Origin of the sequence: Bradyrhizobium frederickii (assembly GCF_004570865.1) — a bacterium.
GTDB lineage: Bacteria > Pseudomonadota > Alphaproteobacteria > Rhizobiales > Xanthobacteraceae > Bradyrhizobium > Bradyrhizobium frederickii.
This window is the reverse complement of sequence record NZ_SPQS01000016.1, coordinates 55286-110214: the sequence shown is the minus strand read 5'-3', so window position 1 is coordinate 110214 and position 54929 is coordinate 55286. Positions and strand designations below refer to the sequence as shown.

Genomic DNA, 54929 nt, shown 5'->3' with positions numbered 1-54929 from the left:
GGCGTGCGACGGAACGTCCCGACGCGGGCTGAACACGAAAAAGTGTGGGGATTTGAGGGTTTACCCCTCGAATCTCCACTATTGTCGCCCCATATCGGGTCGGCAGCACGAAAGCGCGGTGGCGGGGGTTCCGGATCCCTGTAAGCCGTTGGGAGAGCAGGCTATTTCGGGCTTTTGCAGTCCGTGAAGACGATCGTTGTGACGGGCGGGCGCGCACCAGCGCCCCGCGCGTCGTTTTGCGTTTTGAAGGTCTGAAGAACAGATTCAGGACATTCTCGCCTGAAACTGAGTCTGCGGCCCCCAAAACGGGTTCGAAAAATTCAACCCGGGGAGCGGTGGCAGCCGCGTCCTGGACGGCGCGCCCAATCGGGCGACGAAAATGAGAGGCCACGATGGCGCAGCAGACATTCACCGGTCGCAAACGCGTTCGCAAGTTCTTCGGACACATCAAGGAAGTGGCCGAGATGCCGAACCTCATCGAGGTTCAGAAGGCGTCCTATGACCAGTTCCTGATGGTCGATGAACCCCAGGGTGGCCGTCTCGACGAGGGTCTGCAGGCGGTGTTCCGCTCGGTGTTTCCGATCTCCGATTTCTCGGGCACCTCGATGCTGGAATTCGTCCGCTACGAGTTCGAGCAGCCGAAATACGACGTCGACGAGTGCCGTCAGCGCGGCATGACCTTCGCGGCTCCCCTCAAGGTGACGCTGCGCCTCATCGTGTTCGATATCGACGAGGAAACCGGCGCCAAGTCGGTGAAGGACATCAAGGAGCAGGACGTCTACATGGGCGACATCCCGCTCATGACGATGAACGGCACCTTCATCGTCAACGGCACCGAGCGCGTCATCGTCTCGCAGATGCACCGCTCGCCCGGCGTGTTCTTCGATCACGACAAGGGCAAGACCCATTCCTCGGGCAAGCTGCTGTTCGCCGCCCGCGTGATCCCGTATCGCGGCTCCTGGCTCGACATCGAGTTCGACGCCAAGGACATCGTCTATGCGCGTATCGACCGTCGCCGCAAGATTCCGGTGACGTCGCTGATGTTCGCCCTCGGCCTCGACGGCGAGGCGATCCTGTCCACGTTCTACAAGAAGATCCTCTACAAGCGGACCAAGGAAGGCTGGCGCGTTCCGTTCGACGCCAACCGTTTCCGCGGCTACTCGACCGTCAACGACCTGATCGATGCCGACACCGGCAAGGTCGTGCTCGAGGCCGGCAAGAAGCTTACCGTCCGTGCCGCCCGCCAGCTCCAGGAGAAGGGGCTGAAGGCGCTGCGCATGTCCGACGAGGAGCTGGTCGGCAACTACGTCGCCGAGGACCTCGTCAACCCGAAGACGGGCGAGATTCACGCCGAAGCCGGTGAGGAAATCACCGACAAGCTGATGAAGGCGCTCAACGAGCAGGGCTACAAGGAGCTGCCGCTGCTCGACATCGACCACGTCAATGTCGGCCCCTATATCCGCAACACGCTCTCGGCCGACAAGAACATGACGCGCGAGGACGCGCTGTTCGACATCTACCGCGTGATGCGTCCGGGCGAGCCGCCGACGCTGGATTCGGCGCAGGCCATGTTCCAGTCGCTGTTCTTCGACGCCGAACGCTACGACCTCTCCGCGGTCGGCCGCGTCAAGATGAACATGCGCCTCGACCTCGATGCGCCGGACACCCAGCGCACGCTGCGCAAGGAAGACATCCTCTCCGTCATCAAGACGCTGGTGGACCTGCGCGACGGCAAGGGCGAGATCGACGACATCGACCATCTCGGCAACCGCCGTGTGCGCTCGGTCGGCGAGCTCATGGAGAACCAGTACCGCATCGGCCTGCTGCGCATGGAGCGCGCGATCAAGGAGCGCATGTCCTCGGTCGACATCGATACGGTCATGCCGCAGGACCTGATCAACGCCAAGCCGGCGGCTGCCGCCGTGCGCGAGTTCTTCGGCTCCTCGCAGCTCTCGCAGTTCATGGACCAGACCAACCCGCTGTCGGAGATCACCCACAAGCGCCGCCTGTCGGCACTTGGACCGGGCGGTCTGACCCGCGAGCGCGCCGGCTTCGAGGTGCGCGACGTGCATCCGACGCATTACGGCCGCATCTGCCCGATCGAGACGCCGGAAGGTCCGAACATCGGCCTGATCAACTCGCTCGCGACCTTCGCGCGCGTGAACAAGTACGGCTTCGTCGAGACGCCGTATCGCAAGGTCAAGGACGGCCGCGTCACCGACGAGGTCGTGTACCTCTCGGCGATGGAAGAGGGCCGCTACACGGTCGCGCAGGCCAACGTGCCGCTCGACCCGAAGGGCCGCTTCACCGAAGACCTCGTGGTCTGCCGTCATGCCGGCGAAGTCTTGCCGGTGACGCCGGACAAGGTCGACTACATGGACGTGTCGCCGAAGCAGCTGGTTTCGGTCGCCGCGGCGCTGATCCCGTTCCTCGAGAACGACGACGCCAACCGCGCGCTGATGGGCTCGAACATGCAGCGCCAGGCGGTGCCGCTGGTTCGCGCCGAGGCGCCGTTCGTCGGCACCGGCATGGAAGGCGTGGTTGCGCGCGACTCGGGTGCTGCGATCGCGGCGCGCCGTTCGGGCGTGATCGACCAGATCGACGCCACCCGCGTCGTCATCCGCGCCACGGAAGATCTCGATCCGACCAAGTCGGGCGTCGATATCTACCGCCTGATGAAGTACCAGCGCTCCAACCAGTCGACCTGCATCAACCAGCGTCCGCTGGTGAAGGTCGGCGACATCGTCAAGAAGGGCGACATCATCGCCGACGGTCCGTCGACCGATCTCGGCGAGCTCGCGCTGGGGCGGAACGTGCTGGTCGCGTTCATGCCGTGGAACGGCTACAACTTCGAAGACTCGATCCTGCTCTCCGAGCGGATCGTGAAGGAAGACGTCTTCACCTCGATTCACATCGAGGAGTTCGAGGTGATGGCGCGCGACACCAAGCTTGGCCCTGAGGAAATCACCCGCGACATTCCGAACGTCTCGGAAGAAGCGCTGAAGAACCTCGACGAAGCCGGTATCGTCTACATCGGCGCGGAAGTGCGCGCCGGCGACATCCTGGTCGGCAAGATCACGCCGAAGGGCGAGAGCCCGATGACGCCGGAAGAGAAGCTGCTGCGCGCCATCTTCGGCGAGAAGGCTTCCGACGTTCGCGACACCTCGCTGCGCGTTCCTCCGGGCGTGCAGGGCACGATCGTGGAAGTGCGCGTGTTCAACCGTCACGGCGTCGACAAGGACGAGCGTGCGCTGGCGATCGAGCGGGAAGAGATCGAGCGTCTGGCCAAGGACCGCGACGACGAGCAGGCGATCCTGGACCGCAACGTCTACAACCGTCTTGCCGAGCTGCTCGAAGGGCGGCAGGGCATTGCAGGTCCCAAGGGCTTCAAGAAGGACACCAAGATCACCCGTGCGGTGCTCGAGGAGTACCCGAAGTCGCAGTGGTGGCTGTTCGCGTCGCCGAACGACAAGCTGATGGCCGAGATCGAGGCCATGCGGAAGCAGTACGACGAGTCGAAGAAGGGGCTTGAACAGCGCTTCCTCGACAAGGTCGAGAAGCTTCAGCGCGGTGACGAATTGCCGCCCGGCGTGATGAAGATGGTCAAGGTCTTCGTCGCGGTGAAGCGCAAGATCCAGCCCGGCGACAAGATGGCCGGCCGCCACGGCAACAAGGGCGTGGTGTCGAAGATCGTGCCGATCGAGGACATGCCGTTCCTCGAAGACGGCACGCATGCCGACATCGTGCTCAATCCGCTCGGCGTGCCCTCGCGCATGAACGTCGGACAGATCCTCGAGACCCATCTCGGCTGGGCCTGCGCCGGCCTCGGCAAGCGTATCGGCCAGACCGTCGATGCGTACCTGTCGAAGCAGGACATCAAGCCGCTGAAGGAGACCTTGAAGAAGGTCTACGGCGACGACGAGACGATCAAGTCGCTCAACGACAATGAGCTGCTCGAGCTCGGCCACAACTTGAGCCGCGGCGTGCCGATCGCGACGCCGGTGTTCGACGGCGCCAAGGAAGCCGACATCGAGGAGATGCTGAAGCTTGCCGGTCTGGACGCCTCGGGCCAGTCGACCGTCTATGACGGCCGCACCGGCGATCCGTTCGATCGCAAGGTGACGGTGGGCTACATCTACATGCTCAAGCTGCACCATCTGGTCGACGACAAGATCCACGCGCGTTCGATCGGTCCGTACTCGCTCGTCACCCAGCAGCCGCTGGGCGGCAAGGCGCAGTTCGGCGGCCAGCGCTTCGGCGAAATGGAGGTGTGGGCGCTCGAGGCCTACGGCGCGGCGTACACGCTCCAGGAGATGCTGACGGTGAAGTCGGACGACGTCGCCGGCCGTACCAAGGTGTACGAGGCGATCGTGCGCGGCGACGACACGTTCGAGGCCGGTATTCCGGAATCGTTCAACGTGCTGGTCAAGGAAATGCGCTCGCTCGGCCTCAACGTCGACCTGCACAACTCCAAGATAGGACCGGCGCCGACGTCGGAAGCGGCCGAGTAATTCGACCTGTCATGCCCGGCCTTTGCGGCCGGGCACCGGCGCCCCGCCCAAGGCCTTGAGGGCAGGGCGCCTGCTTGAAGTGATTTTCGAATTTGCGGCCGGAGGCGACCGGCACGCGAGGAGAAGACGATGAACCAAGAAATTATGAATCTCTTCAACCCGACGACGCCGGCTCAGGTCTTCGACCAGATCCGGATCTCGATCGCGTCTCCAGAGAAGATTCTGTCCTGGTCCTACGGCGAGATCAAGAAGCCGGAGACCATCAACTACCGCACCTTCAAGCCCGAGCGCGACGGCCTGTTCTGCGCCCGCATCTTCGGGCCGATCAAGGACTACGAGTGCTTGTGCGGCAAGTACAAGCGCATGAAGTACAAGGGCATCATCTGCGAGAAGTGCTCGGTCGAGGTCACGCTGTCGCGCGTCCGGCGCGAGCGCATGGGCCATATCGAGCTCGCAGCTCCGGTCGCCCATATCTGGTTCCTGAAGTCGCTGCCCTCGCGCATCGGCCTTCTGCTGGACATGACGCTGAAGGATCTCGAGCGGATCCTCTACTTCGAGTACTACGTCGTGCTCGAGCCGGGTCTCACCGCGCTCAAGGACCGTCAGCTGCTGTCGGAAGACGAGTATCTGAAGGCGCAGGACGAATACGGCCAGGACAGCTTCACCGCCATGATCGGCGCCGAAGCGATCCGCGAGCTGCTCAAGGGCATGGACCTCGAGAAGCTGGAGGCCTCGCTGCGCGTCGAGATGCAGGAGACCGACTCCGACATCAAGCACAAGAAGCTCGCCAAGCGCCTGAAGATCGTGGAAGCGTTCCGCCACTCCGGCAACAAGCCGGAATGGATGATCATGACCGTGGTCCCGGTGATTCCGCCGGACCTGCGTCCGCTGGTGCCGCTGGACGGCGGCCGCTTCGCGACCTCGGACCTCAACGACCTCTATCGCCGCGTCATCAACCGCAACAACCGCTTGAAGCGGCTGATGGAGCTGCGCGCGCCGGACATCATCATCCGCAACGAGAAGCGCATGCTTCAGGAAGCGGTCGATGCGCTGTTCGACAACGGCCGCCGCGGCCGCGTCATCACGGGCGCCAACAAGCGTCCGCTGAAGTCGCTCGCCGACATGCTCAAGGGCAAGCAGGGCCGCTTCCGCCAGAACCTGCTCGGCAAGCGCGTCGACTATTCGGGCCGTTCGGTGATCGTGGTCGGTCCCGAGCTGCGCCTGCATCAGTGCGGCCTGCCGAAGAAGATGGCGCTCGAGCTGTTCAAGCCGTTCATCTATTCGCGGCTCGACGCCAAGGGCCTGTCCACCACGGTGAAGCAGGCCAAGAAGCTGGTCGAGAAGGAGCGGCCCGAGGTCTGGGACATCCTGGATGAGGTGATCCGCGAGCATCCGGTGCTGCTCAACCGCGCGCCGACGCTGCATCGCCTCGGCATCCAGGCGTTCGAGCCCGTGCTGATCGAGGGCAAGGCGATCCAGCTTCACCCGCTGGTCTGCTCGGCGTTCAACGCCGACTTCGACGGCGACCAGATGGCCGTGCACGTTCCGCTGTCGCTCGAAGCGCAGCTGGAAGCGCGCGTCCTGATGATGTCGACCAACAACATCCTGCATCCGGCCAACGGTCAGCCGATCATCGTGCCGTCGCAGGACATCGTGCTCGGTCTCTACTACGTTTCGATCATGCGCGAAGGTCTGCCCGGCGAGGGCAAGATCTTCGGCGACATGGCCGAGCTCGAGCACGCCCTGCACGCGAAGGTCATCCACCTCCACACCAAGATCAAGTACCGCTGGCAGGGCATGGACGAGACCGGCAAGGTCTCGACGCGCTGGATCGAGACCACGGCCGGCCGCGTCATGCTCGGCAATCTGCTGCCGAAGAACCCGCGAATTTCGTACGAGATCATCAACAAGCTGATGACCAAGCGCGAGATCTCGGGCGTGATCGACCAGGTCTATCGTCACTGCGGTCAGAAGGAGACGGTGATCTTCTGCGACCGCATCATGGCGCTCGGCTTCTACAACGCGTTCAAGGCCGGCATCTCGTTCGGCAAGGACGACATGGTCGTGCCGCACGGCAAGTGGAAGATCGTCGACACCACCCGTACGCTGGCGAAGGATTTCGAGCAGCAGTACAACGACGGTCTGATCACCCATGGCGAGAAGTACAACAAGGTCGTCGACGCGTGGTCGAAGGCCACGGAAGAAATCGCCAAGGCGATGATGAAGGAGATCTCCTCGACCAAGAAGACGGCGAGCGGGGCCGATGCCGACATCAACTCGATCTACATGATGGCTCACTCCGGTGCCCGCGGTTCGCCGGCCCAGATGCGCCAGCTCGCCGGCATGCGCGGCCTGATGGCCAAGCCGTCGGGCGAGATCATCGAGACGCCGATCATCTCGAACTTCAAGGAAGGCCTCTCGGTGCTCGAGTACTTCAACTCGACCCACGGCGCCCGCAAGGGCCTCGCGGACACCGCGTTGAAGACCGCCAACTCCGGCTATCTGACCCGTCGTCTGGTCGACGTCGCGCAGGACTGCATCATCACGCAGAGCGATTGCGGCACCAAGCTCGGCATCAAGATGCGCGCCATCGTCGATGCCGGCACCGTGGTCGCTTCGCTCGGCTCGCGCATCCTCGGACGCACGGCCTGCGAAGACATCCGCGACAGCTCCGGCAAGGTGATCATCAAGCGCGACACGCTGATGGAAGAGAGCCATCTGGATGCCATCCAGCAGGGTGGCGTGCAGGAGGTGAAGATCCGCTCGGCGCTGACCTGCGAGCTCGTCAACGGCATCTGCGGCAAGTGCTACGGCCGCGACCTCGCCCGCGGCACCCCGGTCAACCACGGTGAAGCCGTCGGCGTCATCGCGGCGCAGTCGATCGGCGAGCCGGGCACCCAGCTCACCATGCGCACCTTCCACATCGGCGGTGCGGCGCAGCTCAACGAGCAGTCCTTCGTCGAAGCCAATTTCGACGGCAAGATCGTGATCAGGAACAAGGCCATCGCCCGCAACAGCGAAGGTCACCTGATCGCGATGGTGCGCAACATGGTGGTGGCGATCGTCGATGCCGACGGTACCGAGCGTGCGACGCACCGCGTCCAGTACGGCTCGCGCCTGCACGTCGACGAGGGCGACATGGTCAAGCGCGGCCAGCGCATCGTCGAGTGGGATCCCTACACCCGTCCGCTCCTCACCGAAGTCGAAGGTACCATCGGCTTCGAGGATCTGGTCGAGGGTCAGTCGATCTCGGAAACGCTCGACGAAGCCACCGGTATCGCCAAGCGCGTGGTCATCGACTGGCGCTCGACCCGCGGCGGCTCGGACCTGCGTCCGGCCATCGTGGTCAAGGGCAAGGACGGCAAGGTGCTCAAGCTCGCCCGTGGCGGCGATGCCCGCTACATGCTGTCGGTCGATGCCATTCTCTCGGTCGACGTCGGAGCCAAGGTCAATCCGGGCGACATTCTCGCCCGTGTCTCGACCGAAAGCGCCAAGACGCGTGACATCACCGGCGGTCTGCCGCGGGTGGCGGAACTGTTCGAGGCACGGCGTCCGAAGGATGCGGCGATCATCGCCGAGATCGCGGGCACCATCCGGTTCGGGCGCGACTACAAGAACAAGCGTCGCATCTCGATCGAGCCGATGGACAAGACCGACGAGCCGCGCGAGTACCTGATCCCGAAGGGCAAGCACATCCACCTTCAGGACGGCGACGTCGTCGAAAAGGGCGACTTCATCGTCGAAGGCAACCCGGCGCCGCACGACATCCTGGCGGTCAAGGGCATCGAGGAACTCGCGGCCTATCTGGTCAACGAGATCCAGGAGGTCTACCGGCTCCAGGGCGTGCTCATCAACGACAAGCACATCGAGGTGATTGTCCGTCAGATGCTCCAGAAGGTGGAAGTCACCGACCAGGGCGATACGGACATGATCTCGGGCGAGCAGGTCGACAAGATCGAGTTCGACGCGTTGAACGAGAAGGCCAAGGAAGAGGGCAAGAAGCCCGCCACGGGAACGCCGGTTCTGCTCGGCATCACCAAGGCGAGTCTCCAGACCCGTTCGTTCTTCTCGGCGGCCTCGTTCCAGGAGACCACCCGCGTCCTCACGGAAGCGGCGGTCAACGGCAAGGTCGATCCGCTCGAAGGCCTCAAGGAGAACGTCATCGTCGGCCGGCTGATTCCGGCAGGTACCGGCGCCTCCATGGCCAAGATCCGCGAAGTCGCCATGAAGCGCGACAAGCTGATCCTGGACGAGCGCGAGAAGCAGGCGGCCGTCGTGTCGCCCGCGCCGGAAGCGGAGCTTCCCGCGCTGCCGCCCGCGGAATGATCGTTCATCCGTAGGAATACTGAGGACAATGAAAAGGCCGGCGCAAGCCGGCCTTTTTGCTGCATTCCTCGCTTGCTGCAATGCAGGATCAGCCTTTGTTCATCTTTCCTTCAGGCGCAAAAGGGCTTCTGCTAGGAGAGTTTAGACCGGTGGTCCCGCGAAGGGGGCGGACCGGGAGACCACGGAACTCATATGCTTGATCTCGCAATCGTAGGCGGCGGTCCCGGTGGGCTGATGAGCGCCTGGTACCTGAAGCGCAAGCTTGGCGATCTCTGCCGCGTCACCATCTACGAGGCCTCGGACCGGCTCGGCGGCAAGATCGTCACGCGCAAGTTCGATTCGGCGCCCGCGATCTACGAGGCCGGCGTGGCCGAGATCTACGATTACTCGATGACGGGTCCGGATCCGCTGCGCGAGTTGATCCAGCATTTCGGCCTGCAGACCATCCCGATGGACGCCGAGCAGGTGCATCTCGGCGGCGAGCTGCTCAACGATGTGCCCGGCATGCGCCGCAAATACGGCGCCAAGACCGCGGCTGCGATCGAGGCCTTTCGCGAGCGCTGCACCGAGATGTTGTCGCCGGTCGAATATTACGAGGGCGTCGGCGCGCACGACAACGAGAATCCCTGGGCCTACAAGACCGCCGAGCAGGTGCTCGACGAGGAGGTCGAGGACGAGACCGCCAAGCGCTTCTTCAAGGTGATGGCGCGCTCCGACATCGCGACCGAGAGCCACAACACCAACGGCCTCAACGCGCTCAAGAACTACCTGATGGATGTCGACGGCTATATCGGCCTCTATTCCATCCAGAACGGCAATGAGCAGCTGATCGAGTGCCTGCAGTCGGAGGTCAACGCCGACATCCAGCTCAATCATCGCGTGCTCGCCGTGGGCAAGGCGCCGACCGGCCGCTACCAGCTCAAGATGATGAACGGCAAGGGACCGGAGACCCGCGACTTCGATCTCGTGCTGGTCTGCCTGCCGCATTCCTGGCTCGCCACGCTCGGCTGGGAAGGCGAACAGCTGCGCAAGTCGATGGTCAAGCACGTCTCCTATTTCGACCGTCCCGCGCATTACCTGCGCGTCTCGATCCTGTTCGACACGCCGTTCTGGGGGGAGAAGATTCCCGGCGCCTGGTTCATGTCGGAAGCCTTCGGCGGCTGCTGCGTCTACAACGAGGGCGCGCGCCACGACGTCGGCAAGCACGGCGTGCTGAACTGGCTGATTCCCGGCTCCGACGCGCTGGCCTTCGCCAACCTGTCGGACCAGGAGCTGATCGACGCCGCGCTGAAGTCGCTGCCGGCCTCGCTCGGCGATGCGCGTTCGCATTTCATGGAAGGCAAGATCCACCGCTGGCTGTCGTCAGTGAACGCCATACCGGGCGGTCTGCCCGTGCGCGACGTCATGACCAATCACCGGCCGGAGCCGAAGGAGCATCCGGGCATCGTGGTGGTCGGCGACTATCTGTTCGACTCGACGCTGAACGGCCTGCTCGACTCCTCCGACGCCGCCACCGACATCATCCTGACCGAGATGATGCGCCTGCGCCGGGAACGGGCGCAGGAGGACAAGCCGCTCTCCGACAAGATCGATCGCGATTATTTCGAGAACTATCGCGGCCTCGGTCCCTATCACGAGGCGTGGCGCCACTTTACCGACCCCGATTATCTCACCAAGCTGCTCGGCATCGTCTGGGGCAAGACGAAGGGCGCCAGGCTGCTCGTCGCGGGCTCCGCCAGCGGCGAGCTGGTCGGCGCGCTGCGCGAGCGCGGCATCGATGCCTTCGGCATCGAGAACAACCGCGCCATCCACGCCAAGACGCCGAAGGCGCTGAAGAAGTACAACAAGCTCGGCTCGATCACCGACATGCCGTTCAAGGACGGCGCGTTCGACTTCGTGTTCGAGACCAGCCTCTGCCACATTTCCCCGAAGCAGGTGGTCCGCGCGATCCGCGAGCTCAACCGCGTGGTCAAGACCGGCCTCGTGTTCGGATCGATCACCTCGGACATGGCTCCCGCCCTGATCGACCGCTACGACCTGCTGCGCGGGGTCAAGAAACTCGGCACCTGGTGGGAATGGTCCGAACTGTTCTTCGGTAACGGTTTCGAGCTCTCGATGCACCGTAAGGATTGCACCGATGCGCTCTGGGAGGCGACGCTCGCCGCCAACAAGGGGCCGGGGCAGTGGTACGCCGACGCCGACAGCTTGCGCTATTCCTTCTTCGACAAGGTCGAGGACGAGGACGAGGAATAGCCGCGGGACACGCGTCGAATTCGCCAATTGTTTTGCCGAATTCATCTTGATCGCATAGAATCGGTGCAATAGCGGTTGCCGCTATATCCTGCTTTCTCTGCGGTCATGCCGGCCGTCAGCATCGGTTGGTTTCATGGCATCCAAGCCTCTTTCGCCCGACGACAAGCCTCTCTCGCCCGACAAACAGAAGCTTGCCGCAGAAAAGGCGGCCGAGCTCGACGACAAGCTCGCCGCGGCGGCCAAGCCGGACCTCGACGACGAGGAGGATGACGAGGACGAGGCGGACGACGGGCTGGAACTCGATGACAACGATGAGGACGAGGACCTCGTCGTCTTTACCGCCCGCGAAGCCGCCGGCGCGCTCGCAACCATCCTCGGGTTCGTCAAACCCTATCTGACGAACTACAAGCGGATGCTCTCATTCGTTGCGTTCGGCGTCTTCGTCGAGACGCTGTTCAACGTCATCATGCCGCTCAGCCTCAAGTTTCTGATCGACGACGCGCTCGGCGAGGAGGATTTCCATGCGCTGTACAAGATCCTCGGCGTGCTCGCCGCCGCCGGCATCTTCACCTCGATCGTCGCGGTCTGGTACGAGCGCTGGGATGCGCGGCTGGCCGCCTGCATCATCTCGGACGTCCGCAAACGCCTGTTCGAGCACGTCCAGGACTTGCCCGCGGCCTATTTCGGCCGCACCAAGCGCGGCGAGATCCTGTCGCGCTTCTCGGTCGACCTCTCGGCGTTCGAAGGCTCGGTGAAGACCTTCGCCAACAGCGCCGCGCTGCCGTTTCTGGAACTGATCGCGGGCATCGTCCTGATGGTGTTCTTGAACTGGCAGCTCGCGGTGGTCGCGCTGCTCGTGTTTCCGATCACGCTGATCGGCCCGCGGATCCTGACGCCCAAGGCAGTGCAGGCCAATTACGAGCAGAAGCTCAACGAGAGCGCGCTGCTCGGCATGGTGCAGGAGAACGTGGCCGCGCAGGCCGTGATCAAGGCGTTCAGCCTGCAGCGCAAGATGTTCGGCTTCTTCGCCTTCCGCAACGACGAGACGCGCAACAGGATCGCCTCGGCCGCATTCCTGTCGACCATGGTGGAGCGGACGGTCACCATCTCGGTGCTATTGCTCCACCTCGTGGTGCTCGCGATCGGCGCGTATCTCGCGACCAAGGGCCAGATCACCATCGGCACCTTCGTCACCTTCGAGAGCGCGTTCTGGGAGGTCTCCTACAACATCGCCCATCTGATGCACTTCATCCCGGTGTCGATCTCCTCGGCCGCCGCGATCCGCCATATCCAGGAGCTGCTGGACGAGCCGACCCGCGGCGCCGATCGGGCCGGTGCGCCCGATTTGCCGCGCATCACCAACGACATCACCTTCGACCACGTCACCTTCCAGTACGAGGGCAGTCAGACGCCGGTGCTGGACAATCTCAGTCTCAAGCTCGACGCAGGCAAGCGCATCGCGATCGTCGGCCCGAGCGGCTCCGGCAAGAGCACGTTGCTCAACCTGATCCTGCGGCTCTACGTGCCCGACGAGGGGCGCGTCACCATCGACGGCGTCGACGTCCGCAAGGTGACGCTCGATTCGCTGCGCCGGAGCATGGCGGTGGTGTTCCAGGAGAACATGCTGTTCAACATGTCGATCCGGGAGAACATCCGGCTCGGCAAGGAGGGTGCGACCGACGAGGAGGTGGAGGAGGCCGCCAAGAAGGCCGAGATCCACCGCTACATCATGAGCCTGCCGCAGCGATACGACACGCCGGTCGGCGAACGCGGCGACACCCTGTCGGGCGGCCAGCGCCAGCGCATCGCGATCGCGCGCGCGATCATCCGCAACCCATCGGTGCTGCTGCTCGACGAAGCCACCTCGGCGCTGGACCAGACCACGGAAGCTGCGATCAACCGCACGCTGCTCAAGGTCGCCAAGGGCCGCACCATGATCTGGTCGACCCACCGTCTGACGTCGGTGGTCGAGATGGACGAGATCATCGTCATTTCCGGGGGCAGGGCGATCGAACGCGGCACTCATGCCCAGCTGCTCGCCAAGAACGGGACCTATCGCAAGCTGTGGAACGACCAGATCCACCAGCCGCACGGCGCAGCCGCCCCCGTCGACGACGGCAGAGACGAGGACGACGAAGACGACGACGACGAGGAGTGACCGGACCGCGATTCGGTGATTCCGGTGATCGGCATCGGCGCGGTCCGCACCAGACGACGAGTTTTCGATTCGGAAAACTCGGTCGGAGAGCTCTCATTCGAATTGATCGTCAGTGCCGAAACGTCCGCGCGGGCGTTGGTCGCGCGGTAAACTTCGGGCGCTCCCTGGTGAAATCTCAGGTGCCGATGACTGCCGAAGCGGAGAGATTAACGCCCCTTAACGCATGACGAGCAAGAAAAGCCTTGCCGATGGTTATAAAGTTGCGTTTTACCCGGGTATAAATTGCAACCAGGCTGGCCAAGTGGAGGCTGGCCTCCCATATCAGGGGAGCGCGGCAAGGGTGGCAAACAGCGATTTTGACAGGCTCCTGAAGCGCTTCGTGACTGTGGTTTCGCCTTGACTTGAGCGACTCTCACTTATAGAAAGCGCCTCACTTAACGACAGGCGGTGAGCATCGCCAGCGTCGGAACGGGCCACCCGCTAGATCCCCAAGGACCAGTCCACAAGGGATCGCTCAAGGCGGGCACCAACCTCGACGAATGCCGCTCAAACGCTGTCGATCATAGCTAGGCAATGCCAGTGCGATTCTAGGTCTCTTGAGCACGTTCTCTTGAGATCGAATTCGGATGCATGACCTCAGTACGCAGGCCGCGGCTCGACGCTGACCGGCCTCAATACTGCGGTCCTCTGTGGCGTCGAAGCGCTTTCCGCCCGTTAATGGGGCGGTTGGCGCGATTTCGCTTTGTGCGGATAGTTCCGCGGAAGGCGGCCTCGTCGGGCGGGTGGCTCGAAAGAATTTGCAGTCCCGGCAACGGGCTGCGGCAAGACAGCGGATCCGAAAGGGGCCGCGACAGAACAAAGGGTAAGGCCAGGATGCCGACGATCAACCAGCTGATCGCTCAACCGCGTGAAGTGCAGAAGTCGCGCAAGAAGGTGCCGGCGCTGCAGCAGTCGCCGCAGAAGCGTGGTGTTTGCACCCGCGTCTACACCACGACCCCGAAGAAGCCGAACTCGGCGCTTCGTAAGGTCGCCAAGGTGCGCCTGACCAATGGCTTCGAGGTGATCGGCTACATCCCCGGCGAGGGCCATAACCTCCAGGAGCACTCGGTGGTCATGATCCGCGGCGGCCGCGTCAAGGACTTGCCCGGCGTGCGTTACCACATCCTCCGCGGCGTTCTGGATACCCAGGGCGTCAAGAACCGTAAGCAGCGTCGTTCGAAGTACGGCGCGAAGCGTCCGAAGTAAGCGGGAACCAGCTCTATGTCTCGTCGCCACTCAGCGGAAAAGCGCGAAGTCCTTCCCGATCCGAAGTTCGGGAACATCATCGTCACGAAGTTCATGAACTCGGTGATGTATGCCGGCAAGAAGTCGGTCGCCGAGGGCATCGTCTACGGTGCGTTCGGTATCATCGAATCCAAGACCAAGCAGAACCCGCTCGGCGTGTTCGAGCAGGCGCTCGAGAACGTCATGCCGACGATCGAGGTTCGTTCTCGCCGCGTCGGCGGCGCGACTTACCAGGTTCCGGTCGAGGTTCGCTCGACCCGCCGGCAGGCGCTGGGCATCCGCTGGCTGATCTCGGCCGCGCGCGAGCGCAACGAGAAGACCATGACCGAACGGCTTTCGGCCGAGCTGCTGGACGCATCGAACAACCGCGGGAACGCCGTCAAGAAGCGTGAAGACGTGCATCGGATGGCGGAAGCCAACCGCGCCTTCTCGCATTATCGCTGGTAACGGCGACACACTCGGACTCGCAAGGAACGACTCATGCCCCGCCAACATGCCATCGAGGACTACCGTAACTTCGGTATCATGGCGCATATCGACGCCGGCAAGACCACGACGACCGAGCGCATCCTCTATTACACCGGCAAGAGCCACAAGATCGGCGAAGTGCACGAAGGTGCCGCGACGATGGACTGGATGGAGCAGGAGCAGGAGCGTGGCATCACGATCACCTCGGCTGCGACCACCGCGTTCTGGGCCGGCAAGCGCCTGAACATCATCGACACCCCCGGCCACGTCGACTTCACCATCGAGGTCGAGCGCAGCTTGCGCGTGCTCGACGGCGCCGTCTGCGTGCTCGACTCGAACCAGGGCGTCGAACCCCAGACCGAGACCGTCTGGCGCCAGGGCGACAAGTACAAGGTTCCGCGCATCGTCTTCGCCAACAAGATGGACAAGACCGGCGCCGACTTCTTCAAGTGCCTGACCGACATCGTCGACCGCCTTGGTGCCAAGCCGATCGCGATCCAGCTTCCGATCGGTGCCGAGAACAACTTCAAGGGTCTCGTCGACCTCGTGAAGATGCAGGGCATCATCTGGAACGATGAATCGCTCGGCGCGAAGTTCGATTATGTCGACATTCCCGAGGATCTCGTCGAGCAGGCCAAGGAATACCGCGAGAAGATGGTGGAAGCCGCCGTCGAGCTCGACGACGACGCCATGGCCGCCTATCTCGACGGCAAGGAGCCGGACGAGGCGACGCTGAAGCGGCTGATCCGCAAGGCGGTGCTGACCGGCGCGTTCTATCCGGTGCTGTGCGGCTCGGCCTTCAAGAACAAGGGCGTGCAGCCGCTGCTCGACGCCGTCGTCGACTATCTGCCGTCGCCGATCGACGTGCCCGCGATCAAGGGCACCGACGACCGCGGCAACGAGGTCGTGCGCAAGGCGGACGACAAGGAGCCGCTGGCGCTGCTTGCGTTCAAGATCATGGACGACCCGTTCGTCGGCACCATCACCTTCTGCCGCATCTATTCCGGCGTGCTGCAGAGCGGCACCGGCGTCGTGAACTCGACGCGCGAGAAGAAAGAGCGCATCGGGCGCATGCTGTTGATGCATGCGAACAACCGCGAAGACATCAAGGAAGCCTATGCCGGCGACATCGTCGCGCTGGCCGGCCTGAAGGAAGCGCGCACCGGTGACACGCTGTGCGATCCCGACAAGCAGGTGATCCTGGAGAAGATGGAATTCCCCGAGCCGGTCATCGAGATCGCGATCGAGCCGAAGTCCAAGGCCGACCAGGAAAAGCTGGGCGTGGCGCTGGCCAAGCTCGCCGCGGAGGATCCGTCCTTCCGCGTGTCGACCGACCAGGAGTCCGGCCAGACCATCCTCAAGGGCATGGGCGAACTCCATCTCGACATCAAGGTCGACATTCTCAAGCGCACCTACAAGGTCGACGCCAACATCGGCGCCCCGCAGGTTGCGTTCCGTGAGCGCGTCACCAAGAAGGCCGAGGTCAAGTACACCCACAAGAAGCAGACCGGCGGTACCGGTCAGTTCGCGGAAGTGTCGATCGTGGTCGAGCCGAACGAGCCCGGCAAGGGCTACGAGTTCGAGTCCAAGATCGTCGGCGGTGCGGTTCCGAAGGAATACATCCCCGGCGTCGAAAAGGGCCTCAACAGCGTGATGAGCTCCGGCGTGGTCGCGGGCTTCCCTGTGGTCGACGTCAAGGTTCAGCTGGTCGACGGCAAGTATCACGACGTCGACTCGTCGGCGCTCGCCTTCGAAATCGCAGCGCGCGCGGCATTCCGCGAAGCCCTGCAGAAGGGCAAGTCCGTCCTGCTCGAGCCGATCATGAAGGTCGAAGTCGTGACCCCGGAAGACTACACCGGCTCGGTCATCGGCGACCTGAATTCCCGGCGCGGTCAGATCCAGGGTCAGGACATGCGCGGCAACGCCAACGTCATCAATGCGATGGTGCCGCTCATGAACATGTTCGGTTACGTGAACAACCTGCGCTCGATGAGCCAGGGTCGCGCGACCTTCACCATGCAGTTCGACCACTACGCAGAAGCGCCGGCCAACGTGTCGGCAGAAGTCCAGAAGAAGTTTGCCTGATTGTCGTCGGTCTAAAGCTGACGATTGAACGGAGAGTCAAATGGCCAAAGCAAAGTTTGAACGTAACAAGCCGCACTGCAACATCGGCACCATCGGTCACGTCGACCATGGCAAGACGTCGCTGACCGCGGCGATCACCAAGGTTCTCGCCGAAGCCGGCGGTGCGACGTTCACCGCGTACGACCAGATCGACAAGGCGCCGGAAGAGAAGGCGCGCGGCATCACCATCTCGACCGCGCACGTCGAGTATGAGACGCCGAACCGTCACTACGCCCACGTCGACTGCCCCGGCCACGCCGACTACGTCAAGAACATGATCACCGGCGCCGCCCAGATGGACGGTGCGATCCTGGTCGTGTCGGCCGCTGACGGCCCGATGCCGCAGACCCGCGAGCACATCCTGCTCGCCCGCCAGGTCGGCGTGCCCGCGCTCGTCGTGTTCCTCAACAAGTGCGACATGGTCGACGATCCGGAGCTGCTCGAGCTCGTCGAGCTCGAAGTCCGCGAGCTGCTCTCCAAGTACGACTTCCCGGGCGACAAGATCCCGATCATCAAGGGCTCGGCGCTCGCCGCCCTCGAAGATTCCGACAAGAAGCTCGGCCACGACGCCATTCTCGAGCTGATGAAGAACGTCGACGAGTACATCCCGCAGCCGGAGCGTCCGATCGACCAGCCGTTCCTGATGCCGGTCGAAGACGTGTTCTCGATCTCGGGCCGCGGCACCGTCGTGACCGGCCGTGTCGAGCGCGGCGTCGTCAAGGTCGGCGAGGAAATCGAGATCGTCGGTCTGCGCGCCACGCAGAAGACCACGGTCACCGGCGTCGAAATGTTCCGCAAGCTGCTCGATCAGGGCCAGGCCGGCGACAACATCGGTGCGCTGCTCCGCGGCACCAAGCGCGAAGACGTCGAGCGCGGCCAGGTGCTGTGCAAGCCGGGTTCGGTCAAGCCGCACACCAAGTTCAAGGCTGAGGCTTACATCCTCACCAAGGAAGAGGGCGGTCGCCACACCCCGTTCTTCACCAACTACCGTCCGCAGTTCTACTTCCGCACCACCGACGTGACCGGTGTGGTGCATCTGCCGGAAGGCACCGAGATGGTGATGCCGGGCGACAACATCGCGATGGAAGTGCACCTGATCGTGCCGATCGCGATGGAAGAGAAGCTCCGCTTCGCGATCCGCGAAGGTGGCCGCACCGTCGGCGCCGGCGTCGTCGCCTCGATCATCGAGTAACAAGCGAATAGGGAATGGTGAGTGGCGAATAGGGATCTCTATTCGCTACTCGCTACTCGCCACTCACTAGAGAAAGCACGGCAATGAACGGCCAAAACATTCGTATCCGTCTCAAGGCGTTCGACCATCGTATCCTCGATACGTCGACCCGCGAGATCGTGAACACGGCGAAACGCACCGGCGCGCAGGTCCGCGGACCTATTCCGCTGCCCACCCGCATCGAGAAGTTCACCGTCAACCGTTCGCCCCACGTCGACAAGAAGAGCCGCGAGCAGTTCGAGATGCGCACTCACAAGCGCCTGCTCGACATCGTCGATCCGACCCCGCAGACCGTCGATGCTTTGATGAAGCTCGACCTGGCCGCCGGTGTCGACGTCGAGATCAAGCTCTGAGCATGCCCCGAAAAGTGGGCACCGGTTTTCGGATCGGGTCATGCTCACTTACGAAGATTAGCTAGTCCGCAAGGACAGAAAGAACAGGAAGCAAGCCGATGCGCTCCGGAGTGATCGCACAAAAGGTCGGGATGACGCGGGTCTTTACAGAGGCCGGCGAACATATCCCCGTGACCGTGCTGAAGCTCGGCAATTGCCAGGTCGTAGGCCACCGTACCGAAGAAAAGAACGGTTACGTCGCGCTCCAGCTCGGTTCTGGCAGCCGCAAGACCGTTTACATGCCCAAGGCGGAACGCGGCCAGTTCGCGGTCGCCAAGGTCGAGCCGAAGCGGCGGGTCGAGGAATTCCGCGTCTCGCAGGACGCGATGATCCCCGTCGGCGCCGAGATCCTTGCGGATCACTTCGTCGTCGGTCAGTTCGTCGACGTCACCGGCACCTCGGTGGGTAAGGGGTTCGCCGGCGGCATGAAGCGCTGGAACTTCGGCGGTTTGCGCGCCACCCACGGCGTGTCGGTCTCGCACCGTTCGATCGGTTCGACCGGCGGTCGTCAGGATCCCGGCAAGACCTGGAAGAACAAGAAGATGCCCGGCCACATGGGTGTCGACCGCATCACCACGCTCAACCTTCGCGTCGTCCAGACCGATGTCGAGCGCGGCCTGATCCTCGTCGAAGGTGCCGTTCCCGGCTCCAAGGGCGGCTGGATCCGCGTGCGCGACGCCGTCAAGAAGCCGCTGCCGAAGGACGCTCCGAAGCCCGGCAAGTTCAAGGTTGCTGGCGACGCGGAAGCCGCTCCGGCTGCGCAGGAGGCGTGAGATGGAATTGAAGGTCACCACCCTCGAAGGTAAGGAAGCCGGCTCGGTCCAGCTCTCCGACACCATTTTCGGCCTCGAGCCGCGCCAGGACATCATTGCACGTTGCGTGCAGTGGCAGCTCAACAAGCGCCAGGCCGGTACGCACAAGGCCAAGGGCCGCGCGGAGATCTGGCGCACCGGCAAGAAGATGTACAAGCAGAAGGGCACCGGCGGTGCTCGTCACGGCTCGGCCCGCGTGCCGCAGTTCCGCGGCGGCGGTCGTGCCTTCGGTCCGGTGGTGCGCTCGCACGCCACCGATTTGCCGAAGAAGGTCCGCGCGCTGGCTCTGAAGCATGCGCTCTCGGCCAAGGCCAAGGACGGCGATCTCGTCGTGATCGACAAGGCCGCGCTGGAAGCCGCCAAGACCAAGGCGTTGCTCGGTCATTTCTCGGGTCTGGGCTTGACCAACGCGCTGATCATCGACGGTGCCGAGCTCAACAACGGTTTTGCCGCTGCGGCCCGCAACATCCCGAACATGGACGTGCTGCCGATCCAGGGCATCAACGTCTATGACATCCTGCGCCGTCAGAAGCTCGTTCTGACCAAGGCCGCCATCGATGCGCTGGAGGCGCGCTTCAAATGACGAAGAACATCGAGGCTCGCCACTACGACGTGATCGTTGCGCCGGTCGTGACCGAAAAGGCGACGATCGCCTCCGAGCACAACAAGGTGCTGTTCAAGGTTGCCGCGAAGGCGACCAAGCCGCAGATCAAGGAAGCGATCGAGAAGCTGTTCGACGTCAAGGTCAAGAGCGTCAACACGCTGGTCCGCAAGGGCAAGACCAAGGTCTTCCGCGGCAATCTCGGCTCGCAGTCGAACACCAAGCGCGCGATCGTGACCCTCGAAGAGGGCCACCGGATCGACGTCACCACCGGTCTGTAAGGTCGTACGACGATGGCACTGAAGAAATTCAACCCCACGACGCCGGGCCAGCGCCAGCTGGTCATGGTCGATCGTTCGGCCCTCTACAAGGGCAAGCCGGTCAAGGCGCTCACCGAGGGCAAGCATTCCTCGGGCGGCCGCAACAACACCGGCCGCATCACCGTGCGCTTCCGTGGCGGCGGTCACAAGAAGACGCTGCGCACCGTCGATTTCAAGCGCGAGAAGATCGACGTTCCCGCGACCGTCGAGCGGCTCGAGTATGATCCGAACCGCACCGGCTTCATCGCGCTGATCAAGTATCAGGACGGCGAGCAGGCCTACATCCTGGCGCCGCAGCGCCTGGCCGTGGGTGACACCATCGTCGCCGGCAATTACGTCGACGTGAAGCCGGGCAACGTCATGCCGCTCGGCAACATGCCGGTTGGCACGATCATCCACAACATCGAGGTCAAGATCGGGAAGGGCGGCCAGCTCGCCCGTTCCGCCGGCACCTACGCCCAGCTCGTCGGCCGCGACCAGGACTACGTCATCATCCGCCTGAATTCGGGCGAGCAGCGCCTGGTGCACGGCCGTTGCCGCGGCACGATCGGCGCGGTGTCGAACCCGGATCACATGAACACCTCGATCGGCAAGGCCGGTCGCAAGCGTTGGATGGGCCGTCGCCCGCACAACCGCGGTGTCGCGATGAACCCGATCGACCATCCGCACGGCGGTGGTGAAGGTCGCACCTCGGGCGGCCGCCACCCGGTCACGCCGTGGGGCAAGCCGACCAAGGGCAAGAAGACCCGCACCAACAAGTCGACCAACAAATTCATTCTCCTAAGCCGCCACAAGCGGAAGAAGTAAGGAACGCCGGACATGGTTCGTTCAGTCTGGAAAGGCCCGTTCGTCGAGGGTTCTCTGCTCAAGAAGGCAGATGCCGCGCGCGCGTCCGGCCGTCACGACGTCATCAAGATCTGGAGCCGTCGTTCGACGATCCTGCCGCAGTTCGTCGGCCTGACCTTCGGCGTCTACAACGGTCAGAAGCACGTGCCGGTGGCCGTCAACGAGGAAATGGTCGGTCACAAGTTCGGCGAGTTCTCGCCGACCCGGACCTTCCATGGCCACTCCGGCGACAAGAAAGCCAAGAAGGCTTGAGGATTAAACGATGAGCAAACCTAAGCGCGAACGGAGCCTCGCCGACACCGAGGCCAAGGCGGTCGCCCGGATGCTGCGGGTGAGCCCGCAGAAGCTCAACCTGGTCGCCCAGCTCATTCGCGGCCGGAAGGCTGCTGCTGCGCTCGCCGATCTGCAGTTTTCGCGCAAGCGGATCGCGGTCGACGTCAAGAAGTGCCTGGAATCGGCCATCGCCAACGCCGAGAACAACCACGACCTCGACGTCGATGATCTCGTCGTGGCGCAGGCCTTCGTCGGCAACGGTCTTGTGATGAAGCGCTTCGCCGCTCGCGGTCGCGGCCGCTCGGGCCGGGTCTACAAACCATTTTCGCAGCTGACGATCATCGTTCGTCAGGTCGAAGCTGAAGCCGCCGCTTAAGGGCGCAGGAGAACACGATGGGTCAAAAGATCAATCCGATCGGTCTGCGCCTCGGCATCAACCGTACCTGGGATTCCCGCTGGTTCGCCGGCAAGCAGGAATACGGCAAGCTGCTGCACGAGGACGTCAAGATCCGTGAGATCCTGCACAAGGAGCTCAAGCAGGCGGCCGTCGCCCGCATCGTGATCGAGCGTCCGCACAAGAAGTGCCGCGTCACCATCCACTCGGCCCGTCCGGGCGTGGTGATCGGCAAGAAGGGCGCCGACATCGACAAGCTGCGCAAGAAGGTCGCGGACATCACCTCGTCCGACGTCGTCATCAACATCGTCGAGATCCGCAAGCCGGAGCTCGATGCGACGCTGGTGGCCGAGTCGATCGCGCAGCAGCTGGAGCGCCGCGTGGCGTTCCGCCGGGCCATGAAGCGCGCCGTGCAGTCGGCGATGCGTCTCGGCGCGGAAGGCATCCGCATCAACTGCTCGGGTCGTCTGGGCGGTGCGGAAATCGCGCGCATGGAATGGTACCGCGAAGGTCGCGTGCCGCTGCATACGCTGCGCGCCGACATCGACTACGGCGTTGCGACCGCGTTCACGACCTTCGGCACCTGCGGCGTCAAGGTCTGGATCTTCAAGGGCGAGATCCTCGAGCACGATCCGATGGCCCAGGACAAGAGAATGGCCGAAGGCGAGACGGGTGGCAGCAGCGATCGTGGTGGCCGTCAGCGCCGCGATACGGCTGCAGCCTGATCTGCACTGAGAATTTGAGGGCTCAAAGCCATGATGCAACCTAAGAAAACGAAGTTCCGGAAGGCGCATAAGGGCCGCATCCACGGCGTTGCGTCTTCGGGCGCGACGTTGGCGTTCGGCCAGTTCGGCCTGAAGGCGACCGAGCCTGAGCGCGTCACCGCGCGCCAGATCGAAGCCGCTCGCCGCGCGCTGACCCGCCACATGAAGCGCGCCGGCCGCGTCTGGATCCGCGTGTTCCCGGACGTTCCGGTGTCGAAGAAGCCGGCCGAAGTCCGCATGGGCTCCGGCAAGGGTTCGCCGGAATTGTGGGTCGCGCGCGTCAAGCCGGGCCGGGTGCTGTTCGAGATCGACGGCGTCAACACCCAGACGGCGCGTGAGGCGCTGACCCTGGCGGCCGCCAAGCTGCCGATCAAGACGCGCTTCGTCGAGCGCATTGCGGAGTAATGGCCATGGCCCAGATGAAGATCGAAGACATCCGCGCGATGAGCCCCGACCAGCAGGATGACGCCATCCTGAACCTGAAGAAGGAGCGCTTCAACCTGCGCTTCCAGCGCGCCACCGGGCAGCTCGAGAACACCTCGCGCCTGCGCGAGGCCCGCCGTGACATCGCCCGGATCAAGACCGTCGCCGCGCAGACGCGCGCCAAGAAGAAGTAAGAGGCTTACGAAGATGCCGAAACGTACTTTGCAGGGCGTGGTCGTCAGCGACAAGCAGGCCAAGACCATCGTGGTGCGCGTTGACCGCCGCTTCACGCACCCGATCTACAAGAAGACGATCCGCCGTTCGAAGAACTACCACGCGCACGACGAGAGCAACGAGTTCAAGCCGGGCGACATGGTGTGGATCGAGGAATCGAAGCCGATTTCGAAGTTGAAGCGCTGGGTCGTGATCCGGGGCGAGCACAAGAAAAGCGCCTGATCTGTTGGCTTTAGCCGACTGACTTCAGGGAAATGTTGAGCGCCGGCTGGGCTGGCGCAAAGAGAAGAGGACGAGGTGCATCAATGATTCAGATGCAGACCAACCTCGACGTGGCCGACAATTCTGGCGCACGCCGTGTCATGTGTATCAAGGTGCTCGGAGGCTCCAAGCGCCGCTACGCCACGATCGGCGACATCATCGTCGTCTCGATCAAGGAAGCGATTCCGCGTGGCAAGGTGAAGAAGGGCGACGTGATGAAGGCCGTCGTGGTGCGCGTCCGCAAGGACATCCGCCGCGCCGACGGTTCGGTCATCCGCTTCGACCGCAACGCCGCCGTTCTGATCAACAATCAGTCCGAGCCGGTCGGCACACGTATCTTCGGGCCCGTGCCGCGCGAGCTGCGCGCCAAGAACCACATGAAGATCATCTCGCTCGCGCCGGAGGTGCTGTGATGGCTGCGAAGATCCGCAAGGGCGACAAGGTCGTCGTGCTGACCGGTCGCGACAAGGGCCGGACCGGCGAAGTGTTCGAAGTGCGTCCCGACGCCGGCACGGCGCTGGTGCGCGGCATCAACATGGTCAAGCGTCACCAGAAGCAGACGCAGGCCCAGGAGGGCGGCATCATCTCGAAGGAGTCGCCGATCCAACTGTCCAACATCGCGTATGTCGGCAAGGACGGAAAGCCGACCCGCGTCGGATTCAAGATTCTGGCGGACGGCAAGAAGGTCCGCATCGCCAAGAGCTCGGGAGCTGAGATCGATGGCTGAGGCCGCTTATACCCCGCGCCTGCGCGCGGAATACGACGCGAAGATCCGCACGGCTCTGACCGAGAAGTTCGGTTATGAGAACGTCATGCAGGTTCCGCGCCTGGACAAGGTCGTGCTGAACATGGGCGTCGGCGACAGCGTCAACGACCGCAAGAAGGCCGAGACCGCCGCTGCCGAGCTGACCCAGATCGCCGGCCAGAAGGCGATCGTGACCTATTCGCGGATCGCGATCGCGACCTTCAAGCTGCGTGAGAACCAGCCGATCGGCTGCAAGGTCACGCTGCGCAAGGCCCGCATGTACGAGTTCATCGATCGCCTGGTGACGGTCGCGCTGCCGCGCGTCCGCGACTTCCGCGGCCTGAACCCGAAGAGCTTCGACGGCCGCGGCAATTATTCGCTCGGCATCAAGGAGCACATCATTTTCCCCGAGATCGACTTCGACAAGGTCACGGAAGCCCGCGGTATGGACATCACCGTCTGCACCACGGCCAAGACCGACGAAGAGGCGAGGGCCTTGTTGACCGCTTTCAATTTCCCGTTCCGGCAGTGAGACGCTGAGCTAAAGCCTCTCAAACGCGGATACCCAGGAGCCAAGCATGGCAAAGAAGAGTTCAGTCGAGAAGAACAACCGGCGCAAGCGGATGGTGAAGAACGCCGCCGCCAAGCGCGAGCGGTTGAAGGCGATCATCGCCGACAAGGCGCTGCCGATGGAGGAGCGGTTCGCCGCGACCCTGAAGCTGGCGGAAATGCCGCGCAACTCGTCGGCGACCCGCATTCGCCTGCGTTGCGAGCTGTCGGGCCGTCCGCGCTCGAACTACCGCAAGAACAAGCTGTCCCGTATCGCGCTGCGCGAACTTGGCTCCAAGGGCATGGTCCCGGGCCTCGTGAAGTCCAGCTGGTAAGGAGGGTCGTTTAGATGTCTACGCACGATCCAATCAGCGATCTGATCACCCGTATCCGCAACGCGCAGATGCGCTCGAAGAGCAAGGTCTCGACGCCCGGCTCGAAGATGCGCGAGAACGTGCTCGAGGTCCTCAAGTCCGAGGGTTACATCCGCGGCTACGCCACGCTCGAGCATTCCTCGGGCCGCAGTGAGATCGAGATCGAGCTGAAGTATTTCGACGGCGAGCCCGTCATCCGCGAGATCGAACGTGTCTCCAAGCCCGGGCGCCGTGTCTACGCCTCGGTGAAGAACCTGCCGCGGGTCAACAACGGACTCGGCATTTCGGTGTTGTCGACGCCGAAGGGGATCATGGCCGACCACAGCGCGCGCGACGCGAATGTGGGCGGCGAAGTCCTCTTCACGGTGTTCTGAGAAGGATTTTTCATCCATGTCACGTGTTGGCAAAAGGCCTGTGGCGGTGCCGTCGGGTGTTACCGCGACCGTCGATGGGCAGACCGTCAAGATGAAGGGGCCGAAGGGCCAGCTTCAGTTCGTCGTCCATGACGACGTCGAGGTGAAGCTCGAGAGCGGCCAGATCAAGGTCAAGCCGCGGCTCGAGACCAATCGCGCGCGCGCGCTGTACGGTACCGCTCGCGCCCAGGTCGCGAATCTGGTCGAAGGCGTCACCAAGGGCTTCGAGAAGAAGCTCGAGATCACCGGCGTCGGTTACCGCGCTGCGATGCAGGGCAAGAACCTGCAGCTCGCGCTCGGTTACAGCCACGACGTGGTCTACGCGATCCCGGAAGGGATCACGATCACGGTGCCGAAGCCGACCGAGATCACGGTGTCGGGCAGCGACATCCAGCGTGTCGGCCAGGTCGCGGCCGAGATCCGCAGCTATCGCCCGCCGGAGCCCTACAAGGGCAAGGGCGTCAAGTATGTTGGCGAATTCATCTTCCGCAAGGAAGGCAAGAAGAAGTAACGGAGCCGGTCATGTCCAAAGCCAAGGTTACCAATGCCCGGCGCAAGCGGAGTGTGCGGCTGAAGCTGCGCCGCTCCGGTGGTGGTCGTCCGCGTCTGTCGGTGTTCCGCTCGTCCAAGCACATCTACGCCCAGGTCATCGACGACCTGAAGGGCGAGACGCTGGCCTCTGCCTCCTCGCTCGAGAAGTCGATGCGCGACGGCGGCAAGACTGGCGCCGACATCGATGCGGCGAAGGCGGTCGGCAAGCTGCTGGCCGAGCGCGCCGCCGAGAAGGGTGTCAAGGAAGTCGTGTTCGATCGCGGCAGCTACCTCTATCACGGGCGCGTCAAGGCTCTCGCCGACGCTGCGCGTGAGAGTGGGCTGAGCTTCTAACGGAATTTGAGGATTGAGGCGTAAGCCTCTGAAGGATTGGAAAAACCATGGCAGCTGAACGCGAACAACGTGGTGGACGCGATCAACGCGGCGGCGGACGTGAACGCAGGGAGCGCGAGGAGCGCGACAGCGAGTTCGTCGACAAGCTCGTCCACATCAATCGCGTGGCCAAGGTCGTCAAGGGCGGCAAGCGCTTCGGTTTCGCAGCGCTGGTCGTGATCGGCGACCAGAAGGGCCGCGCCGGCTTCGGTCACGGCAAGGCGCGCGAAGTGCCCGAGGCGATCCGCAAGGCCACCGAGTCCGCCAAACGCAACCTGACCCGCGTGTCGCTGCGCGAGGGCCGTACGCTGCATCACGACATCGCCGGCCGTCATGGCGCGGGCCGTGTCTACCTGCGTGCAGCTCCGGCCGGTACCGGCATCATCGCCGGCGGTCCGATGCGCGCCGTGTTCGAGACGCTCGGTGTCCAGGACGTGGTGGCGAAGTCGATCGGCTCGTCGAACCCCTACAACATGGTTCGTGCGACCTTCGACGCGCTGAAGCACCAGGACTCGCCGCGCTCGGTCGCTGCCCGCCGCAATATCAAGGTGTCCACCCTCCAGTCCCGCCGTATCGGTGGCGACGCCGAGGCGGCTGCCGACTAACGGAAGCTTTTCGGAGTAGACTCCCATGGCCAAGGCCGCAAAGACGATCAAGCTCGAGCAGACCGGCAGCGCGATCCGCCGCCATCACTCGCAGCGCTCGACGCTGATCGGGCTCAAGCTCAACAAGATCGGCCGCACCAGCGAACTGCCGGATACCCCGGCGGTCCGTGGCATGATCGAGAAGGTTCACCATCTCGTCCGCATCGTCGACGAGAAGTAAGCAAGGGCGCACGATCCCGAACAGCGGGCTATCCGTTTTCGGCGAAGATCAGGCGCAAGACACAAGGAGAAGGGCGATGAAGCTCAGCGATATCGCCGACAACGCCGGCTCGCGCAAGAAGCGTATGCGCGTCGGCCGCGGCATCGGTTCGGGCAAGGGCAAGCAGTCCGGCCGCGGCGGCAAGGGCCAGACCGCGCGTTCCGGCGTGCGCATCAAGGGTTTCGAAGGCGGCCAGATGCCGATGCATCGCCGCCTGCCCAAGCGCGGCTTCAACAACATCTTCCGCGTCGAGTTCGCCGAGATCAATCTCGACCGGCTCCAGGAAGCGGTCGATGCCAAGAAGATCGACGCCGGCAGCGTCGTGAACGTCGAGGCCCTGGTGAAGGGCGGCGTGCTGCGCCGCGCCAAGGGCGGCCTGCGGCTGCTCGGCCGCGGCGAGCTCAAATCCAAGCTCAACATCGAAGTCCACGGCGCCAGCAAGACCGCGATTGAGGCGGTCGAGAAGGCCGGCGGCTCGGTGAAGATCCTCGCCCCTGCCAAGGAAGAAGGCGAGGCGGCGTAACAACTGCGTCATCGGCCCGCGGCGCGCGGGCCTTTACGCATGTGGGACGATGGACTTATCGAAGCCGAGCCCCAGATAATGTCCGGTGTCCGGTATAATGTAGCCCGGCCGCGGGCATGACGGCGCGATAGGCGGCGGGAGAAAGTCCAAGATGGCCTCTGCAGCGGAACAACTGGCAGCCAATCTCAATTTCGGTGCGTTCGCCAAGGCTGACGAACTGAAGAAGCGCATCTGGTTCACCCTGGGTGCGCTGCTCGTTTATCGGCTCGGGACCTATATCCCGCTGCCCGGCATCGATCCCAATATCTGGGAGCAGGTGTTCCGCTCCCAGGCGGGAGGCATCCTCGGCATGTTCAACATGTTCGCCGGCGGCGGTATCCACCGCATGGCGATCTTCGCGCTGAACATCATGCCGTATATCTCGGCCTCGATCATCATCCAGCTCCTCACCACCGTCTCGCCGCAACTCGAGGCGCTGAAGAAGGAGGGCGAGTCGGGCCGCAAGCTGCTCAACCAGTACACCCGCTATCTCACCGTGATCCTGGCCGCGTTCCAGTCTTACGGCATCGCGGTCGGCCTCGAAGGCGCCGGCAACGTCGTCAGCGAGCCCGGCATGTTCTTCCGCCTCTCGACCGCGATCACGCTGACCGGCGGCACCATGTTCCTGATGTGGCTGGGCGAGCAGATCACCTCGCGCGGCATCGGCAACGGCATCTCGCTGATCATTCTCGCCGGCATCGTCGCCGAGCTGCCCGCCGCGCTCGCCAACATGCTCGAGCTCGGCCGTCAGGGCGCGATGTCGACCGGCCTGATTCTGGTCGTCATCATCATGGCCGTCGCCGTGATCGCCTTCATCGTGTTCATGGAGCGCGCGCAGCGCCGCCTCCTCATCCAGTATCCGAAGCGCCAGGTCGGCAACAAGATGTTCGAGGGCCAGTCCTCGCATCTGCCGCTCAAGCTCAACACCTCCGGCGTGATCCCGCCGATCTTCGCGTCCTCGCTGCTGCTGCTGCCGACGACGGTCGCGAATTTCAACGCGGGCAGCGGGCCGGAATGGTTCCAGTGGATCACCACCCAGCTCGGCCACGGCCGTCCGCTGTTCCTGTTCATGTATCTGGCGCTGATCGTGTTCTTCGCCTTCTTCTACACCGCGATCGTGTTCAACCCGACCGAGACCGCGGACAATTTGAAGAAGCACGGCGGCTTCATTCCGGGCATCCGTCCCGGCGAGCGGACCGCGGAATATATCGACTACGTGCTCTCGCGCATCACCGTGCTCGGCGCTGTCTATCTGGCGATCGTCTGCTTGATCCCGGAGATCCTGATCTCCTACGCCTCGGTGCCGTTCTACTTCGGCGGCACCTCACTGCTGATCGTCGTCAGCGTCACCATGGATACGGTGGCACAGGTGCAGGGCTATCTGCTGGCGCACCAGTACGAAGGCCTGATCCGCAAGTCGAAGCTGCGCGGCCGCCGCCGCTAAATGCGGCGTGCTCTCAAGGCGGCGCGCGACCGCGCCGCCGATTCGCCGCGCGAGCAGCGCGCGGCCCTTGGAGGCGATCGTTCGGTTGCTTCGGCAGAGCTGCTCTCACTGCTGCGCAATCACTGATTTCAAAGCCCTTCTTGGCGTCCACCCGTCTGCTCCCCTATGATAGGGTAGCGGTGCAGCGCCGATTGTGGTTTGCACTGTTCTTCGATTTCAAACACAGGTGCGCGACGTATCGCTCACCAATCCGGGGGGCGTACGCCGATGAGAATTATACTTCTGGGACCGCCGGGGTCGGGCAAGGGGACGCAGGCGCAGCTGTTGGTGCAGCGCTATGGCATCGTCCAGCTCTCGACCGGCGAGATGCTGCGTGCTGCGGTGGCGGCCGGAACGCCGGTCGGACTCAAGGCCAAGGAGATCATGGCCAGCGGCAGCCTCGTGCCCGACGAGGTCGTGGTCGGAATCATCTCCGATCGCATCGACCAGCCGGACGCCAAGAACGGTTTCATCCTCGACGGCTTCCCGCGCACCGTGCCGCAGGCCGAAGCGCTTGACGAACTGCTCAAGGCCAAGCGCCTCAAGCTCGACGCCGTGATCGAGCTCCGCGTCAACGAGAGCGCGCTCCTGCACCGTGTCGAAACCCGCGTTGCCCAGATGCGGGAGCGCGGCGAGGAGGTCCGGTTGGACGACACGCCGGAGGTTCTGACCAAGCGACTCGCCAACTACCGCAGCCAGACGGAACCGCTGATTCACTACTATTCCGAGCGGCGGAAGCTCTCGACCATCGACGGTATGATGGCCATCGACGAGGTCACCCGCGCCATTGATCGCCAGCTCCAGGCGCTGGGGGCGACCGAGCCCCAGGAGGCTGGCAAGCAAACCAGCAAGGGAAAGACCAGGAGCGCGGCCAAGACCGCCCCGGTCAAGAAGGCCAAGGCGGCGAAGAAATCGGCCAAAAAGCCGGCGAAAGCAGCCAAAAAGGCCGCCAAACCGGCCAAATCCGCCAAAAAGGCAAGCAAGAAGGCCGTGAAGGGTCCCAGGAAGGCGGTCAAGAAAACGGTCAAGAAAACGGTCAAGAAGGCAGCCAAGAAGACCGCCAAAAAGGCGGTCAAAAAGGGTGCCAAGAAGGTTGCAAAAAAGGTCACGAAAAAGCGAGCCAAGCGCTAGCAGCGGTTGACGAAAGCCCCCTGAATCCCCTAATAAGCCCCGCATCCAAGTCGGATAGTTTCAGACGATGCCGGGCCCCAGGAAGACCGGGGGAGGGCGTCGTGTTCGCGTTTGTGAACACCTGCCCGAGAACACAAGCACTTAAAGCCCGATCCTGACGAGGATCGGCAACAGGAGAGAAGGCCGTGGCCCGTATTGCCGGCGTGAACATTCCCACCAACAAGCGCGTGCTGATCGCGCTCCAGTACATCCATGGCATCGGTCAGAAGATCGCCGGTGAGATCCTGGAGAAGGTGAAGATCCCCGTGGATCGTCGCGTCAATCAGCTCAGCGACGCTGAAGTGCTCCAGATCCGCGAAGTGATCGACCGCGACTATCTCGTCGAGGGCGACCTGCGCCGCGAGGTCGGCATCAACATCAAGCGTCTGATGGACCTCGGCTGCTATCGCGGTCTGCGTCATCGTCGCGGTCTGCCGGTGCGCGGCCAGCGCACCCACACCAATGCGCGCACGCGCAAAGGTCCGGCGAAAGCCATCGCCGGCAAGAAGAAGTAAGTTTTCGAATCTAGTCGCGGCGTGCGGCGAACAGGGGATGCCCGTTCGCTGCGCGCCTTTCGTTCCACAGGTGTAGCCGCTGGCATTACGGCGGCGTTTGAGATCTTCAGGAAAGGGACTCAATGGGCAAGGAAGCCACCCGCGTTCGTCGTCGTGAGCGCAAGAACATCGCCTCCGGCGTCGCGCATGTGAACTCGTCGTTCAACAACACGACCATCACCATCACCGACGCGCAGGGCAACACGATTGCCTGGTCCTCCGCCGGCACGATGGGCTTCAAGGGCTCGCGCAAGTCGACCCCGTACGCGGCGCAGGTTGCCGCCGAGGACGTCTCCAAGAAGGCGCAGGAGCACGGCATGCGCACGCTGGAAGTCGAAGTCGCCGGTCCCGGTTCGGGCCGCGAATCGGCGCTCCGCGCGCTTCAGGCCGCCGGCTTCACCGTCACCTCGATCCGCGACGTGACCACGATCCCGCACAACGGTTGCCGTCCGCGCAAGCGTCGTCGCGTTTGATTTTTACGAGTTGCGGGCGCATCGGCGCCCGCAATGACTTTGCAAGAAGCCGCAGGAATGCTCTGCGGCCTTTCTCCAACGCCAGTATTTGATGCCTCAAATTGGCTGGCCTGTATGGGTGAAACAGTGACGATCCAGAAAAATTGGCAAGAACTGATTCGGCCGAACAAGCTCCAGGTGACGCCCGGCAGCGATTCCTCGCGTTTCGCGACGATCGTCGCCGAGCCGCTCGAGCGCGGCTTCGGCCAGACGCTCGGCAACGCCCTGCGCCGCATCCTGCTCTCCTCGCTCCAGGGCGCGGCGGTGCAGTCGGTGCACATCGACGGCGTGCTGCACGAGTTCTCCTCGATCGCCGGCGTCCGTGAGGACGTCACCGACATCGTGCTCAACATCAAGGACATCTCGATCAAGATGCAGGGCGAAGGCCCCAAGCGCATGGTCGTGAAGAAGCAGGGCCCCGGCGTCGTCACCGCCGGTGACATCCAGACCGTCGGCGACGTCGTCGTGCTCAACCCGGACCTGCAGATCTGCACCCTCGACGAGGGCGCCGAGATCCGCATGGAGTTCACGGTCGCCACCGGCAAGGGCTACGTGCCCGCCGAGCGCAACCGTCCCGAGGATGCGCCGATCGGCCTGATCCCGGTCGACAGCCTGTACTCGCCGGTCCGCAAGGTCTCCTACAAGGTCGAGAACACCCGCGAGGGCCAGATCCTCGACTACGACAAGCTGACCATGACGATCGAGACCAACGGCGCGATCTCGCCGGATGACTCGGTGGCTTACGCTGCCCGCATCCTGCAGGACCAGCTCAACGTGTTCGTCAACTTCGAAGAGCCGCGCAAGGAAGTCGCCCAGGAGATCATCCCGGACCTCGCCTTCAACCCGGCCTTCCTCAAGAAGGTGGACGAGCTCGAGCTGTCGGTGCGCTCGGCCAACTGCCTGAAGAACGACAACATCGTCTATATCGGCGACCTCGTGCAGAAGAGCGAAGCCGAAATGCTTCGCACCCCGAACTTCGGCCGCAAGTCGCTGAACGAGATCAAGGAAGTGCTGGCCCAGATGGGTCTGCATCTCGGCATGGAAGTGCCGGGCTGGCCGCCGGAGAACATCGACGAGCTCGCCAAGCGCTTCGAGGATCATTACTGAGTTCGGCGAATGGGGAGTGGCGAATAGCGAATTCAACTCGCTACTCGCCATTCACTACTCGCTATCCGGGCGAACGCAGGCAGCCCACCTGAGCAACATGTCCGACGAACCGTCGCGGCAGTTTTAACGTAAGGACTACTCACATGCGTCACGGCAAGGTTCATCGGAAGCTCAACCGCACGGCCGAGCATCGCAAGGCGATGTTCGCCAACATGGCGGCCGCGCTCATCAAGCACGAGCAGATCGTCACCACGCTGCCGAAGGCCAAGGAGCTCCGTCCAATCGTCGAGAAGCTCGTCACCCTCGGCAAGAAGGGCGGTCTGTCGCTGCGCCGCCAGGCGATCTCGGAGCTGCGCGACGTCGACATGGTCAAGAAGCTCTTCGACACGCTGGCGACCCGCTACAAGGACCGCCAGGGCGGCTACACCCGCATCATCAAGGCCGGCTTCCGCTACGGCGACAACGCCGCGATGGCCGTGATCGAGTTCGTCGATCGTGACGTCGATGCCAAGGGGCAGGATTCCGGCCCCGTGCAGGAAAAGGAAGCCGAGGCGGCGTAAGCCGTTCAGCGGATACGGATGGATTGAAAACGGCGCCCTCGGGCGCCGTTTTTGTTTCTGGGACCGGCGCAGAAGCGCGGGACTATTCCTCCTTGATCCCCGCCTTTTGCGCGATGTCCTTCATTTCTGCGGTCTCCTTGCCGATCGCTCCCGCCCAATCGCCGAAACGCGCGAAGCCGGGCTCGAAGCCGACCTTGGTGAAGCGCTCGGCCACGGAGGGATTCTTGATCGTCTCCTCCAGCGTTGTCGAGAGCTTGTCGTGAACGGCCGGCGGCAGGCCCTTGGGAGCGACCACGGCGCCCCATGAGGCGAAGTCGATGTTGCCATAGCCGAGCTCGGCGAGCGTCGGCACGTCAGGCAGGAACGGCGTGCGCTTGGCCGAGAACACGGCGAGCACCTTGACGGCGCCCGCCTCGATCTGCGGCTTGATCGCGATCACGGTGTCGACGTGGTACTGGATGTGCTTGCCGATGAGGTCGTTCATCGCCGGCGCGCTGCCCTTGTAGGGCAGGTGGACCATCTTGATCCCGGCCGCCGATTTGAACAGCTCGCCGGCAAAGTGCGAGACGGTCGCGACGCCGAAGGACGCCAGCGAGAGCTTGTCGGGATTGGCCTTGGCCTCGGCGACGAGCGCAGCCACGTCCTTGACCGGATTGTCCTTGTAGGTGACCAGCGCCAACGTGATTTTGCCGACCTGGCCGAGCGGCTCGAAATCCTTGGCCGCGTCGTACGGCACGCTTTCCTTGACGGCTGGCGGCAGCGTGAAGCTCGAGTTCGAGCTGAAGAACAGGGTGTATCCGTCCGGCGCCGCTCGCGCCACTTCCTTGGCTGCAATCGTGGTGCCGCCGCCGGGGCGGTTCATGATGATCACGGGCTTGCCGAGCCGCGTCTCCAGCTCGCCGCCGATGATGCGCGCCACCACGTCGGAGGCGCCGCCGGGCGGGAAGGGAACGATCAATTGCAGGGCTTTGTCCGGATAGACCGCTTGCGCCGGCGCCTGCGAAATGCTGCCCATCAGGCCGAGCAACCCGAGCGCAACAGTGAGGGCGGTTCTCTTCATCGCATGGTCCTTCCGTGTTCGCATGAGCGCAGATGCTCGGGTCCGGTTTAGCAATATTCATTCCACCTGCACTCGGGCCGAGGCGGAACAGCTCCCGATCGTCTCACTGATTGGTGAGCGCCGATTGCGAGCCGGTCCATCGCGTCCGATATCCCCGGCATCGATCTGATGGAGATTATTACATGAACATCGACCTTTCGGGAAAAACCGCCCTGGTGACCGGCTCGACCGCGGGCATCGGCCATGCCATCGCCAAAGGCTTGGCGGCCTCCGGCGCCAGCGTCGTGATCAACGGCCGCGGCCAGGACAAGGTCGATGCCGCCGTGCGCAAGCTGGAAGGAACGGGCGCCAAGGTCCGCGGCATCGCCGCGGACGTCTCGACCGCTGCGGGCTGCAAGACGCTGGTTGCGGCGCTGCCGGACGTCGACATCCTCGTCAACAATGCCGGCATCTTCGAGCCGAAGGACTTCTTCGACATTCCCGACGAGGACTGGAGCCGCTTCTTCGAGGTCAACGTCATGAGCGGCGTGCGGCTGTCGCGGGCCTACATGAAGGGCATGCTCGAGCGCAATTGGGGCCGCATCGTCTTCATCTCCTCGGAGTCCGGCCTCAACATTCCCGTCGAGATGATCCATTACGGCATGACGAAGACGGCGCAGCTCTCGGTCGCCCGCGGCCTGGCGCAGCTCACGCGTGGCACCGGTGTCACCGTCAACTCCGTGCTGCCGGGCCCGACCATGTCGGAGGGTGTCGAGACTTTCGTGAAGGATCTCGCCAGGCAGAACGGCCAGTCGGTGGACGAGGCGGCTGCCAATTTCGTCAAGCAGCACCGTCCGAGCTCTCTGCTTCAGCGTTTCGCCGGCGTCGACGAGATCGCCAACATGGTGGTCTATGTCGCCTCGAAGCAGGCATCCGCCACCAACGGCGCGGCGCTGCGCGCAGAAGGCGGCATCGTCAACACCATTGCCTGAGGCCGCGCATGACAGCCTATGTGATCTCCGAACTCGAGATGCGCGATCCCGACGGATTTGCAGCCTATCGCACGCTCGCCGCGAAGACGATCGAGCGGTACGGCGGACGTTATCTCGTCCGTGGCGGCAAGGTCGAGCTTGCCGAAGGCAACCTCCCGGCGAAGGCGATCGTCATCGTCGAATTTCCGTCGATGGCGAGGCTGAAGGAATGGTACGCCTCGCCGGAATATGCCGAGGCGCTGAAGTTGCGTCAGACGGCGCTGGAGCGGCGGCTGCTGTTCGTCGAGGGGGTGGCGGAAGCGTAGCTGCCGTAGGGTGGGCAAAGCGACAGCGTGCCCACGCACTTTTTGCGACCGAGAGAGGTGGTGGGCACGGCGCAAGTGCGCCTTTGCTCACCCTACGAATCCTTCGCCTACCACCCCTCCAGCACGATCTTGCCGCGCGATTTGCCGCTCTCGAGCAGCGCATGCGCGCGCTTGAGGTTGGCGGCGTTGATCGTGCCGAAGGTCTGGTCGAGCGTGGTGCGCAGCACGCCCTTGTCGATGAGGTCGGCGACGTCGTTCAGCAGATGATGCTGCGCGATCATGTCCGCCGTCTGGAACGAGGAGCGGGTGAACATCGATTCCCAGTGCACCGAGATCGCCTTGCCCTTGAACGTGCTCATGGTGAATTCCGGCGGATCGTCGATCAGGCCGAACTTGCCCTGCGGTGCCATGAAGTCCGCGATCGCCTTGTAGTGCTGATCGGTGAAGGTGAGGCTCGCCACCAGCGCGACAGGCGGCAGCTTCAACTTCTCGATCTGCTCCTTCATCGGCTTGCCGTGGTCGATCACGGCGTGCGCGCCGAGATCGAGGCACCATCTCTGCGATTCCGGCCGCGTCGCGGTGGCGAGCACCGTGAGGCCGGTGAGGCGGCGGGCAAGCTGGATCAGGATCGAGCCGACGCCGCCGGCGCCGCCCGTGATCAGGAGCGTGCGCGGATCGACGCTCTTGCCGGGTACCGCGCCGAGCCGGTCGAACAGCAATTCCCAGGCGGTGATGGAAGTGAGGGGAAGGGCGGCTCCTTGCGCGAATGACAGGCTCTTCGGCTTGTTGCCGACGATGCGCTCATCGACCAGGTGGAATTCGGCGTTGGTGCCCTGGCGCAGGATCGAGCCGGCGTAGAACACCTCGTCGCCCGGCTTGAACAACGTAACCTCGGGCCCGACGGCATCGACCACGCCGGCGGCGTCATAGCCCAGGATCTTGGTCTCGCCCTCGGGCGGAGCGGCGCGCTTGCGCACCTTGTAATCGACCGGATTGGCCGAGATCGCCTTCACGGCGACGCGGATGTCGCGCCCTTTGGGCTCCGGTTTTGCGGTCTCGAAATCGAACAGCGAATCCGCGTCCTCGATCGGAAGCGATTTCTTGTAGCCGACGGCCTTCATGGCTTGTCTCCATCAGATGGCTTGCTCGCCTGCCGTCCTAACTGTCGCTCTGGCTCCGATTTGGCAAGTACTGTAAATTCGGGGATATAGTCCCTGTTTGGATACTATTGGGAAAGACGCATGAAACGGCGCAATTTTGCCCGTCGTCCCGGCTGCTCGGTCGAGGCGACGCTGGACCTGATCGACGGCAAGTGGAAGGGCGTGATCCTCTATCACCTGCAGAGCGGCACCCAGCGCTTCGGCGAATTGCGCCGCCGGATGCCCGGCATCACCCAGCGCATGCTGACAAAACAGCTGCGCGCTCTGGAAGAGGACAAGCTCGTCATCCGCAAGGTCTATGCCGAGGTGCCGCCGCGGGTCGAGTACTGCCTCTCCGAGCTCGGCGAGAGCCTCAAGCCGGTGATCGACACCCTGAAGGCCTGGGGTGAGAGCCATCAGGAGCGGCTGTCCTGCGCGCCTGAGCCGGTCGTGGTGAAAAAGCCGAAGCGGGCGGCGTGAGTTTTCCGGGAGCGGATCGTAGCGCCCCCGGAAAAGGTGAGCCTCAGAACGCGAATTGCGTCCGCATCGCGACCGCGTCGAACTTCGAGCCGACATCGGCGGTCGAGACCGGCGAGGCCTGTCGCGACACGGTGCCGTGCAGATAGTCCAGCATGAAGCGGACATTGCCGTTGACGTACCAGTTGAGCGCGAGGGTGTAGACGGTCTGCCGGCCGCCGGCGACGCCGGTCGCGGTTGCGAGCTGGTCATTGAGGTCGATCGTCGAGAACCGCCCCGCGATTTCCCACGCGCCCCAGCCGCCGCCGTCGAGCGAGAACGGATGCGCCGGCTTGACGCCGTGATAGGCGGCGTTGGCGGCGTTGTAGGTCCGGCCTTCGCCCGTCAGCACGTAGCCGGCCTGCGCATATCCGCCCTGGAATTTCAGGCTGGGCGCGCCGACCAGCGGCACGCCGGTGTTGGCGGTGCGGTCGACATTGTACCAGAAGTACTCGCCCTGGACGATGAGCGGCCCGTAGGTTGCGGCCGCCTCGACGCTGTAGACCTGCGCGCCCGAGACGTTGGCCATCGCGCCGGTCGAGACCAGCGTCGTTGGATCAAGCCGCAGTTCGGGGCGATCGCTGAGCGTCAATGTCTGCGTGTTGGCGATCAGGTTGCGCGGCGGCTGGATCAGCCATTGCGCGTCGGCGCCGATGTGCACCGAATAGTCCTTGCCGCTGATGGGATTGCCGGCGACGCGCGCCACCGCGCCGTATTGCTCGCTCGTGCCCGCGGGGGCAGCGCTCGAGGCGGAGTGGATCGCGCCGGTCGACGGTCCCGTGACATAGCCGCCGATCCAGAGCTGGTCGTTGTACCAGCGTGTGCCGGCTGCGGAGCGGAAGTCGCCGGCGGCGATGTTGGTCGCGATCACGCCCGGTGAGGCACGCTCCATGAACATGATGTCGTTGGAGCTGGTGGCCTCGTCCATGGTGTAGGGCAGGTCCATGATGCCCGCCTCGATCGCCATCCGCCCGCCGAACGGTTTCAGGCCGGTGTAGCTGAGATAGGCGTTCTCGACACCGGAGACGCCGCCGCCGGGCAGCGATCCCGGAGCCGTCCCGCCAAATCCGTCGGAGGAGCCGCCGAAATCGTAGACCAGGGCGAAGTTCCAGTCGTTGAAGAATTTGCCGGTGACGCCGATGCGCGCGCGGCGGACGTTCTGGCCGCTGTCGAGCTTCTGCGGCACGGTCGCCGCGGTGTTGGGGCGATAGTCATAGCCGCCGACATCCCAATGCAGGCGGCTGGTGATGGCGACGCAATTGGCCTGGTCGGCGGTGCAGATCGTCGGGCGGTTGTTCGGCATCGTCACGACGACGCCGGATGCCGGGGCCGGCCCCTTGACGGGAATCGCCGCATTGGCGTTGGCAACGACGGCCTTTGCCTCCGAGCGCGCCTCGGCCTTCGCTTCAGCCTTCGCTTCGGCCCTGGCTTTGGCCGTGGCCGCTGTGTTCGCCGCGGTTTGACTCTGGAGCTTGTCGAGCTTCTGCTCCAGCAGCTTCAACTGCTGCTTCAGCAGCGCGATCTCCTGCTCGCTGCTGCTCGCCGATTGGGCCTGGGCCTGCGAGGCTGCCAGTGCGCCGGCGAGACCAATCGCCGTGGCTGTAATTCTTGTCCTGCTCACGTCATCACTCCATCGGTTGGACCAACTTCCCCAAGTCATAAGCGCAGAGCCTAAGAACGGTCGATGACTGCCCCGCGACGGCGAGCCTCGGTTGCGCTGGTTCCCGCTGATGCAAATTCGTCGCAACCGAATCCGCCGAGAGCGAGCATGCAAGATGATGCGTGTCATGCCAATCCGCGCCGCTGGCAAGTTATCGTTTCGCACGCCTGGCAAGGGGCTCGAGCCGTCGGAATGAGGCCGAATATTGCCGCCCCGCGCCCTTCTATTGAGGGGCGAACGCGCCTATATTCCGGCGTCTTTTCCAAGAGGTAGGAATGTTTCGATCGACCTGGACCGCCGCCGTCACGGCCTTGTGCATAGCCTTTTCGGCCCATTTCAATCCGGCCTCAGCGCAGGACCGCCGCGTCCCGTCCTCGCCGGCCGAGCTGCGGCTGTCCTATGCGCCCATCGTGCAGAAGGTTCAGCCGGCCGTGGTCAACGTCTATGCCGCCAAGGTGGTGCAGAACCGCAATCCGCTGTTGGACGATCCGATCTTCCGCCGCTTTTTCGGTGTGCCGGGCCAGCAGCCCGAGCAGGTGCAGCGCTCGCTCGGCTCCGGTGTCATCGTCGATACGTCCGGCCTCGTCGTCACCAACGTCCATGTCATCGAAGGCGCCGACCAGGTGAAGGTGTCGCTGTCGGACAAGCGCGAGTTCGAGGCCGAAATCGTGCTGAAGGATTCCCGCACCGATCTTGCGGTGCTGCGCCTGAAGGATTCGAAGGAGAAGTTTCCGGCGCTCGAATTCACCAATTCCGATGAGCTGCTGGTCGGCGACGTCGTGCTCGCGATCGGCAATCCCTTCGGCGTCGGCCAGACCGTGACCCACGGCATCATCTCGGCGCTTGCGCGCACGCAGGTCGGGATCACCGACTACCAGTTCTTCATCCAGACCGATGCGGCGATCAATCCCGGCAATTCCGGCGGCGCGCTGGTCGACATGAACGGCCGGCTCGCCGGCATCAACACCGCGATCTACTCGCGCTCCGGCGGCTCGCAAGGCATCGGCTTTGCAATTCCCGCCAACATGGTGCGCGTCGTCGTCGCCTCCGCCAAGAGCGGCGGCAAGGCGGTCAAGCGGCCATGGTTGGGGGCAAAGTTGCAGGCGGTGACGCCCGAGATCGCCGAGAGTCTCGGCCTGCGTTCGCCGACCGGTGCGCTGGTCGCGAGCGTGGTGTCGAATGGCCCTGCGGCGAAGGCCGGCCTGAAATCTTCCGATCTCATCACCGGGATCGACGGCCAGACGGTGGACGATCCCAATGCCTTTGATTATCGCTTCGCCACCCGTCTGCTCGGCGGCACCGCGCAGATCGACGTGCAGCGCGGCGGCAAGCCGCTGAAGCTGACGGTGGCGCTGGAGACTGCGCCCGATACGGGCCGCAACGAGCTCGTCGTCACCGCGCGTTCGCCGTTCCAGGGCGCGAAGGTTTCGACCATCACCCCGGCGGTCGCCGACGAGCTGCGTCTCGACGCCGACACCGAAGGCGTCGTGATCACCGACCTCGGCGGCGACAGCACGGCTGCGAATGTCGGCTTCCAGAAGGGCGACATCATCCTGGCCGTCAACAACCAGAAGATCAGCAAGACCGGAGACCTCGAGAAGGCCGCAGGCGAGCGTCCGCGGATCTGGCGCATCACGCTGGTGCGCGGCGGCCAGCAGATCAACGTCACGCTGGGCGGATGAGTCCGAAGCGACCACAGCAGACGCCAACGCTCTTTGCCGCGGCGGGGCTTGACCACGATGCGCCGCATCCGCTGCCGGATCGCTTGCGCCCGCGCGTGCTGTCGGAGGTCGTCGGCCAGGACCATATCCTCGGCCCCGATGGTGCGCTGACGCGCATGCTGGAAACGCGCACGCTGGGCTCGCTGGTGTTCTGGGGACCGCCCGGCACCGGCAAGACCACGGTGGCGCGGCTCTTGGCGGATGCGACCGACCTGCATTTCGAGCAGATTTCCGCGGTGTTCTCCGGCGTCGCCGACCTGAAGAAAGCCTTCGACGCGGCGCGCGCCCGCCGCGAGATGGGCAAGGGCACGCTGTTGTTCGTCGACGAGGTCCACAGATTCAACCGTGCCCAGCAAGATTCGTTTCTGCCCGTGATGGAGGACGGCACGGTGGTGATGGTGGGCGCCACTACCGAGAACCCGTCCTTCGAGCTCAACGCGGCGCTTCTGTCGCGCGCGCGCGTCCTGGTGTTTCGCTCGCTCGACGCGGCCGCGATCGAAAAACTGTTCGCGCACGCCGAGGCGGTCGAGGGCAAGAAGCTGCCGCTCGACGCAGAGGCGCGCGCCGTGCTGGTGCGCATGGCCGACGGCGATGGCCGGGCCTCACTGACGCTCGCCGAAGAGGTCTGGCGCTCGGCGCGGGCGGACGAGATATTCAACGCCGCGCAATTGCAGGAGATCCTGCAGCGCCGCGCCCCGATCTACGACAAGTCGGCGGACGGCCATTACAACCTGATCTCGGCGCTGCATAAGTCGGTGCGCGGCTCCGATCCCGATGCGGCGCTGTACTATCTCGCGCGGATGCTGGACGCCGGCGAGGATCCGTTGTTCCTGGCCCGCCGCGTCGTGCGCATGGCAGTCGAGGACATCGGCCTGGCCGACCCGCAGGCGCTCGTCATCGCCAACGCGGCCAAGGACGCCTTCGACTTCCTCGGCCATCCCGAAGGCGAGCTCGCCATCGCGCAGGCCGTGGTCTATCTCGCCACCGCACCGAAATCGAACGCGGTCTACACCGCCTTCGGCACGGCGATGCAGGTTGCCAAACAGGCCGGTTCGCTGCTGCCGCCAAAGCACATCCTCAATTCCCCGACCAAGCTGATGAAGTCGGAAGGCTACGGCGCAGCTTACGAATACGACCACGACACCCCGGAGGCCTTCTCCGGCCAGGACTATTTTCCGGAAGCCCTGGGCCGCCAGACCTTCTACGACCCGCCGGAGCGTGGCTTCGAGCGCGAGATCCGGAAGCGGCTGGATTACTGGGCCAAGCTGCGCAAGGAGCGGGGCGGCTCGCGCTAGAGGCGGCCATTTCGCCGTGACGGGAGGCGGCTTTTAGGGTAGGCAGGCTACCATGAGCCGCCGTATCAAGAGAATGAACCCAAAGCCGCGCTCGCGCGACGAGCGCGATGACTCGCGTCCGCATCAGTCGCACAGCGCGAAGAAGGCCGGCCCGCGCCCGGGCGGGAAGCCTGGCGGCAAGCCGCCGCGCTTTGCCGGTGAGCGCGCCGAGCGGCGTGCCCCCGAACGGGCCGAGCGGCGGCCGCCTAAAGCCGCCCTGGAAAGGCCTGCGCCGGAGAAATCCATCGAACCGCTGCTGCCGACCAAGGTCCAGACCGTCAAGGTGACGGCGGACGAGAACAACATGCGTGTCGACCGCTTCCTCGAAGCGCGCTTTCCCGGACTGTCGTTCTCCCATATCCAGCGCGTCGTCCGCAAAGGCGAGCTGCGCGTCGACGGCAAGCGCGTCGACAGCAAGGACCGCCTGGAGGAGGGCCAGAGCGTCCGCATCCCGCCGCTGAAGCTCGATGCGCCGAAGGTCGTCGGCGAGCTCTCGGAAGCTGCGCAGAAGACGCTGAAGGCGCTGAAGGAGATGACGATCTACGAGGACGACGACGTCCTCGTCCTCAACAAGCCGGCCGGTCTTGCCGTGCAGGGCGGCTCGGGCATGACGCGGCACATCGACCAGATGCTCGAGGTGATGCGCGATGCCAAGGGCCAGAAGCCGCGCCTCGTGCACCGCATCGATCGCGAGACGTCGGGCTGTCTGTTGGTCGCCAAGACGCGCTTTGCGGCTTCGCATCTGACCGGCGCGTTCCGCTCGCGGTCGGCGCGCAAGGTTTATTGGGCGCTGGTGCCGGGCCTGCCGAAGCCGAAGCAGGGCCGCATCTCGACCTTCCTCGCGAAGGAGGAGAGCGAGGACGACACCATCATGCGCATCGCCCAGCACGGGGACGAGGGCGCCAGCCACGCGGTGACCTACTACGCGGTGGTCGAGACCGCCGGCAACAAACTGACCTGGGTGTCGCTGAAGCCTGTGACGGGCCGCACCCACCAGCTGCGCGCCCACATGGCCCATATCGGCCATCCCATCGTTGGCGATCCCAAATATTTCAACATCGAGAATTGGCAGCTGCCGGGCGGTCTGCAGAACCGGCTGCATCTGCTCGCACGCCGCATCGTCATCCCGCATCCGCGCGGCGGCGTAATCGACGCCACCGCGCCGCTGCCGCCGCACATGCAGCAATCGTGGAATCTGCTCGGGCTCGATGCAAGCCGGTTTGATCCGATCGAGAACGCGCCGGAGGAATAGCCGGGTTGAACGGGGGTGGCGGAGGCACGACAATGTCCCCCATGACACGGCTCTCGATCAGTCTTGTGGTGTTGGCGGTAACTTGACGAACGACAGGGATCGAAAAACCGATGCGTGAATTGTTCGAAGAAGCAGCAAGCCAGCCCCCGCCCGATCCGCGGGAATCGGCGCGCGCGTCCGCGCGCACGCCGCTGCGCAAGCGCTTCTACAAGGAGGCCGGCATCGCCGATGCCGAGGGCGGTTTTGCCATTACGCTCGATGGCAAGCCGATCCGCACGCCGTCCGGCCGCCAGGTGGTGATCCCCGCGCGGACGCTCGCCGATGCCGTGGCCGCGGAATGGGCGGCCCAGGGCGAGAGCATCGACCCGGTGAGCATGCCGCTGACGCGGGTTGCCAATAGCGTGGTCGAGGGCGTCGTCGACCGCGTCGGGCTGGTCAGCGATGATCTCGCAAAATACTTCGAGTCCGATTTGCTGTTCTATCGCGCCGGCCACCCGGAAGGGCTCGTCGCCCGCGAGGCGGCGCATTGGGACCCCGTGCTGTTCTGGGCAGCGGAGGCGCTGGGGGCGCATTTCATCCTGTCCGAGGGCGTCATGCACGTGAAGCAGCCGGACGAGGCGCTGAAGGCGGCGCGTGCCGCGCTGCCCGAGGACGCCTGGTCGGTCGCCGCTCTCCACATGGTGACGACCCTGACCGGTTCCGCGCTGCTGGCCTTGGCGCTGGCCCATGGCGTGCGCGATGCCGGCCAGGTCTGGGCCGCCGCCCATGTCGATGAGGACTGGAACGCCGAGCACTGGGGCGTGGACGAGGAGGCGGCTGCCCGCCGGGCCACGCGCCTGCGGGATTTCGAGGCCGCGGTGACGGTATTGGCGGCGGTCAAGGCGCCAGTGGCCAGAGGTCCTTAACGAGAGGTTTACGACGCAGGCGTTAGGGTGGCTCGTGCTCCCTCCCGTGCTCCCTTCTGCGCTCCCTTGGGCCCCCTGAGATGCCGACGCCGGTCACGTCCATCGTTCGCGTCAGTGCCGCCAGCCCCGTGGCTGACGCGACGACGCCTGACCTCGTGCTTCAGGCCGGCAGCGTTGTGGACGCACGCGTTATCAGCGTGATGGCCGACAATCTGGTGCGGATCGCGATCGCCAACCTCTCGATGGACGTGATGTCGGAAGTGGCGCTGACACCGGGGCAGAATCTGCAGCTCGCGGTGTCGCAGAGCGACGGCACCATCCGCCTTGCGGTGATGAGCGGCGCAGGCGAGGCAACTCCCGATCAGGTTACGCTGACGCCTCGCGCTGCCTCGCTGGTGGAAAGCCCGCCGCTCGCGCCGTCCGCGACCGCGCCGCGCAATACGCTCACGCCCTTGGAGCAGGTCGCCGTCACCGCGGCCTCGGCCGAGGCTGCGGCAAAGCAGGGCAGCCAGGCGCCGCTGTTCGCCAATCTTGCGGCCGTCGTCACCGGCAGCGATTTGCCGGCGGGCTTGAAGCAGGCGGTGCTGGACGTGCTGGCACAGCAGACGCCGCTCGACCCCGCGCTCGACGGCGGCGACATCGAATCCGCCTTCCAGAAGTCTGGGCTGTTCCTCGAGGCTTCGCTGGCTGCGGGCACGACGTCGTCCGGGGCCGTTCCGGATTTGAAAGCGGCGTTGCTGGTGTTGCGCCAGACCTTGGCCACGATCGGGACGGCCGCGCCGCAGAGCCAGGGCGCCACCATCCCGGCCAGCACCGCGGCGACACCGCAGGTCGCCGCCGCGCCGGCTCAGCCGGCAGGTGAGGTCGCACACGCCGTATCGCCGTCGATCGCACCCGAAATGGCCCAACAGCCGCAAACGCTGCGCAACGCCAATCTCGCAGCGGCGATGCTGGGCGACCTGGCGGCCGACGCGCCGCAAATGGCGATGCCGCGCATGTCCGCGGGCCTTGCCGCAAGCCTGTTGCAGGAGGTCACGCAAAACCTGCCGCGCCTGACCGGCAATGTTCCCGGCTCCAACAAAGCGGTGCCCGACGGTCAGATCTTCGAGGCGGCGGCGCGCGCGACACCGCCGCCGTTCCGTGGCGCGCTGCCATCGGCGCAATCCATCGCTTCGCCATCGCTCGCGCCGGATACGCCGCTCTCTGCGACCGTGCATCGCCTGCTCGACGAGACCGATGCCGCGATCGCGCGGCAGACCCTGCTCCAGGTCGCATCGCTTCCCGATCGCACCGACGCCAGCGGTCACCGCGTTGATCCAAGTGTGCCGCAGTGGAATTTCGAGATTCCCTTTGCAACGCCGCAAGGCACCGCGATGGCGCAGTTCGAGATCTCGCGCGATGGCGCCGGCGAATCCGCCGATCCCGCCAAGCAGGCCTGGCGCGCGCGCTTCACGCTCAATGTCGAGCCGGCGGGCCCCGTCCACGCGCTGATCACGCTGAGCGGCGACAAGACCTTCGTGCGGATGTGGGCGGAGCGGCCGGCAACGGCGCAGCAGCTCCGCGCCGGCATCGGTGAGCTCAGCCAGGCCTTGATGCGGGCCGAGCTCAAGCCCGGCGACATCCTGGTTCGCGACGGCACGCCACCGCAACCGGCGCCGGCCCGCGCCGGCCACTTCCTGGATCGCGCCACATGAGCGACCCGTCCAAGCTCGCGATCGCGCTGCATTACGAGAAGGGCTCTGGCGCGCCGGTCGTCGTCGCCAAGGGCAAGGGTACGATCGGCGAAAAGATCGTCGAGATCGCCAAGGCCCATGACATCCCGATCGAGGAAAACGAGGTCTTGGCCGGTGCGCTGTCCAAGGTCGAGCTCGGCGAGGAGATCCCGCCCGACCTCTACAAGGCCGTCGCCGAGGTCCTGGTGTTCGTGCTGCGGCTGTCGGGCCGGGGACGATAGCCCGTCATCGTTTCACCACGTGACGCCTCCATGGTGCCGACGTGTTTCTCAATTCAGGATGGCCCGCTTGCTGACCCGCCGCTCCACTCTAGGCCTTCTCGCCGCATCTGCCGTCCTGCCGCGGCGCGCGCTCGCTCACGTCGCCCCGCCGCGCAACGAGATCCGTGACAGTCTCGCAAAGCGCTTCACCGACCTCGGCACATCGGGGACTTTCGTCGGCTACAAGGTGGAGGACTATCTGGTCGTCGCCAGCGACAAGGATCGGTCGGGCGAGGGCAGGCTGCCGGCCTCGACGTTCAAGATCCCGAACTCGCTGATCGCGCTCGAGACCGGCGTGGTCGCCGACCCCGACAAGGACGTCTTCCCGTGGGACGGCGTGAAACGTCCCATCGAGGCCTGGAACAAGGATCACACGCTGCGCAGTGCGATCGCCGTGAGCGCGGTGCCGGTCTATCAGGAGATCGCGCGCCGCATCGGCCAGGAGCGCATGCAGAAATATCTCGACGAGTTCGACTATGGCAACCGCGACATCGGCGGCGGCATCGACCAGTTCTGGCTCACGGGGGCCTTGCGCATCGATCCGGTCGAGCAGATCGATTTCGTCGACCGGCTGCGCCGCCGCGCGCTACCGGTCTCAAAGCGCAGCCAGGATCTGGTCGCCGACATCCTGCCGGTGGCCAAGGTGGGCGACAGCGTCATCCGCGCCAAGTCGGGCCTGCTCGGTGCAGAGCGCGGCGAGCCGTCGCTCGGTTGGATGGTCGGCTGGGCCGAGAAGGGCGAGGCGCACACGGTGTTTGCGCTCAACATGGACTGCAAGGAGCCGCGCCTCGTCGGCGAGCGCATGTCGCTGACGCAAGCCTGCCTTGCCGACATCGGCGCGATCTAGCGCTGCCGCGCCGGCGCCTTTCTCCACGTCATTGCGCTGCGCTCGCAATGACGGAGTATGCGGCGCGCCGGCGCAGATGCCGTAGGGTGGGCAAAGGCGCGCAGCGCCGTGCCCACGATCATTATGCCGCAGGCTACGATTCGTGGGCACGCTGGCGCTTTGCCCACCCTACGGCATCGCGGAGTAGGGTCTCACCCCAGCTTGAACAACACCTGCAAGAACTCCTCCACTGCCTTGCGCGCCTCGGCGGCGGTCTTCGGATTGCCGCCGACATGCGGGTTCAGCTCGACGCAGGCGTCCTTGTAGGTGAAGGGCGCATTGGTATCGCCGTTCATCAGCACGCCGCCGTCACCTTCCTTGATCTTGCAGTTGCGGACCGTCTGCGAATTGGCCGACACCGCAACGGTGCTGACGCCGAGCAGGCCGCTGTCGAACCCGTGCGCGCTGTCGGGATATTCGGTCAGCACGACATCGCGGCCTGCGGCCTTGAGCCGTTCGACAAACGCCTTGCAGCTCCTCACGGGGTTGTAGTCGTCGGGCGAGCCGTGGAAGATGCGGATCGGGCGTGCGACGACCTCGTCGTCGCTGCGATACGTCGTCGAGCAGTCCGGATAGAACGGGACGTAGGCGGCGAACGCGATGCCGGACTTGTTCCAGAGCTTGTTGAAGCGATCGACGCTTGCATAGAGCGTTGCCTGTCCGCCGCGCGAAAAGCCCATCAACACGATACGGTCCGGATCGACGCGCGGGTGCTTTGCCAGGATTTCCAGCGAGCGGTAGATGTCGATGATCAGATTGAGCCGGCCGAGCAGGGCCTGGTTCGGTCCCACCATTGTCAGGCCGCGACCGGTGAAACCGTCGATCACGAAGGTCGAGATGCCCATGGCGTTGAAGGCGTGCACCCAGGCCTCGGTGGTGGCGCCGACGCCGCTGGAGCCGTGCATCAGCACCACGACGGGGAGTTTGCCGGTGCCTTGCGCAACGCGGAATTCGCCTGCCACCGTCACCGTCTTGCCTGCGGCGGCATCGCCGCTGAGGAATTGCTGGTCGGAGAGCGTGAGAGAGGGAATCGGGTAGATCTCGGTGCGGGTGGCCACTTCCTTGGGCAGGGATTGCGCATGGGCGAGCACAGTGGAAACGCAGAGCGCAATGAGCGCCATGGCGGCGCGAAATGCCATCGGCATCAGATCCTCCCTTATGACTTTGAGGGAGTAGACCAATCGGCCTACGCGCTGTCAATTTTGTCGCAGGGAAGTTCACGCAGCGTCATGGCCGGGCTTGTCCCGGCCATCCACGAACTTCATCGCCGACGCCAAAGAACGTGGATGCCCGGGACAAGCCCGGGCATGACGACTTCATTTGGCACCGCCTCAGGCGGTATCCGTCTTCTTCGCCGTCAGCGCCTGGTCGATCGCAAAGCCGCCGATCTCGCTCATCGCCTGCGAGATCACGTCACCCTTGCAGGCAAAGCCGCTGGAGAGATAATCGAACTGTGTCCGCGCCAGCCGCAGCAGCTCGATCGGCACGGAGACGGCGGTCTCGTTGAAATCGTCGACGGAGGCGCGCAAGGTGTCCAGCTCGGTCGCGAGCTTGACGATATGGCTCTCGGCATCCTGCATCAAGCCGATCAGCCTGCCACGCTCGGCATCGAAGGCGGCGCGCTCGGCTGCGGCCGCCGCGGTGACCTCGGCGAGCCGCGCCCGCAGCACCTCGATCTGGCCGGCCATGGCGTCGGAGGCGAGCTCGGCGGCATCGCGCAGCTCGGCGTTGCGCGTGCTCTCGATCTGCTGCTCGTGATACAGCCGCTCGGCCGACATCGCCCGTTGTGCCAGCGACTCGATCAGGCTCGCGGCGCGCAGCAGCATCTCGCCATTCCGCCCCGACACCATGCTGGCCATGCGCCGCAGGAAGCCGACGGTTTCTGACGAGGAGCTCGGCGGCAGGGGGACGACGGTCGCGGACATGTGTGGTGCCTGGGCCAAGGCGTGGTGACCGCCGCCGTACCGACTGGGCTCACGCAACTTTCGGCGCCTGATCGCAAGCGCGAAGCAAGCCTGAATCGACAGGCCGGGTCAACCGGGCGGGGACACCAATTGCGGGCAATGGCGGGGATCAGGCGCTCGTCTGCGAGCCGCCCCGGCCGGGACGGGCGACGCCCAAAGCTGGCTCGTCCAGCCATTCCCGCGTCCGCCATCGGCTCCCCGACAAAACTTTGGAATTCCTTGCGCTTTCCCGCTGCCTCAGGGCAGCCCTGCGACGTGGAAAGGCGCTTTCCGGCTTGCAAAATGCCGTGTTAGAACCCCCGGCAATCGCATTTAGGCTAAGAACTGGCGGGAGCAAATGAAACACATCCTGGACGCCCTTGAAGATCGTCGCGCCGGCGCCAAGCTCGGCGGCGGGGAGAAGCGCATCGAGGCGCAGCACGCCCGCGGCAAGCTGACGGCGCGCGAACGTATCGAGCTGCTGCTCGACAAGGGATCGTTCGAGGAGTTCGACATGTTCGTCGAGCACCGCTCCACCGAGTTCGGCATGGAGAAGACCAAGGTGCCCGGCGACGGCGTCGTCACCGGCTGGGGCACAGTCAACGGCCGCAAGACATTCGTCTTCGCCAAGGACTTTACCGTGTTCGGCGGCTCGCTGTCCGAGACCCACGCGCTGAAGATCACCAAGCTCCAGGACATGGCGATGAAGGCGAGGGCGCCCATCATCGGCCTCTATGACGCGGGCGGCGCCCGCATCCAGGAAGGCGTCGCCGCGCTCGCCGGCTATTCCTACGTGTTCCGCCGCAACGTGCTGGCCTCGGGCGTGATCCCGCAGATCTCCGTCATCATGGGCCCCTGCGCCGGCGGCGACGTCTATTCGCCTGCAATGACCGACTTCATCTTCATGGTGAAGAACACCAGCTACATGTTCGTCACCGGCCCGGACGTGGTGAAGACCGTCACCAACGAGGTCGTCACCGCGGAAGAGCTCGGCGGCGCCTCGGTGCACGCCACGCGCTCCTCGATCGCCGACGGCGCCTTCGAGAACGACGTCGAGACGCTGCTGCAGATGCGCCGCCTGATCGACTTCCTGCCGTCCAACAACACCGACGGCGTGCCGGAATGGCCGAGCTTCGACGACATTGGCCGGGTCGACATGTCGCTCGACACGCTGATCCCCGACAATCCGAACAAGCCCTACGACATGAAGGAGCTGATCCTGAAGGTCGTGGACGAGGGCGACTTCTTCGAGATCGCGGAAGCCTTCGCCAAGAACATCGTCACCGGGTTCGGCCGCATCGCGGGGCGCACCGTCGGCTTCGTCGCCAACCAGCCGATGGTGCTGGCCGGCGTGCTCGATAGCGACGCATCGCGGAAAGCCGCGCGCTTCGTCCGCTTCTGCGACGCCTTCAACATCCCGATCGTCACCTTCGTCGACGTGCCGGGCTTCCTGCCCGGCACCGCGCAGGAATATGGCGGCCTGATCAAGCACGGCGCCAAGCTGCTGTTCGCCTATTCGCAGTGCACCGTGCCACTCGTCACCGTCATCACCCGCAAGGCCTATGGCGGCGCCTTTGACGTCATGGCCTCCAAGGAGATCGGCGCCGACATGAACTACGCCTGGCCGACCGCGCAGATCGCCGTGATGGGCGCCAAGGGCGCGGTCGAGATCATCTTCCGCTCCGACATCGGCGACCCCGACAAGATCGCCGCCCGCACCAAGGAATACGAAGACCGCTTCCTGTCGCCCTTCATCGCCGCCGAGCGCGGCTACATCGACGACGTCATCATGCCGCACTCGACCCGCAAGCGCATCGCGCGCGCGCTGGCGATGCTGAAGGACAAGAAGGTGGAAGCGCCGGCGAAGAAGCACGACAATTTGCCGTTGTGAGGGGGCGGGAAACGTCATGGCAATTCGGCGGCGTCGCTCGAGAACATGGCGTCGCGCCATCGGATCGTGCGACCTGCTATTGGGCGTGTTGTCCGGAGTCCTCGCGATGAACATCTCGTGCTTCGCGCAAGAGAGCGAGATGACCGTCACCGCCCGGACGTCGGAAGAGACCGTTATCGAAGGCTACGCCGACGCGGACAATACGTGCGCGCCGATCGAGCTTCCCCGGCTTTTGCTCGTGAAGACACCGGAACACGGGAGCGTCTGTTATCGTATTGAAGATTTCGAGGTGGCGGGCGACTCTGGAGGGGATCGATCTTGTGTCGGGCGCTGGGTCCGCGGCATAAGCATTTTCTACTCGGCTCGAGCGGGTTACAGCGGGCCGGATAGTCTGCGCTACGAAGCGATCGCCGATCGAAGGCGGGACCGGGTGGCTGTTCGCGTCAGGGTCTTACCCGGCGTTGGAAAGGATTCTGAAGTGCCGGCCAGCCCTGGTGATTCTTCGCGCGAGCCCGCTATGTCGCCTGGGCCTATCCCCGCATGCGTCGTGCCGGTGTCCTAGGCGGTGGCGTGCTCTATCAACGAAGTTCGTTTGTGCCCCGATCCGTTCGCTCGCAAATCCGATGACTGAAGACGATCCGACCGACGAAATCTCCGACATCGAAGATCGCATCGAGCGACTCGCCGAGATCGCCGAGCGCTGCCGGAAGTACATCCTGGCGTCCAAGATCGCGATCGGTGGCGGGGCCGCGTTGCTGCTGGTGACGATCCTCGGCGTGTTTGGATTCGGTCAGACTGCCGCGCTCGGTTCGATCGCCCTGGTGCTCGGCGGGATCGTCTCGCTCGGCTCGAACGTGAGCACACTGCGGCAGACGGACGAGGCCATCAGCGCTGCGGAGGCGCGGCGTGCGACGTTGATCGGCAGTATCGACCTGCGCGTCGTTGCCGATGCGCCGCTGAAGCTGGTGTGACGCGCGCCAGCACGCCTCACGCGGCGCTCTTGAGCGTCAGCTCCGACAATTCCGTGCGGCATTCGGCGGCGAAGGCTTGCAGCCGCTCGGCGGTCTGCCGGTCGAGGATGGCCTTGGCCAGTCGCTCGGCGCGGGCGATCTGTCGCTTGAGATATTCGATGCGGACCATGTGTCACCTTTCAATTGCTTCCGTCCGGCGCTGGCGACTATAGGCCGGGCGCTGGATCGATTGTGTGAGGCGCATCACGTTCCGCGCGCCTTATCCGCCGCAGCGAAATGCGCCAACTGGTCGGCGTGCGCCTTGATGAACGCCGGACGGCCGGTGGCGCGCGCGACGTAGGCGCGGCAGGCAGGACTGTCCGTCAGTCCGCCGAATTGATCGACGACGCGCAGCACGTCCGACATCAGGAGGTCGGCGACGGAGAAGGAGCCGGCCAGCCATTCGCGGCTAGCCAATACCGGTTCGAGATGCTTAAGCCGAAGCTTGAGGAAGTCGTCCACGAACTTCCACGCCGCCGTGTCGGTCGGATGTCCCATGAATTTCGAGATTGCCCAGGGCAGGCTCGCCATCTCCACCGAATTGAGCGCCGCGAACACCCATTTCGTCGTCTCGGCCCGACCGCGCAGACCTGTGGGCATCAGCTTCTCGCTGCGTTCGCCAAGATGCAGCAGGATCGCGCCGGTCTCGAAGATCGAGAGGTCGCCGTCGGTCAGCCACGGCACCTGGCCGAACGGCTGGTGCGCGAAGTGCGCGGGCCCGCGATCGTCGAACGGCACGCTGGCGACGCGATAGGGCAGAGCGGCCTCTTCGAGGGCCCAGCGCACGCGGAGGTCGCGCACGAGGCCACGCGGCCCTTCGGGAACCCAATCGAAAGTGGTCAGGGTAAGGTCGGCCATTTGCTGTCTCCATGTCCTGGTTCGAAGCAAAGGACGGGCGAGGGGCGCCCATTCCGACACCGGTGCCAACTCTTTTTGTCGCCGGCGGCGCAAGCGGTTAGTCTCGGTTCAAACAACAGGAGGAAATCCGATGCCTGCCGCCTTCTTCGTCGTCCGCGCCATTGTCCCCGACGCCGAAAAGCGCGCCGCCTTCGACAGGTGGTACGAGACGGAACATCTGCCCGATGCGGTGAAGGCATTCGGTGTCAGCAGGGCGTCGCGGTTCTGGAGCCTCGATGATCCCTCGCTGCACCAGGCGATGTATCAATTCGATGACGAGGCCAAGCTCGCGGCGATGCTGAAAGGTGACGCGCTGCAAAAGCTGGTCGCCGATTTCAACCGCGACTGGCCCGACGTGAAGCGCTCGCGCGAGACGATGGTGCTGGCGCAGGAGTTTTCGACGTAGAGCACTTCGAACCGTCGCTTCGCAGCGAGTCTGAACGCACGATTCAGCCTTGGTTCATGTCGTGGCCGCGACACTTCCTCTGCATCACTTGCTCGATAGCCTAGAGGACATGTCATGGAGCGCCGGAACTTTTTGAAACTTGCCTTGGGGGTGACGGCGGGCGCCGCCGTCTTCGCTGCGACCGCGCAGGCCGCGCCGTTGTCACCGCTTCCTGTCTCTGATCCCGCCCGCACGCCGGAGGGCAGTCCCGACGCTCACCCTGCCGTCACCACCAGCGAGGAAGCCGAGAAGCTGACGCCCGAGCAGGTGCACTGGCATGGCCATCACCGCCACTGGGGCTGGCGTCGCCGTCATTGGCGCCGGCACTACCGGCGCTGGCACCGTCGCCATTATTGGTAAGCCCGCGGCACAGCGCAAATGGGACGGGGATCGCAGCCGGCGGTCCCCGTTTCGATTTTGAGGTGCTCCAGTTTCGCGGCGAATCGCCGGCGGCACCCTGAAACGAAAAAAGGCCGCGCAGGCTTTCGCCGCGCGGCCATGTTGAGATGAAGAAAGATCAGAACGGGCGGCAGCGGCCGGCGTACCAGCGGAAGCCATAGGGGCATACGCGCGCGCGGGGCACGACGACGACCGGCGGGGCGACCACCACGGGCGCGGGGCGCACCACGACCGCGCCGCGCATCGGGCGGCAATGGCCATAGGGACCGCGATAGAACCCTCGGCCGCAACCCTCGGCGGCGCTGGCCGCCTCGCCGAAACCGACGACCGCGCTGGCCAGCATGGCGGCGGCAAACAGGTATTTCATTGGGTCTTCCTTCTCGTCTTTGGAGGCAGGCTAGGGGAATGGCGCTTTTGGCGCACAATGAATCAAGAGACACGATTCGACACGTTAAATCTGGGGCGTGCCGACACGTCGCAATCCAAACCTGCCAATCATGACCTGAATGCGGCATGAACGTTCCGCGCATCCTGCCTCAGACGACACACAAGTGTCGCTAGCGGCCGAGAAAACCAAGCACCAGCTCCTTGTACTTATCGGGCGCCTCCAGGAAGACGAGATGGCCGGTGTTCGGGATCACTTCTGCCCGCGCATTCGGCATCTTCGTCGCCAGCGCCTTCGCCAGTTCGGCGTTCTGCCCCATCTTGGCCCGCAGCGCCTCGGGCGCGAGTGGCCGGCCCGGCGCGTTGTGGTCGTCGGCCCCCATGATGAACAGCGTGGGCAGCGCGATGAGCGGAATCTCGTGCGCCACCGGCTCTCGGTAGATCATCTGGCCGGAACTGACGAAGGCGCGCAGCCAGCGCGGATAGTCGGGGCTGCCCTTGATGTTGAAGCGGGCATCGATGAACGGCGTGATTGCCTCGGCCGGCAGCTTGATCGCGTAATTGGTCTGGAGCTGCTTGCAATAGCCTTCCGCCGTGAGCTTGTCCTCGGTCTCGATCATCTTCTCGGTCGGCGTCGGGGGTACGTAGAGGCGGTAATCCTCCAGCCCGATCGGCGCGGTCAGCACCAGATGGGCGACGCGGTCGGGATAGGCGCGGGCGATGCGC

Annotated in this window: 60 protein-coding genes (1 of these 60 cut by a window edge); 50 read left to right on the top strand and 10 right to left on the bottom strand. The window is 64.4% G+C overall.

The annotated features are described in order from the left end of the window. Positions 1–392: 392 nt before the first annotated feature. The 4 genes from rpoB to E4K64_RS25940 all read left to right on the top strand — a co-directional run bounded on the left by rpoB (position 393) and on the right by E4K64_RS25940 (position 13248). Positions 393–4511, top strand: coding sequence for a DNA-directed RNA polymerase subunit beta (gene rpoB / locus E4K64_RS25955; RefSeq protein ID WP_126258099.1), 4119 nt, complete (start codon positions 393–395; stop codon positions 4509–4511). A gap of 129 nt (positions 4512–4640) precedes the next feature. Further along, positions 4641–8837, top strand: coding sequence for a DNA-directed RNA polymerase subunit beta' (gene rpoC, locus E4K64_RS25950; protein ID WP_126258100.1), 4197 nt, complete (start codon positions 4641–4643; stop codon positions 8835–8837). A gap of 192 nt (positions 8838–9029) precedes the next feature. Further along, positions 9030–11090 (top strand): FAD-dependent oxidoreductase, encoded by a 2061-nt coding sequence (locus E4K64_RS25945; protein WP_135166016.1) that lies wholly within the window; start codon positions 9030–9032, stop codon positions 11088–11090. 133 nt (positions 11091–11223) lie between these two features. Beyond that, positions 11224–13248, top strand: coding sequence for an ABC transporter ATP-binding protein (locus E4K64_RS25940; RefSeq protein ID WP_135166015.1), 2025 nt, complete (start codon positions 11224–11226; stop codon positions 13246–13248). Positions 13249–13423: 175 nt separating this feature from the next. Here the strand turns inward: E4K64_RS25940 and E4K64_RS41635 are convergent, their stop codons facing one another. After that, positions 13424–13549 carry a hypothetical protein gene (locus E4K64_RS41635; protein WP_283812335.1) on the bottom strand — a complete coding sequence of 42 codons (126 nt, stop codon included), beginning with the start codon at positions 13547–13549 and terminating at the stop codon, positions 13424–13426. A 572-nt stretch (positions 13550–14121) separates the two neighbouring features. On the opposite strand from E4K64_RS41635, the gene rpsL reads away from it, so the two are divergent. The 31 genes from rpsL to rplQ all read left to right on the top strand — a co-directional run bounded on the left by rpsL (position 14122) and on the right by rplQ (position 33492). Next, positions 14122–14493, top strand: a complete 372-nt coding sequence (gene rpsL, locus E4K64_RS25935) for a 30S ribosomal protein S12 (RefSeq protein WP_007603006.1) — start codon at positions 14122–14124, stop codon at positions 14491–14493. Positions 14494–14508: 15 nt separating this feature from the next. Beyond that, on the top strand, positions 14509–14979 hold the full coding sequence (gene rpsG, locus E4K64_RS25930; protein WP_008136420.1) for a 30S ribosomal protein S7: 471 nt from the start codon (positions 14509–14511) through the stop codon (positions 14977–14979). Positions 14980–15012: 33 nt separating this feature from the next. Continuing rightward, positions 15013–17085, top strand: a complete 2073-nt coding sequence (gene fusA / locus E4K64_RS25925; RefSeq protein WP_126258103.1) for an elongation factor G — start codon at positions 15013–15015, stop codon at positions 17083–17085. 40 nt (positions 17086–17125) lie between these two features. Next, positions 17126–18316: an elongation factor Tu gene (tuf, locus tag E4K64_RS25920; RefSeq protein WP_126258104.1), complete on the top strand. Its 1191-nt coding sequence runs from the start codon at positions 17126–17128 to the stop codon at positions 18314–18316. Positions 18317–18399: 83 nt separating this feature from the next. After that, entirely contained in the window at positions 18400–18708 is a 309-nt protein-coding gene (rpsJ, locus tag E4K64_RS25915) for a 30S ribosomal protein S10 (RefSeq protein WP_002712302.1), read from the top strand. A 98-nt stretch (positions 18709–18806) separates the two neighbouring features. Further along, positions 18807–19520, top strand: a complete 714-nt coding sequence (gene rplC / locus E4K64_RS25910) for a 50S ribosomal protein L3 (RefSeq protein WP_135166014.1) — start codon at positions 18807–18809, stop codon at positions 19518–19520. Position 19521: 1 nt separating this feature from the next. Beyond that, the gene (rplD, locus tag E4K64_RS25905; protein ID WP_074116741.1) at positions 19522–20142 is read left to right on the top strand and encodes a 50S ribosomal protein L4; all 621 of its coding nucleotides are present in this window, start codon (positions 19522–19524) and stop codon (positions 20140–20142) included. Next, positions 20139–20441: a 50S ribosomal protein L23 gene (locus E4K64_RS25900; protein WP_028137022.1), complete on the top strand. Its 303-nt coding sequence runs from the start codon at positions 20139–20141 to the stop codon at positions 20439–20441. Before rplD ends, E4K64_RS25900 begins: the two co-directional genes overlap by 4 nt. Before the next feature lie 12 nt (positions 20442–20453). After that, the gene (gene rplB / locus E4K64_RS25895; RefSeq protein WP_126258105.1) at positions 20454–21287 is read left to right on the top strand and encodes a 50S ribosomal protein L2; all 834 of its coding nucleotides are present in this window, start codon (positions 20454–20456) and stop codon (positions 21285–21287) included. Positions 21288–21299: 12 nt separating this feature from the next. Then, positions 21300–21578: a 30S ribosomal protein S19 gene (gene rpsS, locus E4K64_RS25890; RefSeq protein WP_008136357.1), complete on the top strand. Its 279-nt coding sequence runs from the start codon at positions 21300–21302 to the stop codon at positions 21576–21578. Between the two features lie 10 nt (positions 21579–21588). Continuing rightward, positions 21589–21975 (top strand): 50S ribosomal protein L22, encoded by a 387-nt coding sequence (gene rplV, locus E4K64_RS25885; RefSeq protein ID WP_126258106.1) that lies wholly within the window; start codon positions 21589–21591, stop codon positions 21973–21975. A gap of 17 nt (positions 21976–21992) precedes the next feature. Further along, positions 21993–22718: a 30S ribosomal protein S3 gene (gene rpsC / locus E4K64_RS25880; protein WP_092294149.1), complete on the top strand. Its 726-nt coding sequence runs from the start codon at positions 21993–21995 to the stop codon at positions 22716–22718. 30 nt (positions 22719–22748) lie between these two features. Then, complete coding sequence (rplP, locus tag E4K64_RS25875) at positions 22749–23162, top strand: 50S ribosomal protein L16 (protein WP_008136349.1); 414 nt, start codon at positions 22749–22751, stop codon at positions 23160–23162. 5 nt (positions 23163–23167) lie between these two features. Beyond that, complete coding sequence (gene rpmC, locus E4K64_RS25870) at positions 23168–23374, top strand: 50S ribosomal protein L29 (RefSeq protein WP_011088144.1); 207 nt, start codon at positions 23168–23170, stop codon at positions 23372–23374. A gap of 13 nt (positions 23375–23387) precedes the next feature. Continuing rightward, complete coding sequence (gene rpsQ / locus E4K64_RS25865) at positions 23388–23636, top strand: 30S ribosomal protein S17 (RefSeq protein ID WP_007603028.1); 249 nt, start codon at positions 23388–23390, stop codon at positions 23634–23636. Between the two features lie 83 nt (positions 23637–23719). Further along, positions 23720–24088: a 50S ribosomal protein L14 gene (gene rplN, locus E4K64_RS25860; protein ID WP_007603030.1), complete on the top strand. Its 369-nt coding sequence runs from the start codon at positions 23720–23722 to the stop codon at positions 24086–24088. Continuing rightward, the gene (gene rplX / locus E4K64_RS25855) at positions 24088–24402 is read left to right on the top strand and encodes a 50S ribosomal protein L24 (RefSeq protein WP_007603031.1); all 315 of its coding nucleotides are present in this window, start codon (positions 24088–24090) and stop codon (positions 24400–24402) included. The genes rplN and rplX overlap by 1 nt, the downstream gene beginning before the upstream one ends. Beyond that, positions 24395–24952 (top strand): 50S ribosomal protein L5, encoded by a 558-nt coding sequence (gene rplE / locus E4K64_RS25850; protein WP_018647250.1) that lies wholly within the window; start codon positions 24395–24397, stop codon positions 24950–24952. The genes rplX and rplE overlap by 8 nt, the downstream gene beginning before the upstream one ends. A 46-nt stretch (positions 24953–24998) precedes the next feature. Next, positions 24999–25304, top strand: a complete 306-nt coding sequence (rpsN, locus tag E4K64_RS25845) for a 30S ribosomal protein S14 (RefSeq protein WP_126258107.1) — start codon at positions 24999–25001, stop codon at positions 25302–25304. Positions 25305–25318: 14 nt separating this feature from the next. Then, a complete protein-coding gene (gene rpsH / locus E4K64_RS25840) occupies positions 25319–25717 on the top strand; it encodes a 30S ribosomal protein S8 (RefSeq protein WP_014494505.1) in 399 nt (132 codons plus the stop codon). 16 nt (positions 25718–25733) lie between these two features. Then, positions 25734–26267: a 50S ribosomal protein L6 gene (gene rplF, locus E4K64_RS25835; RefSeq protein ID WP_135166013.1), complete on the top strand. Its 534-nt coding sequence runs from the start codon at positions 25734–25736 to the stop codon at positions 26265–26267. An 11-nt stretch (positions 26268–26278) separates the two neighbouring features. After that, positions 26279–26641 carry a 50S ribosomal protein L18 gene (gene rplR, locus E4K64_RS25830; protein ID WP_007603036.1) on the top strand — a complete coding sequence of 121 codons (363 nt, stop codon included), beginning with the start codon at positions 26279–26281 and terminating at the stop codon, positions 26639–26641. A 47-nt stretch (positions 26642–26688) separates the two neighbouring features. After that, positions 26689–27285 (top strand): 30S ribosomal protein S5, encoded by a 597-nt coding sequence (gene rpsE / locus E4K64_RS25825; protein ID WP_014494507.1) that lies wholly within the window; start codon positions 26689–26691, stop codon positions 27283–27285. 25 nt (positions 27286–27310) lie between these two features. After that, positions 27311–27505, top strand: a complete 195-nt coding sequence (rpmD, locus tag E4K64_RS25820) for a 50S ribosomal protein L30 (protein WP_011088137.1) — start codon at positions 27311–27313, stop codon at positions 27503–27505. A 76-nt stretch (positions 27506–27581) separates the two neighbouring features. Beyond that, positions 27582–28067, top strand: a complete 486-nt coding sequence (gene rplO, locus E4K64_RS25815; protein WP_028137015.1) for a 50S ribosomal protein L15 — start codon at positions 27582–27584, stop codon at positions 28065–28067. Positions 28068–28218: 151 nt separating this feature from the next. Further along, complete coding sequence (gene secY / locus E4K64_RS25810) at positions 28219–29550, top strand: preprotein translocase subunit SecY (protein ID WP_135166012.1); 1332 nt, start codon at positions 28219–28221, stop codon at positions 29548–29550. Between the two features lie 267 nt (positions 29551–29817). Continuing rightward, positions 29818–30720, top strand: a complete 903-nt coding sequence (locus E4K64_RS25805; protein WP_135166011.1) for an adenylate kinase — start codon at positions 29818–29820, stop codon at positions 30718–30720. A 185-nt stretch (positions 30721–30905) separates the two neighbouring features. Beyond that, positions 30906–31274 (top strand): 30S ribosomal protein S13, encoded by a 369-nt coding sequence (rpsM, locus tag E4K64_RS25800; protein WP_008549231.1) that lies wholly within the window; start codon positions 30906–30908, stop codon positions 31272–31274. A gap of 122 nt (positions 31275–31396) precedes the next feature. Then, on the top strand, positions 31397–31786 hold the full coding sequence (rpsK, locus tag E4K64_RS25795; RefSeq protein WP_007603045.1) for a 30S ribosomal protein S11: 390 nt from the start codon (positions 31397–31399) through the stop codon (positions 31784–31786). A gap of 114 nt (positions 31787–31900) precedes the next feature. Then, on the top strand, positions 31901–32932 hold the full coding sequence (locus E4K64_RS25790; protein ID WP_049820165.1) for a DNA-directed RNA polymerase subunit alpha: 1032 nt from the start codon (positions 31901–31903) through the stop codon (positions 32930–32932). Positions 32933–33075: 143 nt separating this feature from the next. After that, positions 33076–33492, top strand: a complete 417-nt coding sequence (rplQ, locus tag E4K64_RS25785) for a 50S ribosomal protein L17 (protein ID WP_025036979.1) — start codon at positions 33076–33078, stop codon at positions 33490–33492. Between the two features lie 82 nt (positions 33493–33574). Here rplQ and E4K64_RS25780 read toward each other — a convergent pair whose 3' ends face one another. Beyond that, positions 33575–34552: a Bug family tripartite tricarboxylate transporter substrate binding protein gene (locus E4K64_RS25780; protein ID WP_135166010.1), complete on the bottom strand. Its 978-nt coding sequence runs from the start codon at positions 34550–34552 to the stop codon at positions 33575–33577. A gap of 182 nt (positions 34553–34734) precedes the next feature. On the opposite strand from E4K64_RS25780, the gene E4K64_RS25775 reads away from it, so the two are divergent. Both E4K64_RS25775 and E4K64_RS25770 read left to right on the top strand, forming a co-directional pair. Further along, complete coding sequence (locus E4K64_RS25775) at positions 34735–35523, top strand: SDR family NAD(P)-dependent oxidoreductase (protein ID WP_135166009.1); 789 nt, start codon at positions 34735–34737, stop codon at positions 35521–35523. Positions 35524–35531: 8 nt separating this feature from the next. Then, entirely contained in the window at positions 35532–35828 is a 297-nt protein-coding gene (locus E4K64_RS25770) for a DUF1330 domain-containing protein (RefSeq protein ID WP_135166008.1), read from the top strand. A 107-nt stretch (positions 35829–35935) separates the two neighbouring features. Here E4K64_RS25770 and E4K64_RS25765 read toward each other — a convergent pair whose 3' ends face one another. Next, positions 35936–36949, bottom strand: coding sequence for a zinc-binding alcohol dehydrogenase family protein (locus E4K64_RS25765; protein ID WP_135166007.1), 1014 nt, complete (start codon positions 36947–36949; stop codon positions 35936–35938). 120 nt (positions 36950–37069) lie between these two features. On the opposite strand from E4K64_RS25765, the gene E4K64_RS25760 reads away from it, so the two are divergent. Continuing rightward, a complete protein-coding gene (locus tag E4K64_RS25760) occupies positions 37070–37447 on the top strand; it encodes a winged helix-turn-helix transcriptional regulator (protein ID WP_126258116.1) in 378 nt (125 codons plus the stop codon). Between the two features lie 43 nt (positions 37448–37490). Here the strand turns inward: E4K64_RS25760 and E4K64_RS25755 are convergent, their stop codons facing one another. Beyond that, entirely contained in the window at positions 37491–39104 is a 1614-nt protein-coding gene (locus E4K64_RS25755) for an OprO/OprP family phosphate-selective porin (RefSeq protein WP_135166006.1), read from the bottom strand. Positions 39105–39418: 314 nt separating this feature from the next. Between E4K64_RS25755 and E4K64_RS25750 the strand changes: the two genes are divergently transcribed. The 7 genes from E4K64_RS25750 (at position 39419) to blaOXA (ending at position 47195) form a co-directional block, all read left to right on the top strand. Next, positions 39419–40825 carry a DegQ family serine endoprotease gene (locus E4K64_RS25750; protein ID WP_167772259.1) on the top strand — a complete coding sequence of 469 codons (1407 nt, stop codon included), beginning with the start codon at positions 39419–39421 and terminating at the stop codon, positions 40823–40825. Continuing rightward, entirely contained in the window at positions 40822–42159 is a 1338-nt protein-coding gene (locus E4K64_RS25745; protein ID WP_135166005.1) for a replication-associated recombination protein A, read from the top strand. The genes E4K64_RS25750 and E4K64_RS25745 overlap by 4 nt, the downstream gene beginning before the upstream one ends. 52 nt (positions 42160–42211) lie before the next feature. Next, on the top strand, positions 42212–43450 hold the full coding sequence (locus E4K64_RS25740) for an RluA family pseudouridine synthase (RefSeq protein ID WP_135166004.1): 1239 nt from the start codon (positions 42212–42214) through the stop codon (positions 43448–43450). Between the two features lie 110 nt (positions 43451–43560). Further along, the gene (locus tag E4K64_RS25735) at positions 43561–44355 is read left to right on the top strand and encodes an ATP12 family chaperone protein (RefSeq protein WP_135166003.1); all 795 of its coding nucleotides are present in this window, start codon (positions 43561–43563) and stop codon (positions 44353–44355) included. Positions 44356–44435: 80 nt separating this feature from the next. After that, a complete protein-coding gene (gene fliK / locus E4K64_RS25730; protein WP_167772258.1) occupies positions 44436–46049 on the top strand; it encodes a flagellar hook-length control protein FliK in 1614 nt (537 codons plus the stop codon). Next, the gene (locus tag E4K64_RS25725; protein WP_063195078.1) at positions 46046–46309 is read left to right on the top strand and encodes an EscU/YscU/HrcU family type III secretion system export apparatus switch protein; all 264 of its coding nucleotides are present in this window, start codon (positions 46046–46048) and stop codon (positions 46307–46309) included. The genes fliK and E4K64_RS25725 overlap by 4 nt, the downstream gene beginning before the upstream one ends. Before the next feature lie 67 nt (positions 46310–46376). After that, positions 46377–47195: a class D beta-lactamase gene (gene blaOXA, locus E4K64_RS25720; RefSeq protein WP_135166002.1), complete on the top strand. Its 819-nt coding sequence runs from the start codon at positions 46377–46379 to the stop codon at positions 47193–47195. Between the two features lie 191 nt (positions 47196–47386). Here the strand turns inward: blaOXA and E4K64_RS25715 are convergent, their stop codons facing one another. Beyond that, positions 47387–48379, bottom strand: coding sequence for a dienelactone hydrolase family protein (locus E4K64_RS25715; RefSeq protein WP_135166001.1), 993 nt, complete (start codon positions 48377–48379; stop codon positions 47387–47389). Between the two features lie 186 nt (positions 48380–48565). Continuing rightward, complete coding sequence (locus tag E4K64_RS25710) at positions 48566–49159, bottom strand: hypothetical protein (RefSeq protein WP_135166000.1); 594 nt, start codon at positions 49157–49159, stop codon at positions 48566–48568. Positions 49160–49535: 376 nt separating this feature from the next. On the opposite strand from E4K64_RS25710, the gene E4K64_RS25705 reads away from it, so the two are divergent. From E4K64_RS25705 to E4K64_RS25695, 3 genes are all read left to right on the top strand, one after another. Next, complete coding sequence (locus E4K64_RS25705) at positions 49536–51068, top strand: acyl-CoA carboxylase subunit beta (RefSeq protein ID WP_028136994.1); 1533 nt, start codon at positions 49536–49538, stop codon at positions 51066–51068. A gap of 106 nt (positions 51069–51174) precedes the next feature. Then, complete coding sequence (locus E4K64_RS25700) at positions 51175–51630, top strand: hypothetical protein (protein ID WP_135165999.1); 456 nt, start codon at positions 51175–51177, stop codon at positions 51628–51630. 61 nt (positions 51631–51691) lie between these two features. After that, on the top strand, positions 51692–52039 hold the full coding sequence (locus tag E4K64_RS25695) for a hypothetical protein (protein ID WP_135165998.1): 348 nt from the start codon (positions 51692–51694) through the stop codon (positions 52037–52039). 16 nt (positions 52040–52055) lie between these two features. On the opposite strand, the gene E4K64_RS40560 is transcribed toward E4K64_RS25695, so the two are convergent. Together E4K64_RS40560 and E4K64_RS25690 are read right to left on the bottom strand one after the other, a co-directional pair. Further along, positions 52056–52208: a hypothetical protein gene (locus E4K64_RS40560; RefSeq protein ID WP_167772257.1), complete on the bottom strand. Its 153-nt coding sequence runs from the start codon at positions 52206–52208 to the stop codon at positions 52056–52058. A 74-nt stretch (positions 52209–52282) separates the two neighbouring features. Next, positions 52283–52936 (bottom strand): glutathione S-transferase family protein, encoded by a 654-nt coding sequence (locus E4K64_RS25690; protein WP_135165997.1) that lies wholly within the window; start codon positions 52934–52936, stop codon positions 52283–52285. Between the two features lie 130 nt (positions 52937–53066). Here E4K64_RS25690 and E4K64_RS25685 point away from each other — a divergent pair, with 130 nt between their 5' ends. Both E4K64_RS25685 and E4K64_RS25680 read left to right on the top strand, forming a co-directional pair. Next, positions 53067–53381, top strand: coding sequence for a hypothetical protein (locus E4K64_RS25685; protein ID WP_135165996.1), 315 nt, complete (start codon positions 53067–53069; stop codon positions 53379–53381). 114 nt (positions 53382–53495) lie between these two features. Further along, complete coding sequence (locus E4K64_RS25680) at positions 53496–53780, top strand: twin-arginine translocation signal domain-containing protein (RefSeq protein WP_135165995.1); 285 nt, start codon at positions 53496–53498, stop codon at positions 53778–53780. A gap of 157 nt (positions 53781–53937) precedes the next feature. Here the strand turns inward: E4K64_RS25680 and E4K64_RS25675 are convergent, their stop codons facing one another. Then, positions 53938–54186, bottom strand: coding sequence for a GCG_CRPN prefix-to-repeats domain-containing protein (locus E4K64_RS25675; RefSeq protein ID WP_126258131.1), 249 nt, complete (start codon positions 54184–54186; stop codon positions 53938–53940). Positions 54187–54376: 190 nt separating this feature from the next. Continuing rightward, positions 54377–54929: the 3' portion of an alpha/beta fold hydrolase gene (locus E4K64_RS25670; RefSeq protein WP_167772256.1), read on the bottom strand. The gene runs 458 nt beyond the window's last position; 553 of the gene's 1011 nt are visible here — the last part of the coding sequence; its start codon lies beyond the right edge, outside the window; the stop codon is at positions 54377–54379.

Coding starts and splice junctions, on each gene's coding strand:
- rpoB (WP_126258099.1), top strand. CDS start 393: ATGGCGCAGCAGACATTCACCGGTCGCAAACGCGTTCGCAAGTTCTTC.
- rpoC (WP_126258100.1), top strand. CDS start 4,641: ATGAACCAAGAAATTATGAATCTCTTCAACCCGACGACGCCGGCTCAG.
- E4K64_RS25945 (WP_135166016.1), top strand. CDS start 9,030: ATGCTTGATCTCGCAATCGTAGGCGGCGGTCCCGGTGGGCTGATGAGC.
- E4K64_RS25940 (WP_135166015.1), top strand. CDS start 11,224: ATGGCATCCAAGCCTCTTTCGCCCGACGACAAGCCTCTCTCGCCCGAC.
- rpsL (WP_007603006.1), top strand. CDS start 14,122: ATGCCGACGATCAACCAGCTGATCGCTCAACCGCGTGAAGTGCAGAAG.
- rpsG (WP_008136420.1), top strand. CDS start 14,509: ATGTCTCGTCGCCACTCAGCGGAAAAGCGCGAAGTCCTTCCCGATCCG.
- fusA (WP_126258103.1), top strand. CDS start 15,013: ATGCCCCGCCAACATGCCATCGAGGACTACCGTAACTTCGGTATCATG.
- tuf (WP_126258104.1), top strand. CDS start 17,126: ATGGCCAAAGCAAAGTTTGAACGTAACAAGCCGCACTGCAACATCGGC.
- rpsJ (WP_002712302.1), top strand. CDS start 18,400: ATGAACGGCCAAAACATTCGTATCCGTCTCAAGGCGTTCGACCATCGT.
- rplC (WP_135166014.1), top strand. CDS start 18,807: ATGCGCTCCGGAGTGATCGCACAAAAGGTCGGGATGACGCGGGTCTTT.
- rplD (WP_074116741.1), top strand. CDS start 19,522: ATGGAATTGAAGGTCACCACCCTCGAAGGTAAGGAAGCCGGCTCGGTC.
- E4K64_RS25900 (WP_028137022.1), top strand. CDS start 20,139: ATGACGAAGAACATCGAGGCTCGCCACTACGACGTGATCGTTGCGCCG.
- rplB (WP_126258105.1), top strand. CDS start 20,454: ATGGCACTGAAGAAATTCAACCCCACGACGCCGGGCCAGCGCCAGCTG.
- rpsS (WP_008136357.1), top strand. CDS start 21,300: ATGGTTCGTTCAGTCTGGAAAGGCCCGTTCGTCGAGGGTTCTCTGCTC.
- rplV (WP_126258106.1), top strand. CDS start 21,589: ATGAGCAAACCTAAGCGCGAACGGAGCCTCGCCGACACCGAGGCCAAG.
- rpsC (WP_092294149.1), top strand. CDS start 21,993: ATGGGTCAAAAGATCAATCCGATCGGTCTGCGCCTCGGCATCAACCGT.
- rplP (WP_008136349.1), top strand. CDS start 22,749: ATGATGCAACCTAAGAAAACGAAGTTCCGGAAGGCGCATAAGGGCCGC.
- rpmC (WP_011088144.1), top strand. CDS start 23,168: ATGGCCCAGATGAAGATCGAAGACATCCGCGCGATGAGCCCCGACCAG.
- rpsQ (WP_007603028.1), top strand. CDS start 23,388: ATGCCGAAACGTACTTTGCAGGGCGTGGTCGTCAGCGACAAGCAGGCC.
- rplN (WP_007603030.1), top strand. CDS start 23,720: ATGATTCAGATGCAGACCAACCTCGACGTGGCCGACAATTCTGGCGCA.
- rplX (WP_007603031.1), top strand. CDS start 24,088: ATGGCTGCGAAGATCCGCAAGGGCGACAAGGTCGTCGTGCTGACCGGT.
- rplE (WP_018647250.1), top strand. CDS start 24,395: ATGGCTGAGGCCGCTTATACCCCGCGCCTGCGCGCGGAATACGACGCG.
- rpsN (WP_126258107.1), top strand. CDS start 24,999: ATGGCAAAGAAGAGTTCAGTCGAGAAGAACAACCGGCGCAAGCGGATG.
- rpsH (WP_014494505.1), top strand. CDS start 25,319: ATGTCTACGCACGATCCAATCAGCGATCTGATCACCCGTATCCGCAAC.
- rplF (WP_135166013.1), top strand. CDS start 25,734: ATGTCACGTGTTGGCAAAAGGCCTGTGGCGGTGCCGTCGGGTGTTACC.
- rplR (WP_007603036.1), top strand. CDS start 26,279: ATGTCCAAAGCCAAGGTTACCAATGCCCGGCGCAAGCGGAGTGTGCGG.
- rpsE (WP_014494507.1), top strand. CDS start 26,689: ATGGCAGCTGAACGCGAACAACGTGGTGGACGCGATCAACGCGGCGGC.
- rpmD (WP_011088137.1), top strand. CDS start 27,311: ATGGCCAAGGCCGCAAAGACGATCAAGCTCGAGCAGACCGGCAGCGCG.
- rplO (WP_028137015.1), top strand. CDS start 27,582: ATGAAGCTCAGCGATATCGCCGACAACGCCGGCTCGCGCAAGAAGCGT.
- secY (WP_135166012.1), top strand. CDS start 28,219: ATGGCCTCTGCAGCGGAACAACTGGCAGCCAATCTCAATTTCGGTGCG.
- E4K64_RS25805 (WP_135166011.1), top strand. CDS start 29,818: ATGAGAATTATACTTCTGGGACCGCCGGGGTCGGGCAAGGGGACGCAG.
- rpsK (WP_007603045.1), top strand. CDS start 31,397: ATGGGCAAGGAAGCCACCCGCGTTCGTCGTCGTGAGCGCAAGAACATC.
- E4K64_RS25790 (WP_049820165.1), top strand. CDS start 31,901: ATGGGTGAAACAGTGACGATCCAGAAAAATTGGCAAGAACTGATTCGG.
- rplQ (WP_025036979.1), top strand. CDS start 33,076: ATGCGTCACGGCAAGGTTCATCGGAAGCTCAACCGCACGGCCGAGCAT.
- E4K64_RS25780 (WP_135166010.1), bottom strand. CDS start 34,552: ATGAAGAGAACCGCCCTCACTGTTGCGCTCGGGTTGCTCGGCCTGATG.
- E4K64_RS25775 (WP_135166009.1), top strand. CDS start 34,735: ATGAACATCGACCTTTCGGGAAAAACCGCCCTGGTGACCGGCTCGACC.
- E4K64_RS25770 (WP_135166008.1), top strand. CDS start 35,532: ATGACAGCCTATGTGATCTCCGAACTCGAGATGCGCGATCCCGACGGA.
- E4K64_RS25765 (WP_135166007.1), bottom strand. CDS start 36,949: ATGAAGGCCGTCGGCTACAAGAAATCGCTTCCGATCGAGGACGCGGAT.
- E4K64_RS25760 (WP_126258116.1), top strand. CDS start 37,070: ATGAAACGGCGCAATTTTGCCCGTCGTCCCGGCTGCTCGGTCGAGGCG.
- E4K64_RS25750 (WP_167772259.1), top strand. CDS start 39,419: ATGTTTCGATCGACCTGGACCGCCGCCGTCACGGCCTTGTGCATAGCC.
- E4K64_RS25745 (WP_135166005.1), top strand. CDS start 40,822: ATGAGTCCGAAGCGACCACAGCAGACGCCAACGCTCTTTGCCGCGGCG.
- E4K64_RS25740 (WP_135166004.1), top strand. CDS start 42,212: ATGAGCCGCCGTATCAAGAGAATGAACCCAAAGCCGCGCTCGCGCGAC.
- E4K64_RS25735 (WP_135166003.1), top strand. CDS start 43,561: ATGCGTGAATTGTTCGAAGAAGCAGCAAGCCAGCCCCCGCCCGATCCG.
- fliK (WP_167772258.1), top strand. CDS start 44,436: ATGCCGACGCCGGTCACGTCCATCGTTCGCGTCAGTGCCGCCAGCCCC.
- E4K64_RS25725 (WP_063195078.1), top strand. CDS start 46,046: ATGAGCGACCCGTCCAAGCTCGCGATCGCGCTGCATTACGAGAAGGGC.
- E4K64_RS25715 (WP_135166001.1), bottom strand. CDS start 48,379: ATGCCGATGGCATTTCGCGCCGCCATGGCGCTCATTGCGCTCTGCGTT.
- E4K64_RS25710 (WP_135166000.1), bottom strand. CDS start 49,159: ATGTCCGCGACCGTCGTCCCCCTGCCGCCGAGCTCCTCGTCAGAAACC.
- E4K64_RS25705 (WP_028136994.1), top strand. CDS start 49,536: ATGAAACACATCCTGGACGCCCTTGAAGATCGTCGCGCCGGCGCCAAG.
- E4K64_RS25700 (WP_135165999.1), top strand. CDS start 51,175: ATGAACATCTCGTGCTTCGCGCAAGAGAGCGAGATGACCGTCACCGCC.
- E4K64_RS25695 (WP_135165998.1), top strand. CDS start 51,692: ATGACTGAAGACGATCCGACCGACGAAATCTCCGACATCGAAGATCGC.
- E4K64_RS40560 (WP_167772257.1), bottom strand. CDS start 52,208: ATGGTCCGCATCGAATATCTCAAGCGACAGATCGCCCGCGCCGAGCGA.
- E4K64_RS25690 (WP_135165997.1), bottom strand. CDS start 52,936: ATGGCCGACCTTACCCTGACCACTTTCGATTGGGTTCCCGAAGGGCCG.
- E4K64_RS25685 (WP_135165996.1), top strand. CDS start 53,067: ATGCCTGCCGCCTTCTTCGTCGTCCGCGCCATTGTCCCCGACGCCGAA.
- E4K64_RS25680 (WP_135165995.1), top strand. CDS start 53,496: ATGGAGCGCCGGAACTTTTTGAAACTTGCCTTGGGGGTGACGGCGGGC.
- E4K64_RS25675 (WP_126258131.1), bottom strand. CDS start 54,186: ATGAAATACCTGTTTGCCGCCGCCATGCTGGCCAGCGCGGTCGTCGGT.